Origin of the sequence: Prosthecobacter fluviatilis (assembly GCF_042655725.1) — a bacterium.
Classification (GTDB): domain Bacteria; phylum Verrucomicrobiota; class Verrucomicrobiia; order Verrucomicrobiales; family Verrucomicrobiaceae; genus Prosthecobacter; species Prosthecobacter fluviatilis.
On sequence record NZ_JBHSMQ010000012.1, the window covers coordinates 57,672 to 115,342 of the forward strand.

Consider the following 57,671-nt stretch of genomic DNA (forward strand, 5'->3'; position numbering starts at 1 on the left):
TGACGCCCAGGTCCTCGAAGTCGAAGCCCAGTCCGAGTACTTCCGCGCCCACGCCAACTACCGCGCCGCCATCGCCGCAGGCAAATAATCCCCCCAGGAGGCCGCCTCCGAAAAAACACGCCGGCGTCGTCTGCCAGCGCCCGCCAGCCGTCAGTCAGCGGCGGCCTTCGTCTCATTTTGTTTCAGCAACGCAGCCTCCCTTTCCTGCTTGCGGCCATAATACCACGATCTGTTAAAAACGGGTCTGAAGGTGGAGGCACGAGCCGACGGAGGGGGATCATCTTGATCCCCCCACCTGCAGCGTGTTCGCGGATGTGCGAGAGCGCTGGATGATGAGGGAGGCTCGGCTTTGCGGAGGCACGAGAATGCAGGGCGATGCGTGAGCCTGTGGGATCGGGACGATCCCTCTCCGCCGGAGGCTTCGCCGCAGCGACGGAGGGGGATCATCTTGATCCCCCCACCTGCAACGTGTTCGCGGATGTGCGAGAGCGCTGGATGATGCGGGAGGCTCGGCTTTGCGGAGGCACGAGAATGCAGGGCGATGCGTGAGCGTGAGGGATCGGGACGATCCCTCTCCGCCCGTCCATCAGCGCACCGCAAACGCAGTGGTTTGCGAACGTCCTCGCAGTCGGGCGGTTTGGCGAAGAAAGCTTGAGTGTGTTGAAGAGAGCATCACTCGCCAAACACACCCAACCTACGCCCAGAGCGCCGCGCCAGAACGTAGGATGGGTGTGGCGACAGCCCGCCCGTCCATCAGCGCACCTCAAACGCCATTCGCGTAAGAACGTCCTCACAGCCGGGCGGTTTGGCGAAGAGAGCCGTGAAAAACGACACGCTCTTGCCGCCAAACACACCCAGCCTGCCCTCCACATCCGGCCTCACGTCCTCAGGCCGCATGGCAGGTCAAAAGGTCTGCATCGGCCTCAGTGATGGCGGGATTTTCTTCTTCATCAGCTCGGTCTCGTAGCCATTGAGCTTCCGCCCCTGCTGCTTCATCTCGGGCGCTTGGGAGGAAGCAGGTTTCGGAGCTTCGCTGGCATCCCCAGTCGCAGGCGGCATGCGCAAGGGGTCGGTGCCAGGCGCAGGCTTGGGGATGGGGCCGGGGACCGGCGGAGGGGCGCTTTTCGGTTTGTCATCCGGCAGCACCTTGCGGAGGACCTGCTCCGTCACCGTACCCGCCAGGTTGCCCGCCACCGTCTTCCCACGCTTCACCAGGTCCTCCGCGTTTTCTCCCGCCACCGAGCTCAGAGAGCCCACCGCCGCGTCATGCAGCGACTTGTTGGGCAGGTAGCCACGCACGCCATGCCAGGCCGCATTCACGGCCTTCGCACCCCAGCCCGCCTTGTTCACGGGATTGTACACTTCAGGGGCCGCGCCCACCACCGTCGCAGTCAGGCTGCCGGGAGTCAGGGTGTGAAAGCTCTTCTGCGCCACCTCGTCACGTTCGCGATACTTCTTCATGATCTCCGCCCTCTCCGCGTAGAGCTTGCGCCGCGCCTCGTAGTCGCGGCCGGTCTGCCCCGGCAGGTAGGAGCCCACGCTCGCCGCCAGCTGGCCGATGCGCGACACCCCCTCCGCCACGCCCGTGCCCAGCTCATCCGCCAGGCCTGTCGGCTTGCCCTTGAGCATGTGCCTCACAGACGACAGCCCCTGCTCACGCTCCATCTGCACATGGCCCGCCGGCCGCGCCTTTTCAGCCCGGTCCACATCCCGCTCCTGCCATTGGCTGAACCAGTCTTTGGCCCCGGAATCTTGGGCGGAATCATCTGTGCCGTTCTTTTCCGGCACCATGATTTCAGCCCCCCTTTCCCCCACCACATAAGGCTTGCCCGCCTGGACAGGCCCCCCGTCCGCACGACCCGGCAGTTTTTTGCCCCGCAGGTAAAGCGCCGCATTGGCCGGGGGCTTGCGCATCTCAAAAAGGCGGCCTCTGCCCGCATGAGCCGTCTTCCTCGCAGAGTCCTCCCTTTCATCCGGCGTTTCGGAGGCCTGCTTTGCAGCACCCGGGGCTGGGTGCCGTCGCAGGTGTGCGTACGCTTCGGCAGGAGTTTGCCGCGGCGTCAAAAGGCGTGGCCGTGCATGAGCGCCCGCAGCCGCCTTCAGGCCGGCACGGGAGAGGGCATGGTTCGGCACCACCGTCCCGCTCTGCTGCGGCACGATGATCTCCGGCCCCTCCTCCCCCACCAGGTAGGGCCTGCCAGCCTTCACCGGCCCGCCCTTCGCACGGGCTTCCACCGTGTCCTCCTCATCATCTTCCTGGCCGCCGCCGTCATTGCCGCCAGCCGCCGCCGCCCCGTCTTTCGCCGCGTCTGTCAGTTTCTGCGGTCCGTTGTCCAGACCCGCAGCGCCAGCACCGCTGCCAAACTGCCCCGCCCCCGACTGCAGTGTGCCCGTGCCTGGCATGCCCAGAGTGCTCGCTGGCGCAGACGCCCCCGTGGCCGCAGCCGGTGACGCAGGCGACGCCGGCATGGCCGTCGTCGATTTCGTCAGGTCGTTCGCCATCGCAGGCGCGAGCGCCGGCACTGCAGGCCCGATCACCGGCGGCACCGGCGGCGGCGGCATTTGCATGCCCTGCATCGGGTTCTTGCCAAACTGCTCCGTCCCAGCCTTGATCGTGCCCTCCAGCCCCGGCGTCGCGGCTGCGGAGGGCGGCGCATAGGCACTGGCCGGCGTCGGGCGCGGCGTCATGAGGCGTGACGGCGGCAGGCTCGACGGCCTCGTGGCCGCACCCAGTCCCGAAACCGGCGAAGTGCTGCCATCGCGGTTGATCGTGCCCACACGGATCGCCGTGCGCCCCGTGCCCGGTCCTGTGCCCGGCATGTAGAGGTTGTTGCGCGGGCGGGCGTCGATGCGTCCCGGCCGCGTCCCGAAGTTCTGGCTGTTCTGCTCCTTGAGCTTGTCCAGCTCCTCCGGAGTAAACTGCTTCAGCGGCTGGCTCAGCGGCCCCGTCGCAGACCCCATCGCAGACACCGGCGAAGTGCTGCCGTCACGGTTGACCGTGCCCACCCGGATCGCGGTGCGCCCCGTCCCCGGCCCTGTGCCCGGCATGTAGAGGTTGTTGCGCGGACGCGCGTCGATGCGCCCCGGCCGCGCCCCAAAGTTCTGGCTGTTCTGCTCCTTGAGCTGGTCCAGCTCCTCCGGGGTGAACTGCTTCAGCGGCTGGCTCAGCGGCCCCGTCGCAGAGCCCATCGCAGACACCGGCGAAGTGCTGCCGTCACGGTTGACCATGCCGGTGCGCTGCGCCGCCGTCCCCGTGCCGGGCCCGGTTTCGGTGTCATATTCGATGTTGCGAGGGCGTGCGTTGATCCGCCGCTGCGGCCGCCTGCCGGTTCCAGTTTGAGTGTATTCAGGGTCCATGCCACACCCTTGGGTCCGGATTTCAGAGTGCAAGCCATTTGATATTTTATTCTGGTATCTTTCGGTATTACTGCACATTCACGCGCCCCTTTTCCACCCTTTGCACACCCCGCCCCCCGCATTCGCTAAGCCCCGGACCTATGCCCTTTTTCACCCCATCCCCTCCTCGACAAACAGAGCATCGGTTCAATAGTTCCCGCACATGAAGAAAACCGCCGACCCCGACTCGCTGCCCCCCACCTCGCCCAAAACCATGGCGGTGCTCATCGTCATTCTGCTCGGCCTCATGGCCGCCACCTTCAAGGTCGCGCTCTATCCCAGCCCCCCCGCCGCCTGGGCACGCCTGCACGAGCCCGCCACCCTCTCCGTGGCAGACGCCAACAAGCTCCTCTCAGACAGCGGCGCCGTCATCGAAAGCATCAAGAGCGCCGACAGCATCACCACCGAGACCTGGAACATGCGCCACCGCACCGGCCAGTGGACCATCCTCGTCTGCTTCAGCAAGACCCCCAAAGGCGACGTCATCCAGTCCGTGCACATCCGCAACGAAATCTCCCGCCTCCCCACCTTCACCCGCACCTGGGACTTCCCCCCTGGCTCCACCGCCCCCGCCCCCACCCCGTCCAAGCCCCCCGTTCCCGCAGCACCCGCTCCCGCAGCTCCCGCTCCCGCAGCTCCCGCTCCCGCAGCTCCCGCTCCCGCAGCCCCTGCGCCAACTGCACCCGCAGCCCCGCCCACAACCAGCGCCTAGCCCCCCGGCCACCCTCCGCCCCTCCCCAGCCCCCCGGCGGAGAGGGATCGTCCCGATCCCTCACACTCCCGCCACACCCACCGCCCCCGCGCCAGGTCTGGCTCACCCCTTCCCTCACGCCCCACCGCAGACTTTGCGCAGCGTGGTGGGATCAAGATGATCCCACTCCTCCAGAGCCTCCGCCCCGCGTTCACCAGGGATTCACGCCACGCCCAGCCCCCCCGGCGGAGAGGGATCGTCCCGATCCCTCACGCCCCCGCCACACCCAGCGCCCACGCGCCAAGTCTGGCTCACCCCTTCCCTCACGCCCCACCGCAGACTTTGCGCAGCGTGGTGGGATCAAGATGATCCCACTCCTCCAGAGCCTCCGCCCCGCGTTTACCGGGCATTCACGCCACACCCCAGCCCTCCGGCGGAGAGGGATCGTCCCGATCCCTCACACTCCCGCCACACCCACCGCCCACGCGCCAGGTCTGGCTCACCCCTTCCCTCACGCCACACCGCAGACTTTGCGCAGCGTGGTGGGATCAAGATGATCCCACTCCTCCAGAGCCACCGCCCCGCGTTTACCTGGCATTCACGCCACGCCCAGCCCCCCGGCGGAGAGGGATCGTCCCGATCCCTCACACTCCCGCCACACCCACCGCCCCCGCCTAACCACGACCAACAACCAACAACCAAGAACCAAGAACCAAGAACCGCCCCCTCACCTCACCCGCTTGTAATCCCCCGGCCTCCGTCTCCGCCTCACCGTTGGCTTGTACAGCGTCGCGCTCCCCTTGCAGCGGTAGGCCATCGCCAGGCCCAGCACATCGTCATCGTGGCAGCCGCTCCGCGCCTCCTCGCGCCCGTTCTTGCTCCACATGAAGTTCTTGCACTCCGCCAGAATGTGCGGGCAGAACACATCCAGCGCCTCGTTGTGAAACGCCAGCGCCAGGCTGTCGATCACATCCCTTCGCTGGTCCCGGTCCTTCAGCTTCCAGCCCAGCATGTAGCTCTGCTTCTCGCGGTCGTACGGGTCCACCACCTGGCGCTTGTACAGCGGCACCCCCAGGTCCTTCAGCCGCTCCAGCACATGCAGGCCCATGTTCACCTCCAGCACCACCAGCGCACCGCCGTAGTACTCTGAAAGCAGCGCGATGTACTCCGCCGTCAGCACCGTCGTCCCCGTGAAAGGCGGCCGCACACGCGCCACCACCGCGTCCTTGTAGCACGCGCCGCCCGCCGCCTGGTACTCCGTGCGCAGCACCCCGATCGAGTGCCGGTCCGGGTCCCCGCTTTCCGCCTGGTCCTCCCCCGTCATGGGGTCGCACCACACGATGTAGCTGCACCCCGGCTGCGGCTTTTCCCAGATCTGAAAGCTGCCAAAGCCGCTGCCCTCCCGCTGAAACTCCACCCCGTCTCCCACCGCCACCAGCGAGCCCGTCTCCGGCGCGTGCAGCCCCGCCGCCAGCTCCAGCCGCCGCAGCGCCGCCACGTTAAAGCGCGGCCTGCCCGACGACAGAAAGCAGCTCACCTCATCCTCCGGGTAAAACTCGTCAAACGTCTCCTCCGAGCCCGAGCACTCCGCCTCCATGATCGCCCGCCGCCACGCCATCTGCTCGTGCGTCCAGCCGTACCGGCGCCGCCCGTTCGCCTCGCGCGGCGTCAGCGTCGCGTCGATCCGCGCCCGCATCGCCTCCGTCACCGGCTTCACGTTTTCCGCAAACTCAAACCACGCCGCAAACACCTTCACCCACCCGTTCCCCGGCGCCGACTCCCCCGCCTTCCACGCCCGCAGGAAATCATCCAGCGTCAGCGCCCCCTGCCACGTCTCGTAGTGCCACCCGCTCGCCCCGTCCGGCGTGCTCTCCGCGATCGCCAGCCCCGCATCATTCAGCGAGGGCAAAATCGACGCCATGATCTTCCGGTCATCCTTCACCCCGCCGCGCGGATACTTCGCGCTCTCGCTGAAAAGCACCGCCTGCCGCGGCTTCGAGATCCCCGGGTTCATCGACTCCGCGCTCGTGATCGTGGCCGTGCTGCCGTTGGCCCACTTCATCCGCCGCTCGCGCGGCACCAGCGCATTGTGCCAGGGGAAGCGGTCGTTCTCGCTGAAGGTCCGTATCCGCTCCAGGATGCCCTGGCTGTTCGCGCTGATGTTCGCCAAAATCAGCGCGTCCGTGTTGCGCTGCTGGCACAGGTGGTAGATCACCTCCACGCTGAAGGTCGTGCCCCCGCACTGGCGTATCTTCGTCACGATGATGCGTATCGCCGGCACCCCAAGCGCCGTCAGCACCTCCACCGCCTCCGCCATGCGCCGCTGCAGCACGTTCGCACGCGGCGTCTCCAGCTTCTTCGTCGTCGCGTTCTGCACCTTCGTGCAGGTTTCAAAGTGGACCAGCGGCGAATGCGCCACCAGGTGAAAGTCAGCATCGTTCATAGGTTTGTCCCAAAGACTTGGGTCCGGATTTCAGATCTCAAGCGGTTTCTTGCATGGTATTGAAAAATACCACGAAATGCTTTCCGCTGGCCTCCGTCTTGCCCGGCCCGGCCCGCCCCCTGCGCCACGCCCGGAAAACACCCCCGCTAAACCCCGGAACAAAAAAACTAAGCTTTTCATTTATCAGAAAAGCATTGCTAGTTTTTGGCATTATGAATTTGTCACAAAATCATCCTGCCAAAGGCATTGCGGTTTTAGGCAAATCCAATATAAAACCCTCGTCCCCGCTCCTCACCATGCTTCAGCGCACGTGCAGCATCCCGCCACGCGGAGCCCCCGGCCCTTTCCCGGGTGGCCACAGGCGGCGTCACCGCCCGGGGCTGCGGCACATCCAGCTTTCTCCGCCCTCCTAACCACACCCCAGGTCCCGTCCTCCCATGCCTGCCAAGTCACGCCCCACCGAGTCCGCGCCGCAGCCCCCCGCAAAAAAGCCTGCGCACACCCCCACGCTCCGCAGGCTGCGCGGCTATTCCTTTGACCCCAGCCTCTCCGCCAAGCTGGAGACCGCCGTCATCAATGAGCGCATCTTCACCATCCCCTGGGAGCCCCTCGCCCCCGGGCCCGTCGGCGAGTATGTGGAGGTCATCGACGTCGACCCCGCCAGCGGCTGCTTTTACGAGCCCGTGGACCTGAACGACCCCCACCTGCTCGCGCAGGACGGGCTGCCCGCCTCTGCCGCCAATCCCCAGTTTCACCAGCAGATGGCCTACGCCGTCGTCATGACCACCATCCGCAACTTTGAGCGCGCCATCGGCCGCCCCGTCCTCTGGTCAGACCGCACCGCCAAAGACATGGGCAAGACCACCGCACAGATGCAGGAGGCCGACTGGCTGGCCACCTACGTGCGGCGCCTCGCCGTCTATCCCCACGCCCTGCGCGAGGCAAACGCCTACTACTCCCCTGCCAAAAAGGCCCTCCTCTTCGGCTACTTCCCCGCCTCAGAGGTGGGCGACCCCGCAGTGTATCCCGGCGGCATCGTCTTCGGCAGCCTCTCCCACGACATCATCGCCCACGAGACCACCCACGCCATCCTCGACGGCATCCATCCCCACTTCATGAAGGTCACCCAGCCGGACGGCCTCGCCTTTCACGAAGCCTTCGCAGACCTCGTCGCCCTCTTTCAGCACTTCACCTTTCACGAAGTCGTGCGCCACCAGATCGCCCGCACCCGGGGCGAGATGGGCATGAACAACCTCATGGGAGAGCTCGCCCAGGAGTTTGGCAGGGCCACCGGCAACCGCGGCTCCCTGCGCGACGCCCTCGGCCAGGTGGACCCCGCCACAGGCAAATGGCAGCGCCGCCCCCCGGACCCCGCGCGCTACATGACGGAGATGGAGCCCCACGCACGCGGCGCCATCCTCGTCTCCGCCGTGTTTGACGCCTTCATCACCATCTACGAGTCACGCATCGCAGACCTCCGCCGCATCGCCAGCGGCGGCACCGGCATCCTCAAAGAAGGAGAGCTGCACCCGGACCTCGTCAACCGCCTCGCCACCGAGGCCGTCACCGCCGCCGGCCACGTCCTCACCATGTGCATCCGCGCCCTCGACTACTGCCCGCCTGTGGACATCGACTTCGGCGACTACCTCCGCGCCCTCATCACCGCAGACCGCGACGTCTTCCCGGACGACAGCTGCGGCTACCGCATCGCCTTCATCGACTCCTTCCGCCAGCACGGCATCTACCCCCGCAAGCTCCGCTCCCTCTCCGAGGAAAGCCTCACCTGGGACCGCCCGGAGGAAATCAGCACCTACGAAAACATGGCCCGCCTCGGCGAGGTGCTGCGGACCTTTTACAAAGACCTCGGCATGGACCACGACCGCCACCTGCGCTGGAAAAAGACCCGCGAGCAGCGCGCCAGGCTCCATGACCACCTGCAGTCCAAGTTCCTGCACGAGTTCAACGACACCCGGCTGCAGGAAATGACCGGGCTGGACTTCGGCATCACCCGTGAAAAAAACGGCGAGAAAGTCGTGCGCTTCTCAGTGCAGGCCATGTGGCCCGTGCAGCGCCAGCGCCCGGACGGCACCGTGCTCAATCAGATCATCTTCACCCTCCTCCAGCACAGGCCCCTGGAAGGCGCCGCCGAAGACCTCTGGGGCGGCTGCACCATCATCGTCGATCTCGGCCACGACGATCCCGAAAAGTCCATCCGCTACATCATCCGCAAGCCCCTCTTCAGCAAAGACCCCGCACACAGCCGCCTCGAGCTCGCCAGGCAGCGCGCCCAGGACCCCGCCATGATGCCCCTCTCCTCCACCTACGGCATGGACGCGGCGGACGAGCCCTTTGCCATGCTTCACTCGGAATACTGATCTCCCACTCCCCTCCACGCCATGGCCACCAAAGCGACCAAGCCCAAAACGCGCAAGCCCGCCGCAGACTACCGCGTGCGCATCCGCATGTACCAGCAGGGTCTCGGAGACTGCTTCCTCCTCACCTTCCCCGCCGGAAAGTCCAAACAGGCCCACGTCATGATCGACTGCGGCATCGTGCTCGGCACCAGCGAGCCCGGCAAAGTCATGACCCAGGTGGCCCAGGACATCAAAAAAACCACCAAAGGAAAGGTGGACGTGCTCGCCATCACCCATGAGCACTGGGACCACCTCTCCGGCTTCGACCCCGCCCAGGCGCGCGACATCTTCAAAGGCGTGAAATTCGGCAAGCTCTGGCTCGCCTGGACGGAGGACGAGAAAAATCCGCTCGCCCAGCAGCTCCGCACCGAAAGGGAGAAAAAGAAAAAAGCCGCCGCCAAAGCCAGGGACGAGATGCAAAAGCGCGGGCTCACCCAGCAGGCCGGGCGCATGGCCGGGCTCCTCGGCTTCTTTGGCGCCAAGGCAGCCGGCGGTGACGACGCCTCCGCCGAGGAGGAGGAGGCTGGCGGCGGCACCACCGGCGCGCTGAATTTCCTCAAGTCCCACAGCACCCCCACCATCCTCGAGACCGGGGGCAGGCCCCTCTCCATTCCCGGCGTGGAGGGCGTGCGCGTCTATGTGCTCGGCCCGCCGCTGGACCGCGACGCCCTGAAAAAAACCAATCCCGGCAAATCCCAGGGCTACGCCCTCGCCGAAGAGCCCATCGGCCTCACCGACTCATTCCTCGCCGCGTTTGACACAGAAGACGAGCTCGCGCAGCCCTTCGCCAGGTCGCAGCGCAGGCCCCTGGTGCAGCTCCCGGAGCGCCTCGCGGCCGCGCAGCACACGCGTCGCTCCGCAGGCGCGCACGCCCCGGCCATTTCTGGTATCGACGGCTATCTCCTGCCAGAAAATCAGTGGCGCAGCATCGACGACGCCTGGCTCGGCATGGGAGAGCGGCTCGCCCTCCAGCTCGACAATGCCACCAACAACACCAGCCTCGTCCTCGCCTTCGAGTTTGACAGCCCCCCGGGCCAGGACACCCGGGACGTCCTGCTCTTCGTCGGAGACGCCCAGGCCGGCAACTGGCTCTCCTGGGACGAGCACACCTGGACCGTGCGTGACGGGGACGGCGGCAGGCGCAAAGTCACCGCCGAGGACCTCCTGCAGCGCACCATCTTCTACAAGGTGGGCCACCACGGCAGCCACAACGCCACCCTCCGGGAAAAAGGCCTCGAGCGCATGACCAGCAGCCGCCTCGCAGCCGTCATCCCCGTGGACACCCGCGTCGCCCACGAGGTCAAAGGCTGGGAGCACATGCCCCTGCCCGCCATCCGCGAGCGCCTCAGGAAAAAATGCACCGTCGTGTTTCAGTCAGACGGGCAGCCAGACGTCCAGGACAGGCCCCAGGCCGGCCGCTGGCAGCCCTCCACTGAAAAATTCGACGTCTTCATGAAGAACCCGAAAACCAAAAAGGTGGAGAGCGTCAGAAAGCAAAACCTCTACACCGACTACTACCTATGAGCAAAAACATCGTCATCTGCTGCGACGGCACCAACAACCAGCTCGAAGGAGACCTCACCAACGTCGTCCGCATCTTTCAGGTGGCCCTCCAGAACGCGGAGCAGGCCGCCTTTTATGACCCCGGAGTCGGCACCATGGCCTCCCCGGAGGCCACCGGCCCCATCAGCAGCCGGTGGTCCATGTTCAAAGGCCTCGCCTTTGGCGCAGGGTTCCAGGAAAACGTCTTCGAGGCCTACCGCTACCTCATGCGCACCTACCAGGAGGGGGACCGCATCTTCCTCTTCGGCTTCAGCCGCGGCGCCTTCACCGTGCGCACCCTCGCAGGCATGCTGCACGGCGTCGGCCTCCTCACCCCCGGCTCGGAAAACCTCCTGCCCTACCTCTGGCGCCACTACCTCGGCATCCGCATTCTGCCAAAAGGCGCCACCCAGTCCCAGATCGACGCCGCCAAAAAATACGACGCCTCCACCGAGGTGCTCCGCGCCAGCTTCACACGCCCCTGCCCCGTCGCCTTCCTCGGCCCCTGGGACACCGTCGGCTCCGTCGGCATGTACAATGCCAACCAGGCCTTCCCCTTCACCTATGAAAACCCCAGCGTCGCCGTCGTCCGCCACGCCGTCTCGCTCGATGAAAGACGCTGCGGCTTCCGCTCCAACGTCTTCAAGTCCGACGACACCCCGCTCCCCGGCACCGGCCGCCCCCGCGTCATGAACGTGTGGTTCCCCGGCGTGCACTCGGACATCGGCGGCGGCTACCCCTGGCCCGAAAGCGGCCTGGCCATGATTTCCTACCAGTGGATGGTGCGCGAGGCGCGCGCCTTCGGCCTCCTCGTGGACGAGGCCCGCCTCTCCGGCCTGCTCGCAGGCTGCAGGCCGGACCCCGCCGCACAGATCCACGAATCCCTCACCGGAGCCTGGAAGGCCCTCGAGTACGTCCCCGCACGCCGCTACAACTGGAAGACCGCCAAAACCGAGTGGCGCCGCCAGCCCAACAAGCCCCGCACACTCGCCGTCGCCGAAGTGTTCCTGCACCGCAGCATCCTCGACCGCCTGCAGGCAAAGCCGGAGTACCGCCCGCCCAACCTGCCCGCCGGCGACCTCGCCGCACAGTTCAAGATCGAAGACTAGGCCTCGCGTGAATACCAGCCGGTGACAGGAATAAATCGAGCCCATCATCGCAGCCCCGCGCTCATCCATCGCCGCCTCCGAAAGCCCGGGCGTGCGTGAATCCCCGGTAAACGCGGGGCGGAGGGCTGGGGCGTGGCGTGAATGCCCGGTAAACGCGAGGCGGAGGCTCTGGAGGAGTGGGATCATCTTGATCCCACCACGCTGCGCAAAGTCTGCGGCATGGCGTGAGAGAAGCGGTGAGTCAGACCCTGGCGCGTGGGCTGAGGGTGTGGCGGGAGCGTGAGGGATCGGGACGATCCCTCTCCGCCGGAGGGCGTGGCGTAGGGTGGCCGGAGGGCTGGGACGTGGCGTGAATCCCCGGTAAACGCGGGGCGGAGGCTCTGGAGGAGTGGGATCATCTTGATCCCACCACGCTCCGCAAAGTCTGCGGTGTGGCCTAACGGAAGCGGTGAGCCAGACCTGGCGCGGGGGCGCTGGCTGTGGCGGGAGCGTGAGGGATCGGGACGATCCCTCTCCGCCGGAGGCTGGGGCGCGGCGTGGATACCCGGTAAACGCGGGGCGGCGGCTCTGGAGGAGTGGGATCATCTTGATCCCACCACGCTGCGCAAAGTCTGCGGTGTGGCCTAACGGAAGCGGTGAGCCAGACCTTGGCGCGTGGGCGCTGGCTGTGGCGGGAGCGTGAGGGATCGGGACGATCCCTCTCCGCGGGAGGGTTGGGGCGTGGCGTGAATCCCCGGTAAACGCGGGGCGGAGGTTGGGGCGTGCCGTGAATCCCCGGCAAACGCGAGGCGGAGGCTCTGGAGGAGTGGGATCATCTTGATCCCACCACGCTGCGCAAAGTCTGCGGCATGGCGTGAGAGAAGCGGTGAGTCAGACCTGGCGCGGGGGCGCTGGCTGTGGCGGGAGCGTGAGGGATCGGGACGATCCCTCTCCGCCGGAGGCTGGGGCGCGGCGTGGATACCCGGTAAACGCGGGGCGGCGGCTCTGGAGGAGTGGGATCATCTTGATCCCACCACACTGCGCAAAGTCTGCGGCATGGCGTGAGAGAAGCGGTGAGTCAGACCCTGGCGCGTGGGCTGAGGGTGTGGCGGGAGCGTGAGGGATCGGGACGATCCCTCTCCGCCGGAGGCTGGGGCGTGGCGTGAATCCCCGGTAAACGCGGGGCGGCGGCTCTGGAGGAGTGGGATCATCTTGATCCCACCACGCTCCGCAAAGTCTGCGGTGTGGCGTGAGAGAAGCGGTGAGTCAGACCCTGGCGCGTGGGCGCTGGCTGTGGCGGGAGCGTGAGGGATCGGGACGATCCCTCTCCGCCGAAAGCCCGTAGGGCTGACACAACCGAAGCCGTGGGCGCCAGCCCACGGTAAGCGTCCCCCCCACCGCATCCTCCAGTGGAACCGCGCAGCGGTGACACAAAACGGCCGCCAGCCCCGCCCGCCACCAGCCCTGCAAGGCCCAGGCTCTCAAACACGGCTCAGCCACTACCACATCATATGACCATACAGCACACACCCCGCCCCGGTCCGCCTCCGGCCTCGGGAAAACATGCGCGCCAGTGCAGCCCGCACCCGCACAGCCCGGCTCTGCCACCTCCCCGCGCCCCCGCCGCCCCGCCCACCTGGAAAACCCACCCGCCCACGCCCCATGCCGCGCCCGCCAGTCCGCATCCTTTTTACCCAGCCCTAGTCTCATTCCCTCCTTGCCCCGCGCCAAATCCTGCGCACCTTGACCCCATGAAGACGCTCCTATTCTCCCTGCTGCTGCTCACCACCGCAGCCAGGGCGGACCAATGGCTTGTCAATGGCCAGCCCCACCGCGGCACCATCCACAAGTTCAGCAGCGACGGCACCCGCGTCTATACCACCTCCGACAAGGACAACTACCGCGGCAGCTGGATCCTGGTCGCCCAGCTCGACCCCGCCACCCGCGTCCGCCTCAACATCGCCACCCCCGAGGACAAGGCCAGCTTGAGGCCCCAGCGCCTCCAGAGCCCCGAAGTCGCCGCCAGGGCCGAGGCAGACCGCGCCGCCAGCATCGATGTGGAAAAGCTCGCCCTCGAGCGTGAAAAATTCATCCTCATGCGCCAGCAGGAGGAGCGCCGTCAGGCAGAGATGCGCATCTACGCCTTCAGCAGCCCGCCGCCACCCCAGCCCACCACGCAGATCGTCGTCCCCACCTACCCGCAAAACCGCTACCTCTCCAGCCGCTACGCCACCACCTACCGGTCAGGCGGCTACTACCGGAACTACCACTACTACCGGAATTACGGCAGCAGCTGCTACTACCGTCCGTACTATTTCCATGTGCCCCACGTGTACGCCCCGCATGTCCATGTCCCGCATGTGCACGTCCCCCACGTCCATGTCCCCTACGTGCACCGGCCCATCATCGTGCGCACCTACTGAGGCAGCGCCGCGCTCCGCCTCCCCGCACGCTGCAGCTGAGAGTCAGCTTGCAGCCCCCGCCACACCGCGCGAGATACCACGGCCTGTTAAAAAAACACAGGTCCCCCGGGCTCAGTCCACACAGCCCCCGCGCACCCGCCGCTGCATTTCCACCGCGCACACACACATCAAACCTCATCGTCACCACATTCCGCTACCACACGCACGACATCCTGTGTTTAGTGCCCGCACCTCGGGCACAGCCCCGGGCCATCACAGGCGCATCCTTCCCTCTTCCTCCCACTCCATGAAACACCTCCTCACCGGTCTCCTGCTCTCCGCCCTCCTCGCCTCCTGCGCCCAGAGAGACCTCGAACGCTGCCCCCCCGGCACCCCCGCCATCAAACTGGCCCAGGCCGTCGAATGCACCCACCCCGACGGCAAGTACACCCTCCCCGCCGGCATCTACCAGCCCGAAGCCCAGTCCGCCAAAGGCATCTACTACGTCGCCCCCGAGCGCCTCAAGACCACCGCCGGCATCATGCGCAAAGGCCACGAGCGCGGCGGCCTCTTCATCGCCAACGAAGGCTGGGAATGGATCTGGACCGGCCACCCCGGCTTTGAAGTGGACGAAAACAAAACCTCCATCTTCAAAAAGCGCGGCATCCTCATGCCCACCGTGTACAAATTCGAGCCCTACGTGAAGTACACCAAGGTCAAAACCAAAAGCCGCTGAGCACTTCCAGACACGCCGCTCAAGCCCCCGTCATCCCACGCCCCTCTCAAACAAGAGGGGCGTTTTTTTGTCCACCTCCGCTTACCACTTCATACCACACCCCACCACCGCCCAGCGCACCAGGAGCACGGACTTTAGTCCGCAGCACGTCGCCTGCACACAGCGTGCGTGAATGGTCTGCACCCTGCGAAAACACACGGACCCTCGGAACGAAAAAGCATCGTCCCAGCGCAGGCACAAACACAAACGCGCTTGTTGCCCGGGAAGGACTCCGCATCTCAGCGGAGCGCTGCGGACTAAAGTCCGCGCCCCCGTCCAGACACATCCCCAAACCAACCCCATGCGTGTAAATCAAGATGATCCCACTCCTCCAGAGCCTCCGCCCCGCGTTTACCGGGCACTCACGCCACGCCCCCGCCCTCCGGCGGAGAGGGATCGTCCCGATCCCTCACGCCCCCTCTACACCCACCGCCCCCGCGCCAGGTCTGGCTCACCGCTTCCCTCACGCCACACCGCAGACTTTGCGCAGCGTGGTGGGATCAAGATGATCCCACTCCTCCAGAGACTCCGCCCCGCCTTTACCAGGCACTCACGCCACGCCCAGCCCTCCGGCGGAGAGGGATCGTCCCGATCCCTCACGCTCCCGCCACACCCACAGCCCACCAAGAACCAAGAACCAAGAACCAAGAACCACCAACAGCCACCGCCAGCCCCCCCCAGTCCCCTCACTGCGCCCGCTGAATCCGCGCCGGCACATCATTGATGCTGTACCCCGCCTCACGCAGCGCGTCCCACACCTTCACCAGCTTGCCCAGCGCCGCCGTCGTGTCCGCCTGCAGTTCCAGCTTCGTCCCCGGCTTCGCCTCCTTCAGCGCCTTGATCATCTGCGCCAGCTGCTCCAGCTCCACCGGCTGCCCGTCCAGAAACACCTGCTGCTTGTCGTCGATGCTGATCGCCACGCGCACCTCCGGCACCGCCGCCTCTCCTCCCAGGCTCTTCGACTCCGGCAGCGTGATCTTCACCTGCGTCTTGTCCTTCTTGAACGTCGTCGTCGCCACAAAGAAGATCAGCAGGATCACCATGATGTCGATCAGCGACACGATGGGGATCATCGGCACCGGGCGGCGCTTAGGGCGGAGGTTCATGGCCATGGCGTGCAGCAGGTGGGGTTCAGAAGTTCATCACACTCGCGCACTCACGCCGCCGGGCGCTGCACCTCAAAGTGCTGGTAGAAATGCTGGATCGTCTCCTGCATGATCGACTCCACCTTCACCGCCAGCGCATCCAGCCGCCGCGTGAAGTACGTGTGCGCCAGCACCGACGGCACCGCCACAAACAGCCCCGCGATCGTGCAGCGCAGCGCCACCCCGATCTCATGCGCGATCACCGCCGTGTCCGGCCCGTCACCGCTGCCAAACGCCGAAAACATCCCCACCAGGCCCGCCGTCGTCCCCAGCAGCCCCAGCAGCGGCGCCACCGTCACCATCACCTCCAGCAGCGGGATGCCGCTCTCCAGCCGGTGGATCTCCTCGCGCGCCTTGATCGCGCACGCATCATGGCACTCCTGCTTGCTCGTAAAGGCACCGCTGATCGCCATGCTCCCCAGGCGCGAGAGCATCGACCCGTCATGGGAGAGAAACTCCTGCAGCGGCCGGATGTCCCCCTTCAGCGCATAGCTCGGGATGGCCCGCAGCTGGCTCACCACCGCGCCCGGCATGATCACCTGCTCCCGCAGTTGCAGCCATGCCAGGATCGAGGCCCCGATGGCGCTCATCGAGCACAGCACGATCAGCCCCATCACAAAGCCCCCTGTGGCCAGAAATTCATACACAAGCTGCAGCCCCGAAGGCGTGGCCTTTTCAGCAGCAGGCGCCGCCGCCTCAGCAGCGGCTGCGAGCATCGGCGTGGCGGTGGCGAGGAGATCAGTAAATAAGCACATGGTAGTCGATTTTCAGCCGCTCAGGATCCTTCGTCGGGAGGAAGGGGATCACATCCGCAGGCATCGCAGGTATTTCCGCATCCTTGATCGCCCGCAAGGTAAATAACGTGAGTTCCCGGTACGATTGTGTGTCATCCACCACCCGCACATCCTCCACCCCGCCCTTCTTGTTCACGTAAAACTCCACCTTCAGGCTCCCGTAGGTGACCCCCGCCAGCTCCATCCTGCGGTACTGCTGCCACTTTGTTTCCACCGCCTGTCTGACCCTCGCGATGTAGCGCTCCTTCGGCGTCTGCGTCAGTTTCACCGTCGTCTTTTTGCCGGCGTCCGCCTTCGCAGGCGGCTGCGTCTGCCTCGCGCCGCTCTCCTGGGCCGTCAGGCTCACGTTGATCTCCTCATCTTTCATGGGGCTGGTTTTCCTGCGCCCCTTCTCCATCCACATGCCCCAGCGCTTTTCCATCAGCTTCCTCACCTCCGCATCGCTCAGCTTCTCGCGATTGGCGGCAGCACCTGCCCTGCCCTGATCGCCCGCTCTAAACATGACCGGAAATATCAGGTGCCCGTCCTGGTACTCGTTCACCCACGGCAGGATCTCCGCAGGCATCGCCGGAAACTTGATCGCCTGGATCGCCTTCACGGTAAACTTCGTGAGCACAGGGTCGGTGTCCTGGTTGTTTTTGACGTGGATCTGCTCAAGCCTGCCGTCCGGACGGAGAGCTATGTTCACTCTCACATACCCGTGAGCCTGGCTGTTCGGCCTCTGCTTCAGCTCGTTTGCCCAGCTTTTTTGCGTCAGTCCATAGACCTCATTGAGGTACCACTCCAGACCTTCTCTCCATTTCTTCTTCGCCTCCACCTCCTCCTTCGTCGGCGCACTGCACGCAGCCAGCAGGCACACCACCAGCGCCGCCCACAGGGCGTTCACGATCCTTCGGCTCATCGGAAAGCTCATGGTCAGAGGGAAATCAGCGGTTGCGCCCAGTATAGATGACTTTCAAACGTCCGTTGTTAGCCCCGGAGAGCGCGCGGCGCACCTCCGCCGGCATGGGCGGGATTTCCGCATCGCGGACCGCCCGCAGCGTCAGCTCCTTCAGTGCCGGGTCGCAGCCTTTTTGGGTGATGACTTCCAGCCCCTCCACCTTGCCCTGGGCGTTGACGTAAAAGACGGCATCCAGTTGCCCCGACGCCCTGGCCTGCGACTGCAGCAGGTACAGGGTCCACTGCCTTTCCACACGCCCCACCACCAGCTTGCCGTAGCGGCTTGTCGGCGTCTCTTTCTTCAAGCCCGTGATCTTCTCGGCCTCTGTGTAGGGGACAAATCCCACATGGTTCGTCACATGTGCTTTGTTCCACGCCACCCGCGTCTCCAGCGCGGCGCGCTCTGCCGCGGTCAGCCCCGCCACTGGCAGGCCGCTTTTGCCCGGCGGCGGGATGTAGGCCTTGTACACCAGCCGCAGACAGCCCTCCTCCTTGGCCGTGAGTGCGCGGGCCACCTCCGCAGGCATGCGCGGCAGCTTCACCTTTTGGATCGCACCCTCTGTCAGACTGAGCAGGTCGGGGCTGGCCCCTTTGGCACCCACCACGCGCATCCGCTCCACCTTGCCCTTCTTGTTCACCCAGTAGCCCATCTCCATCCCGCCAAAGGCCGCATACGGCCGTCCCTGCGTCTGCGCCAGGTCATGCCGCCACTGCTTGTCCACCAGTTCGGAAACCTTGAGCGTGTAGCGCGCCTTGGGCGGTATCTTCAGCCCCGCCACCCCGCCCTTATCCGGCGCGCTGCAGGCACAAAGCAGGCCCGCCATCAGCACCATCACACCCCAGCCATTCAGTTTAGTAAAGCAGCACATTGAATTCGATTTTCAGACGTCCCTTGTCCTCTTTCGGCAGCAGCGGGATCACATCCGCAGGCATGGCTGGTATCTCAGCATCTTTGACCGCCCGCAAGGTTAATTCAGTCAGCGCCTGGGTGGACTCCTTGTCATTCACCACCTTCAGGCTTTCCACTGCGCCCTTCCTGTTCACGTAAAAGACGAGCTCCAGCCCGCCTTCCTTCACCTCATGCCGCCTCAGTCGGAGGTAGCTGTGCCATTTCTTTTCCACCGCCTGGATCACCAGCCGGGTGTAGCGCCCCTTGGGCGAGCCATCCACCTTCCGCGCCTGCGGCCGGGCCTTTTCATCCCTCTTCGCCAGCTCCTTGTCCGCCTCATCCATCATCTGGGTCAGCGGACCGGTGTCGGGCCTCGCCTCGATGCCAAAGGTGAGCTTCATGCGCCCGCCCTCCTCGGCACGCAGGGAGGAGGCGACCTCCGGCGGCATCGGCGGGATGTCCGCGTCGTGGATCGCACGCAGCGCGAGATCCGTCAGCACCGGCTGGGGGCGGCCCTCCGCTGCCGCACGCATGTTTTCCACTCCGCCCTTGGGATTGAGGTAAAAGACCACATTCACCAGCCCCGGCGGGGTGCCCGCCTGCCTGGCATGCAGCTGCCACTCCCTGTCCACCGCGTCTCTCACCTGCTGCACGTAGAGCATCCTCGGCGTGCTTTCCTCCTCCACCAGCCGCGCCCTCGGGGGCGGCAGCGCCGCTTTCCCGTCTGCCGCACCCGCCTTCACGGCGGCGGCATTGCCGGGAGAGGCGGGCAGATCCTTGAGCTCGCACAGGTGCAGGCCCTCCCTGGCCAGGCCAGGAACAACGCTGCCGTCAGGCCTCACCCCCATGGCCGGATTGATCGGTGAAACAACGGCCACGCAGGCCACCTGCAGCCGCCCGCCATCCTCTCCCCGCAGGGCGGAGGCCACCTCCTCAGGCATCGGCGGCAGCACCGTCTCGCGGATGGCCCGCAGCGTCAGCCCCGTGAGAGCCAGACTGGCGCCGATGCTCTCAGCCGCCCGGGCGTTTTGCACCTGGCCCTGCCTGTTCACGTCAAAGGCAGCCATCAGCCATCCCGGGCCCACGCCCTCCGTGCGCTGGCTGCGATACTCGTACCACGTCTTCTCCATCAGCCCGACCACCTGCCTCCGGTAGTGCTCAGTCGCCGTCAGTCCGGCATCCGCCGCCATCAGCGGCGTCGCGCACAGTCCAAGCAGCCCCGCAGCGAGCACCACCAGCGCAAGCGCCAGCCGCTGCATCACAGCCCGCATCTTCACAGCACCGCCAGCCTGCGCCCCCTGGCTGCGGCAGATCACAGGCCATGCCTCGCGGCCCGGCATCTCAGTAGATGAGCACATCGTACTCCATCTTGTAGCGCCCGCCGTCCTCGGCTGGCAGCAGCGGCAGCACATCCGCAGGGATGGGCGGGATCTCCGCATCCTGGATCGCCCGCACCGTCACCTCCGTCAGGATGGGGTTGGACTCCTTGTCATCGATGACGCGCAGCCCTTCCACCTTGCCCTTCGGGCTCACATAAAACAGCAGCTTCAGCCGCGCATACGTCAGGCCGTCCTGGCGCAGCTTCAGGTAGATGTGCCACTTGCGCTCCACCAGGCCGCGTACCTGGCGGTCATACACCCCCAGCGGCGTCTTCATCGCGTCCACCGAATCCTCCGTCCCGCGGTTGCTGATGGTGCCCTTCGTCTGCGACCTGCGCGTGTGCGGCGTGAAGGCGTTCGGGTCCTGGTTCCGCGTCGTCCGCGTCACCACCTCATCATCCACCACCGGCAGCGCCTTCAGGATGGGCTTTTCCTGCGGCGACGGCGGCGGCATGTCCTGCGCCGTGGCCGTCTTCTGGGGCGTCGGCTTCGTCCTCGGCGGTGCGTCCGGCGTCTTCTCCATCGGCACCGGCTTCATCAGCTCGATGGGCAGCAGGTTCTTGTCCACCTTCGCCAGCTCCTTGTCCGCCTCCTCCATCATCTTCGTCAGCGGCGTCTGGTCAGGCAGCACCTTCGCCATTTTCAGCTCCTTGTCAGCCTTTTCCGCCTCGCTCTTCGCGGGCTCCGGCTGCGGCTTCAGCATCTCCGGGGCCTGCACCGTCTCCGGCACCGGCGGCTGCGGCGGCGCAGCATCCTTCGGTTTCAGGATGGACGGCGGCGTCTGCGGGCTCGGCGGTGCGGGCGGCTGCGGCGTCAGCATCGCCACCTCCGGCGGCTGCGTCTTTGGCCTCGCGTCATCCTTGATGTCCCCGTTTTTGAAATCACGGTCCGCCATCTCCTGCATGTTGAACTTGTTGCCGTCCATCGTCGGCAGCGGCATCGTCGCGTCCGGAGAGGGCGCCTTCACCGTCGCCGCATTCGTGTTTCGGTCAGAAATGAAAGCCGCATTCTTCGGCGCGCTGTCCGCCGCCTGGTTCTGCGTGGTGCGCATGTAGGCCAGGCGCTCCTGCTTCGGCTTGGCGGGCGGCGGCGGCAGAAACTGGTCCGGGAAAAGCAGCACCTCCTCCTCTTTTTTCTCCACCTTCGGCGGCTGATGCGCCTCCCGCCACAGCCGGCGCGCCGCATCGCTCGCCATCACCCAGGCCAGCAGCAGAAGCAGCAGCGCATGCACCACCACCGTGCCGGTGATGGCAATGCGCAGATTGCTGCTGCGTTGGTTATCGATGGGAAAGATGTCAGTCACAGAGCAGGGCAAAAGCGGAAAGCCCCATGTCCCGTATAGTGCCCTCACCCCCCTCAGAATCAAATGCTGTTTACCGGGCCTGAGAGTCAAAAGGGCTAAGTCAAAAGGCAGAGCCCCATCCACCCCATCCACCCCATCCACCCCATCCACCCCATCCTCCCCATCCTCCCCATCCTCCCCATCCTCCCCATCCTCCCCATCCTCCCCATCCTCCCAACCCCAAGCCCTTCCCCCCTCTCTCCACACCCCGCTCATCCCCCATGCCGCAGGCCTTGCGGAGCGTGGTGGGATCAAGATGATCCCGCCACGCCAGAGCTTCGCCCAGCGCCACAGGAGCGCGGACTTCAGTCCGCAGCAGGTCGCCTGCACACAGCGTGCGTGACGGGTCTGCACACTGCGAAAACACGCGGGCCCTCGGAACGAAAAAGCATCGTCCCAGCGCAGGCATAACAGAACCGCGCTTGTCGCCATGGAAGAACGCCGCCTGTCAGCGGAGCGCTGTGGACCAAAGTCCGCGCTGCCATCCAGAAGCATCCGCAAACCCACGCCGTGTGGGGGGATCAAGATGATCCCCCTCCGTCCCAGCGCCTTCGCCCCTCCCCAGCCCTCCGGCGGAGAGGGATCGTCCCGATCCCTCACGCTCCCGCCACACCCACAGCCACCCGCGCCAGGGTCTGGTTCACCGCTTCCCTCACGCCACACCGCAGACTTTGCGCAGCGTGGTGGGATCAAGATGATCCCACTCCTCCAGCCCTCCGCCCAGCGTTTACCGGGTATCCACGCCACGCCCTCCGGCGGAGAGGGATCGTCCCGATCCCTCACGCTCCCGCCACACCCAACCCCTCCAGCATTCCCACACCCCAAAGCCCCCTCGCACATCCCCCCCGCACCGCCACACCCACCACCCTCCGGCATTTTACAATTTTCAGTTCCCATTTTGGAGTTTGCAGTCCCTCCCCAGCTCCTCCCCACCCACCCCACCGCCCTCTTCCCCTCTCCCCCCAAAAACAAAAAGGGCCCCCGTCTCCGGAAGCCCTTTTCACTTTTAACTTTTCACTTCACCCTCATTTCGCCGCCGCCTTGAAGACGATGGGAATGATGAGAATGGCCAGGATGTTCACCACCTTGATCATCGGGTTCACGGCAGGACCGGCGGTGTCCTTGTAGGGATCGCCCACCGTGTCGCCCGTCACTGCGGCCTGATGCGCAAAGCTGCCCTTGCCGCCGTGGCTGCCTTCTTCGATGTACTTCTTGGCATTGTCCCAGGCGCCACCGGCGCTCGTCATCGAGATGCCCACAAACAGGCCCGTCACGATCGTGCCGATCAGCACCCCGCCCAGCGCCTCCATGCCCAGATACGAGACGCCGATCACAAAGATCAGCGGCAGCAGCGCCGGCACGATCATCTGGCCCAGCGCCGCCTTCGTCACGATGTCCACGCACTGCGCGTAGTCAGGAGTCTCCGTACCGTTCAGGATGCCCGGCTTCGCCGTGATCTGGCGCCGCACCTCCATCACCACAGAGCCCGCAGCGCTGCCCACCGCGCTCATGCAGAAAGACGTGAACAGGAACGGCAGCAGCCCGCCGATGAACATGCCGATCACCACCTTGTGGTCCATCAGGTCAAACGCCACCTTGTGCCCCACGAAGGCCTGCAGGTCCTCCACATACGAGCCAAACAGCACCATCGCCGCCAGACCCGCGCTCGCGATCGCGTAGCCCTTCGTCACCGCCTTCATCGTGTTGCCCACGGCATCCAGCTCGTCCGTGATCTTGCGCACACCTTCCGGCAGTCCGGACATCACAGCGATGCCGCCCGCGTTGTCCGTGATCGGCCCAAACGCATCCAGAGAAATCACAATGCCCGAGAGGGAGAGCATGGACACCACCGCAATCGCGATGCCATACAGACCTGCCAGATCATAGCAGTACCAGATCGAGGCCGCGATCGCCAGCACCGGCAGCAGCGTCGCCTGATTGCCGATGCTGATGCCCGCGATGATGTTCGTCGCGTGGCCGGTTTCCGAGGCCTTCGCGATCTTGCGCACCGGGCCGTAGTGCGTGCTCGTGTAGTAGTTCGTGATCCACACCACCAGCAGCGTCATCACCAGACCCACCACCGCGCAGTAAAAGAGGTTCGCATGAGACACCGCCACCTCGCCGATCTTGAGCCCCTCAGGGAAGATCGAGCCCGTGGCCCACCAGAACAGGCCCGATGCCACGATGCCAGACACCGCCACCCCGCACACCAGCGACGTCGTCGCCTCCTGCTTGATGAAGTTCACCCAGCCGATGCCGATCAGGGACGCGATGATCGCCAGACCGCAAAGCACAAACGGATACACCACCGCTGCCTCCGTGCCCACCGTCAGGTGGCCCACCAGCACGCCGCCGATCAGGCTCACCGCGTACGTTTCAAACACGTCCGCCGCCATGCCGGCGCAGTCGCCCACGTTGTCGCCCACATTGTCGGCGATAGTGGCCGGATTGCGCGGATCGTCCTCGTTCAGATTCTGCTCGTTCTTGCCCACCAGGTCAGCGCCCACGTCGGCCGCCTTCGTATAAATACCGCCGCCCAGACGTGCAAACACGCTGATCAGAGAGCTGCCCAGCGCCAGACCCACCAGCGAGTCGATCGCGTGCTTCGCATGCGCCCCCGTGCCGCGCACGATGAGGTAAAACACACCCACAGAAAGAAGACCCAGCGCCACCACCAGCAGGCCCGTCACCGCGCCGCCGTTGAAGGCCACCTTCAGCGCCGGATGGCTGCCCACGGAGGCCGCCTGCGCCGTGCGCACATTCGCCCGCACCGCGATCATCATGCCGATGTAGCCAGCGGCCAGGGAGCACACCGCGCCCACCACAAAGCCCGCCGCCGTCAGTCCGCCGCGCAGCCACCATACCGCCGCCAGGATCACCACTGCGATCAGGCTCACCGAGACGATCTGCCGGTTCAGGTAAGCCTTCGCCCCCTGCTGGATCGCGCTCGCGATCACATGCATCCTCTCATTCCCAGCATCAGACCCCACCACCTGGCGGATCAGGATAAACGCAAATACCAAGCCCACGACAGCGAGGGCGATGGCCAGAGTGATGCCATTGGTCAACAAGAATGAAGGAGCCATGATTGAAGAATAGAGGGACGAATGAAGGGATGGAGCGACCGCCCAGTCTGGTAGGAACCGGACCGGGTAAAGCCGCGAACTCTAGCTAGTCGCAAATTACTGGCAAGAACTTGCTCAGAGTTTTCTCTTTTCCCTCAATTTTCTCCTCCCGCCCCTCCCCCTCGCCCTCCTTACACAAAAGCCCGCAATCCCCCTCCCATTTTCCATTCCCAGTTTGCAGTTTTCCATTCTTCCATCAGCCACGCCCTGATCCTCAAACATCCTCCTCCCAAAAAAAGAGAGACCTGCCCCGCCTCTTTCTCTTCCCCACCCCGGTTCAGCTGCAAAGCCCCTCAGCTGCCGCAGCTCCTCCATCTCGCTTTGCTGATGTTGATGCTCCTTAAAAAGGCGCCAAGCATTTGGCTGTTTCGGTCAAGCTTGAGAGTTGAGGTATGCGCCCCGAGAACCAGTGATGCTTGGGGGATGGGAGTTGGCAGGCATGGCAACCGGTTGTACTCCCGCCTGCTCCGCGCTGCCAAGGTGAACACGCGAGAGAGTTAAAAAACCACTGACCAACAATGTTTTGCAACGCTTCCCTGCCAAATGCCTGGCATCTTTTTTTGACAGCAATGAAAATCGATGAATTAAAAAAACGTATCGCTAACTTTGAAAATGTAGACCTAATCGGCACTGTGTCTGACGATCTCATCAGACAAGCCGAAGCGGAACTAGGCTTTAAGCTACCGTCGCAATATCGCGCATTCATTTCCAATTTCGGCTGCGGAGGAATTGAATCGGAGGAGTTTATCGGCCTTGGTGGCCCAGAGCATCTCAATGTTTCAAAAATGGTGGTAAGACTCAAAGGGAAAAACCGAGCGCTTCCGCATCATCTTTTACCGCTGCGGGCAGATGGCTTTGGCAATTACGACTGTGTTGATTTGCAACAACCCAGAGACGGTGCCGAATTCGCTATAGTGAGGTGGGTTCATGACGCTACAGTGGAGGATCAACATGAAGTTGTAGCTGACTCTTACTGGCAATGGTTTGAGTCCATATTGACGATGATCGAGAGTTCGGAATGAAATAGAACAACGGGGAAAAAGATGCCTGAAAAAAAAGACACCGAAAAATGCCAGTCATTTAGTTTTTTTGGACCAACAAGCCCTCTCTCAAGGCGCAAACACCGCCACCAGTAGCCCGACCAACATCGTACCGGCGAGGAAGAAATAGACGCCAATGGTAATCCAGAACATCACAAAATTTTCTTCCTCGGTGTAGATGCCGCCGCGGCCGCGGACTCTGCCGCTGCGAATGCCTTTAATGGCCAGATACAATAGCACCGAGGTGACGAGCAGCAGCACCAATAGCATCCCCATGCGAGACATGGCGAGCATGGGGGACAGGTGGAACCCTGGTATGCAGCATTCAAACATGGCTTCGACTCTCTGCCAAAAAAAGATGCCAGGCATTTAGTTGATTGACCAGATCATTCTACAGCCAATATGAATGGGCTTCCAATACCATCACAAATCGAAGTCGAAAGACACGCGAGAAAAGCTGAAAAAGTAATGACTCGATAAACTTAAGCCATCGGTATGGAAGTTGAGAATAATAAAAATACATTCGGTCTAATTTTGTACATTTTAGCCGCATATTTTTTAAGCTTCTCCCTAATAATTATTTTAACAATATTGAATATACTAGACTTGGAATCTCTTACGGGAACCATTGTGATAGCTATTTATTATCCTTTGTTTTGGCTTAATGACAATATGGCAACAGTTCACTCTTTTTTTTGAGTTCATAATAAAGTTGTTTCTTCCATAAAGAAAAGAATGAACCAACAAGCCAACCAATGGCGCGGAAAAGTATGCCAGAAAAAAATGCCGGGCATTTAGTTGATTCGGTGGCATGAGCGGGGCTGGCTGGATAGCCCCCCTTCCCCATGTGGGCGGCTCTTGTCACTCACTCCTTTTCACTCTCTTCTCTATCCCTTCCACCAGCTCCCGCTTCGCCACGCGCTTGTTGGTCCGCTTCACCAGATCCACCAGCGCAGCCTTCGCAGCCGCCACCTCCTCCGGTGTCAGCAGCACCTCCTCAAAGTCCACGATGTAGGACGTCAGGCTGGTGTCGATCACATACTCCGGCAGCTCCGTTTTAAAAGCGCTCCCGCCCATGAAAAAGATCACCGGGCGAAACTTCGCCAGCGGCAGGTTCAGCAGCTTCGCCAGCGCCGCCATGTGCAGCTTGTTCTGCCAGATCGGATTTTGAAACGAGCACTTCCCTCCCGAGCTGAAAGTCTGCGTCCACTTCGGCTGGTTTTCAGAGCCGTAGATCCAGCCCGTGTAGTTCTTCGTCTCGATCACAAAGATCCCGAACGGCGACACCACCACATGGTCCACCTGCGTCAGCCCGTCCCCGTCCGGGCGCGGCAGATACAGATCGCTGAAGCCCTGATAAAACGCCTTGTCCAGCAGGCGGAAAGTACCCTGATTCACCAGCGCCTCCCCCAGCATTCCTTTGGCCGAGGCCCTGAAGCGCCGCAAAAAAAAGCGCAGAGCATAGATCCCGCCTGCCATCAGAAAGATCGGCAGCACGGGCTTAACGAGCGTGTGGTACACAGCATTTGGGTCGGTCATCGCACACGACTCTCCGCAGCAATCGCCCCGCCTCAAGCCCCACGCGCGCGCTGCGCACCTGCCATCGTCGTTGCCGCCAGCAGCAGCGGAAGCAGGCCTGTCCCGGCGCCTAGCCGTGCACCAGGCCCATCTTCTGGATGTAGGCCGCCTCGCGCAGGCGGCACAGCCGGTTTTCCACGCGCTCGCGCCTCAGCTTTTCCACCAGGGCCGCCCTCACGTCCTCGCTCACGCTCTCATACGGCCGCACCCCGGACTCGCGGCGGCCGTCCACCCGCAGCACGATGTAGGCGTCCGGCTGCTCGATCACCTCGCTCAGCATCCCCACCTTCGTGCGCCCGATCACCTGGCCCACCCGCTCAGAAATGTCCGCCAGACTCGTCCACGGCCATGCCCCGCCCTCCTCCGCGCGGCTGTCCTTGCTGTACTCACGCGCCACCTCCGCAAAGTCGCCCCCGTTCAGCAGCCGCGTGCGCAGCCCCTCCGCCAGAGCGCGCGCATTCTCCTCCGTGCGCCGCACCGTCAGCGTGTGCAGCCGCACAGACTCCGGCCCCCGCCAGCGCTGCACATTCTCCTCGTAGTACCTGCGCACCATCTCCTCCGTCACCTCCACGTTGTTCGCGATCTTCTCGCGCACCGCGCTCGCGATGATCATGCGCTCCCGCAGCTGCCGGTACTTGTCAAACGTCATGCCCAGCGTGCTCAGCTCCGCCAGCAGCGCCTCCCGGTCTCCCCGGAAGGCCGCCTGCGTCTCGTGCCGCACATCCTCGTCGATGTCCTCCTGGCTGATCATCCCGCCCAGCCGGAAAAACTCATCCTCCAGCAGCTGAAAGTCGATCAGCCCGTCCAGCGCATGCTGCCGCACCTCCGCCAGCTCATGCGCCAGCCGCTGCGGGTCATTGGCAAACTGCACCTGCAGCCCCTGCACCTGCGCCCGTACCATCATCTCCAGGTCCGAGGCCAGGATGGGCATTCCGTTCACCTTGGCCACCACGCGCTCCGTCGCCTTGTCCTTCGGTGCATCCCCGTTCAGCGCACGCGCCGTGCCCCCCGCCGTCGCCAGCAGCAGCACCAGGATCGCCAGCCCCGCCCCCGCACGCCATCGGGCCCCTCCGGCAAAAGACCGCTTCGGCAGACGACGATGACCCTGGGTGGCGATCAGCTTCATGTCAGATTCGTAACACACCCCCCGCCGCACCGTCGAGCCCCACTGGATAGGTCTTAGTCCTAACCTCACTCCCCCGCCGCCCGTCCCTCCCCTGTCCCCCGCCGCCCCATAATCCTACTTGCTCTATGGGGCTTGAGACTGCATATCCTATGCAGAGATATGCGACTGACCAAACGAGGCGAATACGCACTGCGCACCATGATCCGGCTCGGCATCGCCGAGCGCCAGAATGAGGGCGTCATTTCCGTTTCCACCCTCGCCGAGCAGGAGCACCTCCCCTTCAAGTTCCTTGAGGCCATCCTCTTCGAGCTCCGCAATGCCGGCTACGTGGAAAGCCAGCGCGGCAAGTACGGCGGCACCCGCCTCGCCAAGCCCATGAAATCCATCAAGATGGGAGAGATCGTCCGCCTCATCGACGGCAAGCTCGCCCCCATCGGCTGCGCCAGCGAGACCGAGTATGAAAAGTGCACCTGCCCGGACGAGACCCACTGCGGCCTCCGCATGCTCATGATCGACGTGCGCAACGCCATCGCCAACATCCTCGACCGCTACACCCTGGAAAACGTCGTCGAAGTCACCCTGCGCAAGCAGGAGCAGTGCGCCACCCAGCCAAAGAAAAAGGCCCGGGAAAAAGGCAGCACCCGCGCCCGCCACGCCGACCCCTCAGACGGCTTCCTCGCCGTGCTGCTGGAGTCCAAGCCCTGACGCACCCCGCGCAAAGGCGCAGCCCCCCCTGCCTGCCAGGAGCACAGCGCCAGCCATCGCGCCCCCGCCCAGCCGCCCAGCACCAGCCGGGCGGCCTTGCAGCGCCCTCCGGGCAAAGGCGCCACCCCGCACTGGGAGCCGCCTCCCGGCATGGGCGCACTTCCGGAATGCAGCAGGCAAACCAAAGCCCGCGAGGCCCGTCGCAACCCATTACCTACATGATAGGTATATATTAAATTTGCGTATATTTAGAGCCAAGGCGTGAAATCGCACACTCCCGCTCAAAAACTTTTTATTCCTACTTGCGCAGTGTATATTTACCGTGATACCATTTGCCACGCCACCGGCACCCCGCCGCACCCCCAAACCTCCCGCCCCTCTTCATCCCCATGGCCAGCCAACCCGCAGAAATCGAAGTCGAGACATGGATCGAGATCGTGAGGCAGAAAGTCTCCGCCCTCAGGTTTGGCTCCGTCCAGATCATCGTCCATGAAGGCCGCGTCACCCAGGTGGAGAGCACTGAGAAAACCCGCCTCGCCGCAGACCTCCCCGCCCCCCGGCCGCAGCGCTAGCGCCGCCCTCCGCCCCGCCACCCATCCCCACCCTAAAACCACGTCCTGCCATGTCCTACCACCAAAACATCGTTGACTCCATCGGGCGCACGCCCCTCGTCAGGCTGAACCGCATCTCCGTCGGCCTCGGCGCCACCATCGCCCTCAAGGGCGAGTTCAAGGAGCCCCTCGGCAGCGTCAAGGACCGCATCGGCCGCGCCATGATCGAGGCCGCGGAGGCGGACGGCCGCCTCACCCCCGGCACCACCATCATCGAGCCCACCTCGGGAAACACCGGCATCGCCCTCGCCTTTGTCGCCGCCGCCAAAGGCTACCGCCTCATCCTCACCATGCCCGAGACCATGAGCCTGGAGCGCCGCACCCTCCTCACCCTCCTCGGCGCAGAGCTGGAGCTCACCCCCGGCCCCAAGGGCATGAAAGGCGCCATCGAGCGCGCCCATGAGATCCACGCCGCCACGCCCGGCTCGTGGATCCCCCAGCAGTTTGAAAACCCCGCCAACCCCGAGGCCCACCGCCGCACCACCGCCGAGGAAATCTGGGCGGACACCGAAGGGAAGATCGACATCTTCGTCGCCGCCGTCGGCACCGGCGGCACCATCACCGGCGTCAGCGAGGTCATCAAATCCCGCAAGCCCTCGCTCCAGGCCATCGCCGTGGAGCCCGCCGCCTCCCCCGTCATCACCCAGACGCTCAATGGCCAGCCCGTCGTCCCCGGCCCGCACAAGATCCAGGGCACCGGCGCCGGCTTCGTGCCAAAGAACCTCAACCTCGGCATCCTCGACGGCGTCATCCAGGTCAGCAATGAAGACGCCATCCGCACCGCCCAGCGCCTCGCCCGCGAGGAGGGCCTGCTCGTCGGCATCTCCACCGGCGCCAATGTGTGGGCCGCGCTCCAGGTCGCCGCACGTCCGGAGAATGCCGGCAGGCTCATCGTCACCGTCGGCTGCAGCACCGGAGAGCGCTACCTCTCCACCGCCCTCGCAGACGAGGCCCGCGCCAAAGTCGGCTCCTAGCCACACCATGACCCACCACAAACTCTTATTTCCCCATGTCCGCCATCCCGTCCGCCCTCACCTACACCGGAGACAGCATTCCCCGGCCCCTCACACGCAGGCGCTACTTTGTGCTGCGTGAGCCCGCCGCAGAGATCGAGCGCAGCACCTTCATCCCCAAGATCATCTCCAAGCCCCTGAACCCCGGCTACGGCTTCAAGTTCGCCATCTTCGCCGGCATCCATGGCGACGAGGAGGCCGGCACCCTCGCCGCCTTTGACCTCATCCGCTGGGCCTCCGAGCAGCCCGTGGAGCTGCACGACTACGAGCTGCACATCTACCCCGTCTGCAATCCCACCGGCCGCCGCTCCCACACACGCCACTCCGGCAGCGGCGTCGATCTCAACCGCCAGTTCTGGCATGAGTCCACCGAGCCCGAGATCCAGTACCTCGAAGGCGAGCTCCGCCGTGAGAAATACGACGGCATCATCTCCCTGCACTCAGACAGTGACAGCGACGGCGTCTACGGCTTCGTCGGCGGCTCCTTCCTCAGCGAGCACCTGCTCAAGCCCGCGCTGCAGGCCGCCTCCAAGATCCTCCCCCGCAACGACGCCCACGTCATCGACGGCTTCCTCGCAGACAAAGGCATCATCCGCGAAGGCTACCTCGGCATGCTCACCGCACCGCCTGGGCAGTCCGCCTCCGCCCTGGAGATCGTCTTTGAGACCCCCTCCCTCGCGCCCATGCCCCTGCAGGTGGCCGCCACCCTCGCCGCAGTGAAAACCATCCTCGCCCGCTACCGCCAGCTCCAGTCCTACGCCCCCAATCTCTGATCCCCTTCCCCCACCCCGCCCCCAGCCATGAACAAACGCCGCTTCCTCCGCCTCAGCACCCTCTCCGCCGCCTCCCTCGCCAGCTGCGGAAAGCCCCCCGCAGACCCCAAGGCCCCCCTGCGCTTCGGCCACTTCCCCAACATCACCCACGTCCAGGGCCTCGTGGCCCACCAGCTCAGCCGCCAGGGCAAAGGCTGGTTTGAGCCCCGCCTCGGCGTGCCCGTGGAGTGGTTCGTGTACAATGCCGGCCCCTCCGCCACCGAGGCCATCTTTGCCCGCGCGCTGGACGTCACCTACATCGGCCCCAGCCCCGCGCTCAATGCCTACGCCAAGTCCAAAGGCACCGAGCTGCGCATCCTCGCCGGCGCCGCCACCGGGGGCAATGCCCTCGTCGTGCGCCCTGCCGCCAGCATCGCCACCCCCGCAGACTTCAAAGGCAAGCGCATCGCCACCCCGCAGCTCGGCAACACCCAGGACGTGCAGCTCCGCGCCTGGCTCTCTGACAACGGCCTCAAAGTCACCCAGACCGGCGGAGACGCCACCGTCCTGCCCACGCAAAACCCCGACCAGCTCGCCCTCTTCCTCAAAGGAGAGATCGACGCCGTCTGGACCGTCGAGCCCTGGGTCTCACGCCTCGAGCTCGAAGCCGGCGGCAAAGTCTTCGTCGATGACAATGACACCCTCGTCACCGTCCTCGCCTCCAGCACCGCCTTCGTCACCCAGCGCCCCGAGCTCGCCAAAAAGCTCCTCGCCGCCCATGCCGAGCTCACCACCTGGATCAAGGAGCACCCCGCCGAGGCCCGCGAGCTCATCAAGGCAGAGCTCAAGGAGCTCACCACCAAGGCCCCCGGAGACCCGCTCCTCGACCGCTCGCTCCCCCGCGTCGTCCTCACCCCGGACGTCTCACGCGCGGCGCTCGACCACATGGTGGACTCCGCCAAGAAGGCCGGCTTCCTCCACGACATCCCCTCCCTCGACGCCCTCCTTCCCAGACTCTGATCCTCGCCCCCTCCTTCTCTCTCCCCCCGTACACCTCCTGAAATGACTCTGGCCGACGAACTCAGCAATCCCACCCCCGCAAAGCTCCAGGTGCAAAACGTCTCCAAGATCTATCACGGAGCACGTCAGACCGTCCACGCCCTGCAGGACATCAATCTCCAGGTGGCCGAGGGGGAGTTTGTCTGCCTCCTCGGCGCCAGCGGCTGCGGCAAAAGCACTTTGCTCAACCTCATCGCCGGCCTGGAGTCCCCCACCTCCGGCGCCATCCTCGCAGACGGCCAGCCCGTCACCGGGCCCGGCCGCCAGCGCATGGTCATGTTTCAGGAGCACGCCCTCTTCCCCTGGCTCGATGTCATCAGCAACGTCCTCTTCGGCCTCAACCTCAAGCCCGGCCTCAGCGATGATGACCGCAAGCAGCTTGCCATGTTCTACCTGAAGCTGGTAGGCCTGGAAAACTTCGCCCATGCCAACATCCACGAGCTCTCCGGCGGCATGAAGCAGCGCGTCGCCCTCGCACGCGCCCTCGCCCCCAATCCCCGCGTCCTCCTCATGGACGAGCCCTTTGCCGCGCTCGACGCCATGACCCGCGAGCAGCTCTACGCCGACCTGCAGGACATCCAGCAAAAGCGCTGCAAGACCGTCGTCTTCGTCACCCACAACGTGCGCGAGGCCGTCTGCCTCGGAGACCGCGTCCTCCTCTTCAGCCCCCGTCCCGGCCGCATCCAGGCCGAGTACGTCGTCAAGCTCCCGCGTCAGCGCGACATCAATGACGTCGCCGTCGCCCAGATCGCCAGCGCCATCACCACCGAACTCAAAAAACACTCCTCCCACTCCCTCGCATGACCCGTGTGCTGCGCCCCCTGGCCTTCTTCGCCGTACTCATCGTCCTCTGGGAGGCCGCCTCCCGCGCCGGGTGGTGGTCCCCCGTGCTCGTGCCCTCCCCGCTCTCCATCGGGCAGTACCTGCTCGCCTCCCTGGCGGACGGCACGCTCCTCGCCGCAGGCCTCGTCACCCTCACGCGCCTCGGCATCGGCTACCTCATCGGCCTGCTGCTCGGCATCCCCCTCGGGCTGCTCACCGCGCGCTTCCGCTTTGCGGCAGACACCCTCGGCGTGCTCGCCCTCGGCCTGCAGACGCTGCCCAGCGTCTGCTGGGTGCCCCTCTCCCTGCTCTGGTTTGGGCAGACGGAGACCGCCATGCTCTTCATCGTCGTCATGGGCACGCTCTGGGCCGTCCTGCTCGCCACGGACCACGGCATCCGCCAGATCCCGCCCATCTACCGCCGCGCCGCCACCACCATGGGCTCCAGTGGCTTTCACCTCCTGTGGCACGTGCTGCTGCCCGCCAGCCTGCCCCACCTCGTCAGCGGCATGAAGCAGGGCTGGGCCTTCGCCTGGCGCTCCCTCATGGCCGCGGAGATCTACGTCACCGTCCTCACCGGCTTCGGCCTCGGCCACCTCCTGCATTATGGCCGCGAGCTCCAGGCCATGGACCAGGTGGCCGCCATCATGCTCGTCATCCTCATCGTCGGCTTCCTCGCGGACAAGGCCCTCTTCAGCCCCTGGGAGCGCTTTCTGCGCAAGCGCTGGGGCCTCTCCTAGCCCGCCGCACGCACCCGCATGCCGCTCTTCTTCCTCCTCACCTGCGCCGCCAGCCTGGGAGTCTCCTTCTTCTGCTCCCTCACGGAGGCCGTCCTCCTCAGCCTCAATCCCCTGGACCTGAGGCTGCAGGAGAAAAAAGGCGTGCTCCACGCCGCGCGCTGGCTCGCGCTGAAGAACCGCATCGAGCACCCCATCTCCGCCATCCTTGCCTTCAACACCCTGGCAAACACCGGACTCGCCACCCTCGCAGGCGCGCTCTTCACCGGCCTCTACGGCGCAGACTGGCTCTGGCTCTTCTCCATCGTCATGAGCGCCGCCGTCCTCTTTGGCGGCGAGATGGCCCCCAAGATCCTCGGCGTGCACCAGCCCGCGCGCTACGCCCCGCGCCTCATCCGCCCGCTCTCCTGGATGATCTTCCTCTGCCACCCGCTCATCCTCCTCATGGAAAAATTCTGCGAGCGGCTCAAGGCGGGCTCCAGGGACCACCGCAGCCAGAGCGACCACATCATGGACATCATCACGCTCGTGCAGTCCGCGCGCGCAGAGCAGCTCCTCCACAGCCATGAGGAGATCATCATGATCCATGCCGCCACGCTCAGCGCACGCCGCATCAAGACCGCCATGGTGCCACGCTCCGCCGTCAAAATCTTCGACACCCGCCTCACCCTCCACGAGAACGTCCGGGCCCTCGGCCCCAAGCTCCACCGCAGCTACCCCGTCAGCCCCACCGGCAGCGCAGACCGCATCACCGGCTACATCCGCGTACGCGAGCTCTTCCAGCACAATCTCTCCCAGCCCGGCGCCGCCTGGACGCACCTCATCCGCCCCGTGCTCCACATCAGCAGCATGGCCTCCCTCACGCAGCTTCTGACCCTCTTCCTCGAGCAGCACGAGATCGCCTCCCTCGTCGATGACGCCTCCGGGCAAATGACCGGCTGGGTGACCATGGACGACGTCATGAAAGTCCTCATGGGCGCGCGCGTCTAGCCGCGCCCCCTCGCCTCCCTGCGGCGCAAAAAAACTCCAAATCTCTACTGGACAAGGATGATTTAAACATCTAATACCATCCTAATTAGATAGGGATTAAAAGCAGGCCGCGCCTTCATCGCCGTCCGCCGCCCACTCCCTGCCGATCCGACACACGGAAGGTCCCACCGCCAGCACACCGCCTCCTGATCCCCCATTCACCGGAAAGGGCGCGGCCACCTCTCCCCCACAGGATCATCTTCATGCAGCCCTCACACACCGCCCCCTTCCCCCCGGAGCCGCACAGCCTCCGGCCCGCGTGTTGACGCCCCTTTGAAGAAGCCGCACCCCCGGCCCGCGTGACCCCGCCGCCCCGGCGCAGGTCCGCAGCCACCACCGATCCGTTTTCACGGAAGGACTCCGCCACCATGCCCTGACACGCCGATCTCAAAGACGAAGGCGGCGGGCACACCCGAGCCCCCACGGCCTCACCGCCCCATGTTTGCCCCGAAAAAAACACTCCCCTCCCCCGGCCACCTCGCGCCCCTGCTCGCCCTCGCCCTCTTTGCCTCCCCCCTGCGCGCCACCGACGGCGTCTGGACCAATGCCACCGGCAACGCCAACTGGAGCGCCACCACCAGCTGGTCCGGCGGTATCATCGCCAGCGGCACAGACGCCATCGCAGACTTCAGCACGCTCGACATCACCGCCGCGCGCACCATCACCGTCAACGCCAGCTACACCGTCGGCGCGCTGAAGTTTGCCGACACCACCGCCTCCCACAACTGGACGCTCGCCAGCAGCAGCACCTTTGCGCTCACGCTCGAGACCTCCACCGGCGTCGCACCCACCATCACCGTGGCCAATCAGATCCTCGTGCTCTCCGCCAGGCTCGCGGGCACCCAGGGCTTCACCCTCTCCGGCGGCGGCGCCCTCCGCCTCACCAGCACCGCCAGCACCATCACCGGCGGCATCACCCTGCTCTCCGGCTCGGAGCTGCAGTTCGCCTCCGGCGCGCTCGGCACCAACACGGTGTACTTCAAGGAAAACGCCACCCTCACCTGGAACGGCGCCCAGTCGCAGGACGTCTCCGCGCAGATCAGGATCGAGGACGGCGTCACCGCCACGCTCGCCACCGGGGCCAACAACGTCACGCTCGCCACCGCCCTGCAGACCGGCGCGCTCGGCACCGCCGCGCTCACCAAGACAGGCTCCGGCACGCTCACCCTCACCGCCGCCAACACCTACACCGGCCTCACCAAGATCAGCGTCGGCCGCATCGCCCTCGCCGGCGGGGACAACCGCCTCGCCACCACCGGCGCCATCAGTCTGGGGCAAGGGGCCAACAGCGGCGTGCTCCAGCTCGGAGACGCCACCGGCGCCAGCAATCAGACCACCACCTCCATCGCCACCGTCGGCACCGGCACCACCAACGCCATCGTCGGCGGCAGCACCAGCGTCTCCACCCTCACCGTCAGCAACTCCGCAGCCGTCACCTTTGCCGGCCTGCTCGGCGGTGCGGGAGCCAATGAGAACAACCTCGCCCTCGTCAAGACCGGCACGGCGCTGCTCACCCTCAGCAACACCGCAAACACCTTCACCGGCGGCGTCACCCTCAGCGCAGGCACGCTCAATTTCTCCGCAGGCGCGCTCGGCAGCGGCACCGTCACCTACGCCGCCGCCTCCAGCCTGCAATGGGCCACCGGAAACACCAGCGACGTCTCCGCGCAGATCAGGATCAACGACGGCGTCATCGCCACCCTCGACACCAATGGCAACAACGTCACCCTCGCCACCGCCTTCCAGACCGGCACGCTCGGCACCGCCGCGCTCACCAAAGGCGGCGCAGGCACCCTCACCCTCACCGCCGCCAACACCTACACCGGCAACACCCGCATCAACAACGGCCGCCTCATCCTCACCGGCGGGGACGGCCGCCTCTCCTCCGCCACCGCGCTCCAGTTTGGCAGCGGTGCCAACAGCGGCGTGCTCCAGCTCGGAGACGCCTCCGGCGCCAGCAATCAGACCGTCACCGGCCTCTCCCTCACCGGCAACGCCATCACCAGCCTCTCCAACGCCATCGTCGGCGGCAGCAGCGCCATCTCCACCCTCACTGTCAGCAACACCGCCGCCGTCACCTGGGCGCAGATGCTCGGCGGCAGCGGCACCAATGAAAACAACCTGGCGCTGGTCAAAAGCGGCACCGGCACCCTCACCCTCTCCGGCACCTCCAGCACCTTTGCCGGAAACGTCACCGTCACCGCCGGCATCCTCTCCATCACCCGCGCAGGCGCGCTCGGCACCGGGGCCAAGACGCTCACCGTCAGCGGCGGCGCCACCGCCGCCACCCTGAGGCTCGACGGCAGCAGCGCAGACATCAGCCTCGGCTCCGCCTTCAGCCTCAGCCTGGGCAATGACACCCCCGGCGCAGCCGCCCTCCTCAGCTCCGCAGGCAGCAATCTCATCTCCGGCAGCATCGCCGCAGGCGGTGCCAGCGGCAGCCGCATCCGCGTCACCGCCGGCTCCCTCACGCTCAACGGGGCCATCACCGCCGCCGCCACCGCCGCAGGCCCCGTGAATGTGACCTTTGACGTCGCCACCAGTGGCAGCGCCAATGGCATCATCTCAGACCACGGCGGCACCGTCCTCAGCCTCACCAAGGAAGGTACCGGCACCTGGGCGCTCACCGCCGCAAACACCTACACCGGAGCCACCACCGTCAGCGCCGGGCAGCTCACCCTCACCACCGCGCAGACCGGCGGCGGAGCCATCACCGTGGCAGACGGCGCAGCCCTCGGCCTCACCCTCGCCGCAGCCGGGCAGACCCTGCACACCTCCGCGCTCACCCTCGGCACCAGCACCGGCTCCACGCTGTACTTCAATCTCGGCAGCTTCAGCAACCCCGCCGCCGCACTCATCGCCACCACCGCCTTCAGCACCGGCGGCACCACCGCGCTGAACATCTCCGGCACCGGCCTCGGCGTCGGCGTCTTCGACCTCATCACCTACACCGGCCCCCTCGGCGGCGCAGGCTTTGGCGGCCTCACCCTCGGCAGCCTGCCCGCGCGCGTCACCGCCAGCCTCGTCAACAACACCGCCGCCTCCAAAGTCCAGCTCAGCATCAGCGCCTTCGACGTCCCCAAGTGGACCGGCGCCCTCAGCAGCGACTGGGACGTCAATGACGGCACCGACCCCGCCACCGGCTCCGGCACCGTCAACTGGAAGGAAACCACCAGCGGCACCGCCACCCGCTACCTGCAGTTTGTCGGCGTGGTGGACAGCGTCCGCTTTGACGACAGCGCCACCGGCTCCACCAGCGTGAACCTCACCACCCAGCTCAGCCCCAGCTCCATCCTGGTGGAAAATACCACCAAAAACTACACCTTCACCGGCACCGGCTACCTCAGCGGCGCCACCACCCTCCTCAAGCAGGGCGCCGGCAGCCTCACCATCGCCAACAGCGGCTTCAACGACTTCACCGGCACCACCACCCTCAGCGCCGGCACCCTCATCCTCGGAGACGGCGTCACCGCAGGCGTCGGCACCTACGGCAGCGGAGCCATCGTCAACAACGCCGCCCTCGTGCTGAACCGCCCCGAGGACTTCTTCTTTGCCAACACCCTCAGCGGCGGCGGCACCCTCACCCAGCAGGGCGCGGGCACCGCCATCCTCTCAGGCAACAACGCCGCCTTCACCGGCACCATCACCGTCAGCGCCGGCACGCTCAAGCTCGGCAGCGCCAGCGCCCTCGGAGACACCACCGGCGGCACCCTCGTCTCCGCAGGCGCAGCCCTCGACGTCACCGGCTACACCTCCGTCGCCGAAAGCATCCGGCTCAGCGGCGGCACGCTCAAAGTCACCAGCGCCACCACCAACAGGATCACCGCCGCACTCACCCTCAGCGGCGGCGGTACGGTCGATGCCGCCAGCGCCTCCGCCCTCACCCTCGGCGGCGGCATCACCGGCTCCGGCGGCCTGCTCAAAACCGGCCTCGGCACCCTCATCCTCACCGCAGACAGCAGCTACACCGGCGGCACCACCATCACCCAGGGCGTGCTCCAGGTCGGCTCCACGATCGCCACCGCCACCGGCTCCCTCGGCAGCGGAGACATCTCCCTCAATGCCGACGGCACAGACACCGCCACCCTCAACATCCGCCGCTCAGACACCGCCCTCGTCATCGCCAGCAGCATCCTCACCACCGCAGGCACCGGCACCAACGCCGTCATCATCGACAACGGCGTCGCAGGCGTCGTCACCTTCAGCGGTGCCAACACCTTCACCGGCAATGTCACCATCAACACCGGCACCCTCGTCATCACCGGCAGCAGCGCCCTCGGCAGCGGAGCCAAGACCATCCGCGTCGCCGGTGGCAGCATCCCCAGCCTGCAGCTCGACGGCTCCTCGGGAAACATCACCCTGGGCAGCAATCTCAGCTTTGCCCTCAGCAGCGACGGCTCCGTCAACACCGCAGGCGCCATCTCCAGCGTCGCGGGAGACAACGTCATCAACGGCACCCTCTCGCAGATCAACGGCGGCGGTGGCAATGCCCGCATCACCGTCTCCTCCGGCACGCTGACGATCAATGGCGGCATCGACGCCAGCGGCGCCACAGGAAACCGCACCATCCTCCTCGGCGGCGCGGCCACCGGCATCGTCAACGGCATCATCAGCGACTACAACCCCGCCGCCACCTCCCTCGTCGGCGTCACCAAGGACGGCTCCGGCACCTGGACGCTCACAGGGGCCAACACCTTCACCGGCGCCGTCACCGTCAGCGCAGGCACGCTCAGGATCGGCAGCCTCTCCGCCACCGGCACCGCACAGCCGCTCGGCAGCGCCAGCAGCGCCGTGCTCATCGGTGCCGCCACCACCTCCGGCACGCTGGAGTACACCGGCGGCGCAGACGCCACCCTCGCACGCGCCATCACCGTCAACGGCGCAGGCGGCGGCATCATCAGAAACAGCGGCGGCGCCGTGCTCACCCTCGGCGGCACCCTCACCCGCGTCACCAACCGCGCCCTCACCTTCAGCGGCGGCGCCTTCATCATCACCGGCCAGCTCGCAGGCACCGCCTCCGTCAGCAACATCGACGGCGCCACCGTCACCCTCGCCAACACCACCAACAGCTTCCTCGGCATCACCTACGTCTTCAACGGCGGCACCCTCAGAAACGGAGCCAGCGAAGTGCTCACAGACGCCAGCAGCCTCGTCCTCGGAGAGGCCGCCGGCAACACCGGCGGCACCTACGACCTCAACGGCTTCAATGAAACCATTGCCGGCCTCAGCAGCGCAGGCACAGGCGTCAAGACCATCATCAACAGCGCCGCCTCCGGCACCTCCACCCTCACCATCAGCGGAGCAGGCGCCTATGACGGCGTCATTCAGGACGGAGCCACCGCCCACACCGCCCTGACCAAAGGCGGCACCGGCACCCTCACCCTCAGCGGCACGGAGACCTACACCGGCAAGACCACCGTCAGCGGCGGCACGCTGGCCCTCGCAGGCACAGCTTCCATCCAATCCTCCGCCTGGGTGCAGGTGAATGCCGGAGCCACGCTGGATGTGTCCGCCCTGGCCAGCCCCTACACGCAAAGCGGCAGCACCGCCCTCAGCGGCGGCGGCACCATCACCGGCCCTGTCGTCGTCAGCGGCGGCGCGCTCATCAGCGCAGGCACCAGTTCCAGCGCCAGCAACATCGCCACCGCAGGCGACGGCTTCGGCATCCTCACCATCCATGGAGACCTCACCCTCGCAGGCGGCGCCACCGCCCTGCAGCCCCGCGCCCTCTTCCAGATCGGGGCCGCCACCGGCAACGCCGTGGACCCCACCCTCAGCGCCAACGTCCTCGCCTACGCCAGCACCCTTTCCACCAGCGTGGACACCCTCCTCATTTCCGGCGCGCTCACCCTCAATGCCGGCAGCGTGCTCCAGGTCGCCCTCAGCGGCTACACCCCCGTCTATGGCGATGTCTTCAATCTCCTCGACTGGTCCTCCGTCAGCCTCAACGGCTTCGATCTCAGCACCGACCTCGCCCTCCCCACGCTGGCAGACTCCTCCCTGCAGTGGAACACCGACCTCTTCGCCAGCGCAGGCCTCCTCTACATCACCGCCAGCGTGCCCGAGCCCTCACGCGCCCTCCTTGCCGCACTCGGCCTCGCCGCCCTCACCCTGCGCCGCCGCCGCACCGGCACGCGCCGTGTGTGAAAACCTGCGGTGAAAAAAGCGCAGCAGCAGCCGCCCTAGCCGAAGTTCTTGTGCGAGCCGTCGCAGCGGGGGAATATTTTCGAGTGGCCGCAGATGCAGTCATGCATGCCCTTGCCCGCCAGGATGCGCGGCGTGCAGGCCACGATGCGGGAGGCCCGTGTGGCTGGCTGCTTCGCCGCGTTGAAGTGCAGCAGGTAGGCACGCCGTCGGCCCGGCGTCAGCGCGGCAAAGGCCTCCCCCAGCGCCGGGTCTTGGTTCAGCGCCGTCTCCAGCTCTTCCGGCATCGGCTCCTCTGTCGTCTGATACACCGGCTTCACGCCCGCCTGTTCCTTTTCCACCGCCTCCAGCAGCAGCCGCCGCACCTCCGCCTCATGCGCCTTGATCTCCTTCACGCTCGTGAACGGAATGTACCGCCCCGCCTGCGTGTGCTCCCCGGGCCTCTGCAGCAGCCCCTGGGGATCCTGCAGCAGGCAGCCATTGACGAACATGAGCCTGCAGTGGGCCTTGAAGCCGCCGATGAGGGCGATGTTGGCACCCTCATGAGTGTAGCAGGGCTGCCCCCATTTCAGCTCCTCGGTGAGGCCGGTGCCGAGCAGGATGCGCCGCAGCGCCTTCATCTCCGCCTGCCACGCCTTGGCGCTGGAGATGTGGGCATCGATGGCGGGGTTGGTCTTCTTCATGGAGGGGAATGAAGCAGTCTATTCCTGCGTGTCGGGCAGTCGATCAGCAAAAGGATAGGGAAGGAAAATTGAGCCGTCGATGAGGAAGCCTCTTTTGCGTATGACATCGCCTGTGGCGGCGGCGAGTCATGGACGTTGCCATGCGCTGAGGGACGGGCGGGCTGTCGCCACACCCATCCTACGACCGTGCATGCGACGCCCGATTTGGAACTCCACAGTTTGGGAAGAAGGTTTCAGCACATGGGATCATTTCTGCGTGCTCGCTGGGACAGCCGATGGTTCAGGCTGGGGTGTGGACCCGATGCTACCGCTGTAAATGTGGGCGGGGATGAAGGCGCTCAGGAGCCAGAGGCCTGTCATGATGAAGATGCAGAACAGTCCAACAAGGCCCACCCAGCGACGCGGAAAGAACGACCACACATCAGGAGGCACCATGGGCAGGCACATGCTGTCATATGCCACAACTCCTGCCATGACCGGGTCGCGATCATCGGGGGCTTCGCTGGCACCATCGTTGAAATCGTGCTCAGCTTTAAGCTCAGCGAAGATCTGCTCCTGACGCATCTTGAGCTCCGCTTCGGTATCCTGATGGCGGAAAGCCATGATCCAGAAGGTGATGGCGAAGGGCAGCAGGAGGGCGAGGCCTGCAAAGAAGGTGATGAGCTTTGGGGCGAGCATGGTCTATGCGTGGTTTGGGAACGAGGGAGGATGTGGAAGCGCTGGCCGACAGGCAGGAGTGCCTGTCGTACTCCAGAGGAGTCACTTCTTGGGCTCTTCTTTCTTCTTCGGCTCTTCATTCCCCGCCTCCGCTGTCACCGGCTTGCGCACCTGAAACTGCGTCTCCTTCCCCAGGTTCTTCGTCACCGTGGCGGGGTACTCCCACGCGGCTTTGTCGGGCGCGTAGATGATCGTGCGCGTGCGCATCGCGGCCATCGCCGCAGCCTGCGGCAGGTCCAGGTATTTGAGCACGTTCAGCATCGCGGGTCCCACCGCCTTCGGGTCTCCCGCCACGGTGCCGTTGTGCGTCAGCGGCATGTCGTGCAGGTCCAGGCGTTTGATGCCGTCTTCAAACAGCGAGGCATACAGCGCGTCCACCGCCATCTCGCGGTGCGCCTGCAGCCACAGCGGCGTCTCGCCAAAGCCCGGGATGGCGCGCAGCGTCTGCACGCTGCGGCGTATGTCCCACACGCGCATGCCGTCCAGCGTCTGGCCCAGCAGGTAAAAGCGGCGCAGGCGCTGCGTCTGCGCCTTCTCGCTGCCGCTCCACGCCGTGGGGCCCACACCACGCGGGCAGAGGTAGGCCATGCCCCACTTGAAGCTGGTGAACATCTTCTTCTCCTGCTCAAACGCCGCATCGTCCTTCGGCGCTCCGGGAAAGACCTCGATCAGCTTGCCAAAGCGGCTGTGGTACGTGGCGCAAAATTCATCCCAGCCCTCCTCATCCAGCACATTCAGCGCCACCAGCTCCAGGTCCTCGGCACGCAGCCCGTCGCGGTGCACGATGTAGAGGCGCAGCCGGAACGGGGACTGGCTCTCAAAGTCATACGCCGTCATGCGCACCCCGTCCATCTCCGCGCTGCTCTCCTTCTGCGGATTCACCGAGGCGATGTCCTTCGGCCAGCCTGCAAAGACCTTGTCCTTCAGCGCGCTCATCCACGCCTCGTTCTGCTTTTCCCAGTCGGCCGCATTCGTCGCGGGCGCGGGGGCCTTGGCCATCGGCACAAACGTCTCGTCGGCCCTGGTGTTGATCTCGTCCTTAGGGATCTCCTTGAAAACACGCAGCTCGGTGGGCTCGATCGTTTTCTTCGCCCCTTCATCGATCACGGCCATCGTGTCCGCTCCCTTGAGGAACCGCTCAAACCAGTGAAACGCCCCGATGTTCAGCGGCTGCAGGTCTTTGTGCGGACCTTCCGCCACCTGCAGGCCGATGTTCCCCTCCTTGCCCAGCAGCGCGTACAGCCTGCGCACGTTCTGGTAGATGCGGAACACGCCGTCGATGGGGAAGATGCTGTCCTTGTCCGTGTTCACGATCAGCAGCGGGCGCGGTGCCGCCAGGGCCACCATGCGCTCAAAGTCCCAGCGGTACGTGTTCACAAAGAACATGCAGTCACAGTGCCCCTCCACGCAGCCGTCGATCACCTGGTTCTGCATGTCCGTCACGCCCGCTGTGGGCGCGCTGGCCTTGATGCGCTCATCCAGCGCGGTGATCCACCACGAGTACGCCCCGCCGCCGCTGCGGCCTGTCACGCCAAAGCGCGTCTTGTCCACCTCCGGGCGCGTCTCCAGGTAGTCCAGCGCGCGGATGCAGCTCCACGCCTCCAGCCCGGCGGGCGTGTAGCCGCGTGAAAACCACCACCACCGCCCCTTGCTGTACGTGCCGTGGTGCTCCCCGCGGATCTCTCCCAGCTGCACGGTGTCGATGATCAGGCAGGCGTAGCCGTGCCGCGCATACCACACCCCGTGGTGCTCGTAGCCGGTTTTGTTGCCCAGGCTCACGCCCTCCTTCACCACATTCGCGTGGCCGCACACATACAGGATGGTGGGCAGCGGCTTCTCCACCTTGGCAGGCAGGTAGAGGTTGGCCGTCACGTACAGCCCCGGCATGGACTGAAAGTGCATCTTCTCCACCACGTAGCCCTCCCCCTTCACCTCGCCCGTCTTAGTGGGGTGCAGCGGCGTTTTTTCAGGCAGCGGGTCCAGGCCCAGCATCTCAAACAGCTCGCGCCGGTACTCCGGTGCCTTCCCCTCCCAGTCCGCCGCCGTCTGGATCTTCGCCAGCCCGTTCTCCGCCGCGATCTCCCGCGTCTGCTCCGCAAAGTAGCGGCCGATCAGCCTGTTTCCCGGCGTGTCCGGCGTCTTTTCAGGGTAAGGCGAAGCCGCAATGACGAGCGATGGCAGCAGGCAGAGGAGCAGTGAAGTGCGCATGAGATGGGATGACACCCAAAACGGACCCCGATGGCAAGAGTGATCCGAGTTTCGTGCGGAACGAAAAAACGACAGAAAAACTTAAAACAATGGTTGCATAAAAACTGATTGGTCTATATTCGCGGCCCCTGTTTTTCACACCTGCTCGGGTGGCGGAATTGGTATACGCGCAAGACTAAGGATCTTGTGCCGAAAGGCTTAAGGGTTCGAGTCCCTTCCCGAGCACCACTCTTTGAAGTACAAAGAGTCACCAGAGGCAGGGTACAGCCCGCAAAAAGCACGGCTTCACTCACCTGCATCCGCACGGCGCGTCAGCTCGCGCGCCTCGCGCAGCGTGGTGTCCGGCGGCACTGCCAGCACGCTCCTCTTTGCCACGCCGATGCGCTGGGAGAGGTAGATGCCCGAGTGCCCGCTGAAGAAGTAGGAGACAAAGCAGGCCACCGCAAAGTAGATGGCGTAGTGCGCACCGAAGAGCTCGATGCCCATCACCGTGCACGCCAGCGGCGTGTTTGCCGCACCGGCAAAGAGCGCGATGAAGCCCAGCGCCGCAAACAGCGCCACCGGCTCCTGCATCACGCTCCCCAGCACATGGCCCAGCGTGGAGCCGATGAAGAACAGCGGCGTCACCTCGCCGCCCTTGAAGCCGCTGGCCAGCGTCACCGAGGTGAAGAGCGTCTTCCACAGCCAGCTCAGCGGCGTGGCCCCGCCCTCCTGAAACGAGGTGACGATGGACACCTGCCCCCCGGGCGGCGGCGTCACTCCCAGCCCGAGATAGTCCCGCGTGCCGAGCACATGCACCAGGGCGATGACCCCCAGCGCCCCCAGCGCAGGCCGCAGCGGCGCATACGGCACCACTTTGGCAAAGCCGCGCTGCAGCCGGTGCGTCAGCTCAGAGAAAAAACGCCCGCCCAGCCCGAAGGCGATGCCCGCCAGCGCGGTCTTCAGCAGCAGCACCGCGTCAAAGCTCGCATGCGTGCCCGCCGTGGGGGCCACATCCAGATGATACACCGTGTGGTGCACGCCCCACGCGGAGCACGTCGCGTCTCCCACCACGCTGGCCACCAGCACCGGGATCAGCGCATCATGCTGCACACGCCCGATCACCAGCACCTCCATCGCAAAGATGGCCCCCGTCAGCGGGGTGCCAAACACCGCGCCAAAACCGGCCGCGATGCCGCACATCAGCATCAGCCGGCGGTTCTCATGCGCCACGCGCAGCCACCGCGCCAGCAGCGCCGCCAGGCTGCCGCCCATCTGCACCGCCGTGCCTTCGCGCCCGGCCGAGCCGCCAAACAGGTGCGTCACCAGCGTGCCCAGCAGCACCAGCGGCGCCATGCGCGCCGGCACTCCGCCGCCCGGCTGGTGGATTTCGTCAATCAGCAGGTTGTTTCCCTTGTCCGATCCCTTGCCCAGGTAGTGGTAAAGAAAGCCCACCGCCACCCCGCCCAGCGGCAGCAGCCACAGCAGCCCCGGGTGCTGCCACTGCGCCTCCGTCACCCTTTCCAGCGACCACAGGAAAAACGCGCTCGCAGAGCCCGCCAGCAGCGCCACCGGCAGGGCCAGCAGAGTCCAGCGCAGCAGGTGCGCAAGATCAGAGAGCAGCGAGGAGCGGGAGGACGGCATTCAGGTTTGGTGTGCATGCTAGGCAGGAAACACCCGCACGCCAGCGCCAGCCGCACTGGCTGCAGTCAGTAGCCCCCCTGCCCTCTTTCGGCCGCAGGCCTCACGCTGGCTTCCCACCCGCCAGCACCAGCAGGCCGCACAGGATCAGCCCCGCCCCTGCCGCGATGCGCCACGTGAAAGGCTCCCCCAGCAGCAGCACCGAAAGCGTCAGCGTCACCAGGATGCTTCCCTTGTCCACCAGCGACACAAACGACACCGTCCCTTCATGCATGGCGCGGTAGTAGCAGATCCAGGAGAGCGTGGTGGTCACGGCTGAGAGCGCCAGCAGGCCGATGGGCCGCCAGCCCGCCTGCTGCAGCGTGGCCGCCGCCTTCTCCAGGCCCGTCCACATGGCGGTGTTCAGCATGATGAAGGCAAACACAAACACCGTGCGCACCGCCAGCCCGAGGTCCGCCCCCAGCACCTTCAGCCCCGCCTTGGCAATGACGGAGGTGAGCCCCGCAAACAGCGCGGCGGCAAAGGCGTACATTTTCCAGCGTTCCATGATCTTCGGCGGGCGGAGGGTGAGCCACGCACCTTCCACGCTTCGTCCCGCCAAGGCAAAAGCCTTCTCAGCCTTCTTCAGCTTTCGCAGCCGCCCCCTCTTTCACGGCTGGAAGCTGCGCAGGCGGCCTGTCGCCGGATCGATCTGCACCGTCACAAAATTCCTCAGCCGCGGCTCGCGGAGCTGCGCGTCCTTTTCGTGCAGGGTGAGAAACCACGGCTTCGTGGGCTGCAGCGCCGGGCTGCCGTCCGAGTGAAAGCGCAGCGCAATGTACCGCCCGTAGATGTCCGTGCTGCTGTCCTGAAAGCCGAGGTCCATGATGGACGAGCGCACGCTGTCCGTGCTGATCTCGATCTCCTGGTCCAGGCTGGTGATGGCCCCCACGGGCTCAAACACGCTCGCCGGCGTGGCTCCGCCGCCGCTGTCGTCCTCCGGCGGGCGCAGGGTCAGGATGCGCAGCTTCCGCAGCGTGGAGCGCCCGCCCGCGAGGTCTTCCGCCTCGTAAAAGCGCAGCTCGGCGTCCGTGTTGAACAGGATGGCCAGCGACTGCGCCTCCAGCAGCCGGTTCTGCACCGCGTCTGCGGCGGTGCGCAGGCGCGCCGCAGCGGCCATGCCCGCGATGTACGGCGCGCTCAGCACGGCGGCCACGGTGAGGATGGCCACCACCACGATGATTTCGACAAGGCTGAAGCCGTGCCGGCGGCTCCTGACGGAAGGGTAGATCATAAGAGTGTCTGGTAGGTTTCAGTAGGTGCGCGAGTCCCAGCGCGCGTTGCGCAGCGGCACGGTGCTGGAAAAGACGGTGCAGTTCAGCCGCTTCCGCTCCAGCCACGCCTCCAGGCGGGCCAGGTCGGCGTCATGCTGGCTGGCGTCGGTGAAAGGGGCGTCCGCCTCGGAGAGGTAGTCCGGCGCAGACTGCCCGTACTCCTGCGCCCAACGGGCGGCGGAGGTTTCATCCAGCGCCACCATCGTCACCACGACCAGCGGCGGCAGCAGGTGCTGGGTGCCCTGCGCCACGCTGCCTGCGGCATCCACCGTGACCTTGTCCACCGCCGGCGTGCTGTTGTCCACATCCAGCGAGTTGTACGTGTAGTTTGGCGCGATCCACCAGGCCGGCTTCTTGGCGGCGGTTGCAGCCTCTGCCGCGACGCGCGGGGAGAGCACCAGCAGCAGGATGTTTTCCGCCACCGTGCGGGTGGCCGGTTCCAGATCCTGCCGGAACCAGTCCGCCGGGTGCGTGTAGATGGTGTTTCCCTGAAACGGCGCCGCCTGCTCTGCCGGCGGGCGGTACTCCACCAGCCGGAAGCGGTGGCGCACGGGGATCTCGTAGTCCGCGAGAAAGGGCGGGCGGTTGGTGCTGTCGTCGCCAAACTGGATGGCGTAGCCGCGTGCGTTCAGCAGGCTGCCGAGCGCGTTCTGGTCGTTCGTCAGCCCCAGCGGTGCCTGAAAGAAGGTGGCATGTCCTGGTGTGCTGGCGCGCGTGGCCTTGCCGCCCAGCAGCACGCTGGCGGCGCCGGTCTGAAACTGCAGCTCTGAAAAGCGGATGTAGGCGCTCGGCGGCGTCACCGTCGTCCCGCCCGGCGGCTGGTTGCTCCCGCTGCCTTTGTAGTAGTAGTCCCAGTAGGGGTTCAGCGTGGCCTGGGAGAGCGTCTTGGTGATCAGCTCAAACGCCTGCCTCGCCTCGCGAAACTGCTGCGTCTTGTTGTGCACTCCCGTGACCGAGCGCCGCACCGAGTCCAGCGCCGAGACGCACACGATCATCAGCAGCGTCAGCAGCAGCATGGACGCCATCAGCTCCACCAGCGTGAAGCCCCGCGCTCCGCGTGCGATGTACGGTGACGCCTTCATTTGCCGCTGACCGTGCTGACGTTTCCGGTGCTGGCGACCACGTAGGAGTACAGCTTGTAGCTCGCCGGGTCCGCCTGCGTGAAGTCAAAGTCCGCCGCCGCCGTCTGCTTCAGCTTCATCGTCACCCGGCGCAGAAAGGCGTCGTGGCTGCCCGTGTTCCCGGGGATCTGCACATCGGACACAGGCGCCCCCACCTCCGCCACAAAGGCGATGCTGTCCTTGCTGCGCCCTGCGGGGTCCACCGGCACGGCGTAGGCGTCAAAGTAGTAGCGCAGCGTCTGCCTGCTGGCGGCCGTCTGCGACTGGTCCAGCGCGCCGAGGATGTGCTGGGAGATGCGCGACGCCGCGGTGATCTCCCCCGCCGTGCGCACGTTGTTCACCCCATGCGGCAGCAGGCTCATGATCGTGGTGATGCCAAAGGCGGCGATGCCGAGCGCCAGCGTGACCTCCACCAGGGAGAAGCCCCGGCGGCGTGTGCGGAATGAAGGAGGCAGGATTTTCATGGTCGTTGTTTTTTGGGTTTGAAGAATGGGGGCGCTCAGTTGCCAAACTTGCGCTTCTCCAGCACGCGGTACTGGTAGTGGTTGTCCAGGCTGTCAGGAGAGCCCGTGGTGGCGTTGGTAAAGTCCGGCAGGTCCGCCTGCGCTGGGTCCAGAAAGCGGTCGATCACCGCAGAGCCCCGGTACTCGCTCTCAAAGGTGTCTGCCTCCGTGATGGTGTTCGCTGGCGAGGAGCGCGCCTTGCGGATGATCTGCGCGATGTAGTGCACCCGGTAGGTGTTTGACCGCGTGGTGAGCCGTGGGTACAGGTTCGTGTAGGGCCGCTCGCGCGTGTTGTCCCCCGTCAGGCGGCGCTCCGCCCAGAAATTCTTCATCTGCGTGTGGTCGCTCACATCCTTGTCCGGCACCAGGTGCACGTCGCAGATCTCGCTGGCGCTCAGAAAGACCTTCCCCCCGGTGAAGCGCTGCTCAAACTGCGCCAGCGTCTTCTCCGCGTCGATGCCGTAGTGCCAGCGCTTGCCCTCGGCCGTGGTCCAGAAGGTGTTCTGGTCCGTGGAGCTGGGAAAGACCTTGTAGCTCGGCGCGTCCGTGGTGGGCACCGCCGTGATGCGCTCGCTCGCGAGCACCGCATGCAGTCCGCTGGCACGCCTGATATTGGTAAATGGCAGGATTTGGTAGTTCAGGTTGATCTTGCCTGCCGTGGAGAAGGGCTCGCTGATGGCGTAGGGCTCCACCACGGGCATCCAGAAATACTCCAGCAGCAGGTGGTCCGGCGGGCTGCTGCCGCCGAGCCTGGCCGGGCCGCCGGGGTGGTCCTGCTGCGGGCGGAAAAGCAGCGTGCGCCAGGGCTTGCCGGACTTCACGCCCGTGGGCAGTGAGCCCAGCGCCCCCGGAGAGGCGATCAGGCGGTTCGGCGTGAAGAAGACGCCGTCCACCGTGGTGTGCTGGTTGGACTCGCTCAGGTAGGGCACGCCGTTCACCACGTTGTTCACGTTCCCCTCGTCCGGCTTGTTGATGTAGGCGCCGTCGCGCGCCGGGCCCGGGCCGTTGTCAAAATCGCCGTAGAGCTGCGCGGCCGCGGTGGCCTCGCTGAAGTAGGGCAGGTCCGGGACGCGGCTCACGGGATACGTGGCCCCCGCCTTGGTCGGCGCCAGCCGGCTGCCAATGTCTGACTTCGTGCCGTAGTCGTAGCCTGGGTGCTGGTTGGACACGAAATTGCTGAAGCTGTGCGCCAGCCTGCGCTGCCCGTAGTAGCGGTGCGGCTGCCACTGCGAGGCATCCACCACATTCATTGCCGCAGTGAGCCGGTAGTCCCCGTGCCTGACCGTCACCGTCTGCACCACGTCGCTGCCCTCGTCGATCTCCGCCTGCGCCACCGTGGCGGAGGTCTGCGGCTTGAAGAGGCGTGTGACGGAGTCCTCCGCATCAAAGCCGAAAAAGTACGCCCCGCGTGCGGCCTGCGAGCCGGAGCGCGCGGCCACGTTGTCGCGGAACATGCGCCCGCGGTCGCTCGCCGCGCTGTTTTTCGTCAGCGTGCTGTAGTGCGCGGACGCGTCAGACTTGATGGCGTTCACCTGCGCCTTCGTCAGGCTGAAGCCCACCGCGCCACGGCTGTAAAAAGTCCACCACGCAGGCGGCTCCAGCTTGTCTGCCGCGGCGTTCATGGCGCTGTTGGGCTGCCGCACCAGCGTGGGCGCCGCCACCGTGTTTGCCGGAAAGCCGGGCTGCAGCGTCTGCACCAGCTGCGCCTGCGTGTCCCCGCTCACGGGGATGCGCCCCAGGTGCCCGCTGTAGATCTCGATCGTGAGATCCGCCTGCGAGATGTTCATCGGCTTGGAGCCGTCGCGGCCCACGTCGATGTCCACAAAGCCGCTCAGCAGGTTGTAGTTCAGCACGCTCGTTTCATCCCCGGCGGAGGAGGCCGGCTTCACCTTCCAGTCCGCATTGCCCCAGTTGTTGTCCGCAGGCATCGGCGCGCGGGACACCGCCTCGCGTCCGCGCAGCACCCCCTTTAGCCCGATGCCGTGGCCCCCCGTCATCTGGCTGCCGTTGTTGGTCGCGCGGCGTCCGGTGTACAGCAGCTCCGTGTCATTCGGAAAGAGCTGCTGCCCGTTCACGCGGAATTTCTTCAGCCCGGAGACCTTCACGGTAAACTCCGGCTCCAGCAGCGTGTAGCCCGCCGCAGGCACAAAGAACTCCAGCAGCAGCCGCGACTGCACGCGCCGGATGCCCGGCTGCAGCGGTGTGTTTTTGTTGAGCTGAAAGTTCCAGTTCACCGGCTGGTAGCCCGGGTGCGCCGGGTCCGGGCCGTAGGGGTAGCCGCCGGTCTTCGGCCACGTCTTGGTGTCCGCCTTTTCACTGAAGAAAGGATTGGGCACCGGCGCAGGCGGAAAGTTCGAGTACCAGCGCGGCTGCGGCGTGGCGCCGTCCATCGTGGGTGCCGTGCGCCCGCCGGGCCTGCCCATGGTGGGATAGACCTCGGGGTAGGTGTTGGCAGGGTCGTCCGTGTTGTCCGCAGCGCAGATGAAGTGCAGGCCCACCTCCGTGATGGTGGGAAAGCGCCCGATGCCCTGATACACCTTGCCGCCCGTGCTCCACTGCGAAGGCGTCACCTGCCCGTGCCCCGGGTACCCCAGCGCCTCCACCAGGCCGGCGTCGTTCGTGTCCGGGCTGTCAGGGTCCGCGCGGAAAAAGCGCGGGTCCGTGAAGGTCTTGAACTGAAACGTGCGCGAAGAGCCGCTCGCGTAGCCCAGCAGGTAGTTCTGCGTGGCATCCACCCCCGGCGTGATCACCTTCGGGTCCTGCACGATGTTGCCGTCGTGCAGGTTGATGCTCCGCACGTAGTCAAAGATCTCCACCAGGATCTGCTGCAGGTCATCGCCATACTTCGCCTTGAAGTTCTGGCTCGGCACCGCCGCAAAGCCGGGCATCGGGTTTTGCAGCAGGTTGTAGAGGTAGTTCAGCAGCGCCTGGTTTTCCGGACGCTGGATGTCCTGCGTCGTGGAGTCCGCGTTCCCGCGCTGAAAGATGTATTTGCGCAGCCCGCCGCTCCCGCTCTGCCTCAGCGTGGAGCAGAAGGCGATGAGCTGGTCAAACGACGTGCCGTAGTCCGTGCCGCGATAATTGACAGGCCACAGCGCGATCTTTGGCAGCCCGTGCAGGTTCAGCTCCGGCGCGCGGCTCTGCGCCGTGAGAAAGAAGCCCTTGCGCTGCAGCACATCACGCGCCTGCACCCCCAGGCCAAAGTTGTTCTCCGTGCGGTCCTCCTGCAGCAGGTACTCGTCCAGGCTGGCGTACAGCCTCTCCTTGCGGAAGGAGGCCAGTTTGATCTGCGCGATGCCGCTGTCCTGGTAGGAAATGGTGCCGCTCACGGAGCCGCCCGTGCCGATCTTCGGCGTCAGGCGGTAGATCACATCCTTGTCCGGCGGCGTCAGCGTCTTGCCGGGAAAGAGGACCGGGCTCAGCGCCGTGGTGGCCGGGTGGCCGGGGTAGCGCTGCAGCTCCCCGTTCACCGGCTGGTAGCGTGCATGCGCCGCATCCTCCTCATGGTAAAAGGTCGGCACCGCCCACGGCGTGGGCTCCGCCGCCGTGTTGATGTTCACCTTGCTCGTTTCATCGTCCGTCCAGAAGGCGATCCGGCCCACGATGGGATTCTCCGCCGTGGGCGAGACCGCGGCGATGAATTTGTTCTGCAGGTCCAGCGTCCCCAGTGTGCCGTCCTTCAGCAGGTACAGCCACTCCACCGGCATCGGCAGACGCTGCGCATCTCCTCCCGTGGTCTTCACACCGCTCACCGTGCGGCCATTCACCAGCTTGTCCGAATACGAGAAGCCCTTCACGCCATCCGTGCCGCCCGTCATCGCACGTGGGTCGATGATGGGAAAGTGCAGCACGCTGTTCCCAGCGCTGTCGATGCGGCGGATCGGCCGGTTCAGGTCCACATACCGCGCCTTCAGCTCCTGCCAGTTCGAGGGCGGCGTGTCATTCAGCAGCGAGACCTCCGCATCCGTGCCCGCCGGCACCACCATCTGCGTGCTCGAGTACAGCTTGTACGCCGCCAGCAGATCCCCCGAGGCATCGTGCTGGCGGATCAGGCCCGGCTGCGACGTCCACACCTCGCGCCCGATGTTTTGCGCCGCAGGCGTCGTCCCCTTGCGCAGCTGCGAGATCGCCACATCGATCGCCAGGTCACCAAACTGCCGCACCTGCTGGCCGCTGGCGTAGCGGCTGGCCCCCTTCAGCTCTGCGCCAGACATGGAATACACGGCCAGCATGAAGGTGAGCATGAGCGCCAGCATGAGCACGACCATGACGAGGGCCATGCCGCTGCGGCGCTGGGGAGAATTGGAAACAGTCGGGTGCATGAAAAAAAGGGGGGAAAGTCAGGGTGGGGTGCAGACAGCCGCCGCGGCAGGCGCAGGCGGCACCCTCCCCGGAGAAGCCAGGGAGTCAGAGGCCAGGGGCAGACGGGCGGCAGCAGGCCCCCGTCACAGCGTCATCTCAGCAGCATCCGCAGCAGCGGAGCATGTCCGTTGCACAGGCGGGGATGTGTGAGGCTGAAGTCTGGAGGTTTTTCATGAAGGTGTTCCGGGGAGTGGGCCGCCGCCTTTCCCCTGGGCAGGGATCAGGAGGCGGGATGCTTTGGGAAGGTCCTTCCGTTTGTCGGATCGGTGCTGACGCCGGCGGTTTGAAGCGCCGTTTAAATCATATCGTAACAGTATGTTATTAAACTTCTATACCCTACTTGTCCAGAAGGAATTTAAAACTTTTGTCCCCCTACGTACACCCGCCCTCCCAGAACAAACCCACCCCGCAGGAACTGCGCACCCCCCTCCGGCGGAGAGGGATCGTCCCGATCCCTCACGCTCCGCCACACCCAGGACTCCCCACCACCCCAACCCGCACGTTCATCGCGCAAACACACGCCCTGTGCGGGGATCAAGATGATCCCCCTCCGGCGGAAAGGGATCGTCCCGATCCCTCACGCTCCCGCCACACCCAGCACTCCCCGCACTCCCCACCACCCCAGCACGCACGTTCATCACGCAAACACACGCCCTGTGCGGGGATCAAGATGATCCCCCTCCGGCGGAGAGGGATCGTCCCGATCCCTCACGCTCCCGCAACACCCATCACTCCCCACCACCCACCGTTCAATGTTCAATGTTCCCCACCCGCCTCACACCCTCACCACACTCTCGATCTCCCCCGCCGCAAACACGTGCCCGCCCAGCGTCAGGCGCAGCGGCCTGCCCGCACCGGCCGCCGCTGCCTCCTCCGCCACACGCAGCAGTCCCTCACGCTCGCGCAGCTCACCGCGCAGCTGCACACGCACCGGCTTTCCCAGCGGCACGCCCCAGCGTTGTTCAAAGGCCAGCCGCGCCGCCTCCGCCTCGCCCTTCCAGCGCGCAAAGCCGTCCTCCCCCGCGTGCACCGGCAGCTCCGCGCTGCGCCGTCGTGCTTCTTCAGCCGCCTTCTCCGCAGCCATCTCGGACTTCCACGCTGAGTAGCCGTCCGCCTCCGCCACTGGCGGCGGCGCCTGAAACAGCTCCAGCCCCTCCGTCACCTCCGGCTTGGGCACAGGCCCCGTCTGCAGACTCTGCAGCTGCCCTGCCACCGCCCACGACCGCTCCGCAAACAGCGGCAGCACCGGCAGCTCTCCTTGTTCATCAGTCATCTCGGCCATTCTCCATCACACATTTCGTCCTTCCCAGCTCTGCAGGTTCAGGAAACAACTGTCAACCATCGTCAACAACCGTAAACCACCGTCAACTCCGTTTAGGCCGCCCGCGTCACACGCTTCCAGAAAAAGTCCAGCTCACGCGCCAGCACGCTCATCACCTGCGCAGGCGTGGCCTCCAGCGCGCCGCTTTCCGCCTCCTTGATGATCCGCTGCATCGCATACAGCGCCGCCACGTTCTGCGAGTCCAGGTGGATCACATCCACGTGCTTCTTCAGCTCCTCGCCAAACGCCGTGCTGTGCTGCAAGATCGCCCAGCTCTGCTGCTCACGGTCCGTCTTGAAAGTCGTCACCTTCAGCCGCGGCACCGCCAGCCCGGTGGACTGCGCGTCCTGGCTCAGCTCCGCCAGCCGCCCGGCGGCAAAGCCCGCCAGCGTGCGCCAGTAGGAGCCGTCCGCGAAATTCGCCAGGCCAAACACCACCTCCAGCCCCTGCAGCGACCAGCACATCGCATACCGCCCCGTCATGCCCGGCAGCTCATGCTCGCTGAAGCGCACCAGCGGAAAGCGCTTGCCCGCCAGCCGGATCAGGTCCGCCAGCTTCGTGAAATCCAGCGGCAGAGACACCGCCTCCGCAGCCATCTGCAGCCTCAGCGCCTCATACCTCCCCAGCAGCGCATCGCGCTCCGGGTTTGGCGGCGGCACAAAGGCCGGTGCCGCAGCCGCAAAAGCCGGGGCAGGCAGCTCCGCCACCGCAGCCTGGGCATTCGAGGCCGCGGCAGCCCCCAGCACATCCGCCAGACGCTCCGCCACATTTTTCGCCCCCTGGCTCTCCGCCTTCGCAGGCGGCGTGCTCGGCTGCCTCAGCTTGCCCAGCATCTCACGCAGATTTTCAAACGCCCCCGCAGAGCTCGGGGAGAACTGCGCAGGAGCCTCCTCCGCCGCATCCTCCTCCTCACCGCTCGCCATGGCCGCAGGCGGCGGGTGCATGCCGTTCCCGTTCAGCCCCGCAGGCGGCGGCAGCAGCGGCGCCTCATCCTCCTGCGGCAGCGCCGGCGTCGGCTCCGCCAGCCCCTCCGCCATCAGCTTCATCTGCACCGCCGTGCCCGTGTCGAAAATCGAAATCTCGCCCGGCCGCTCGTCCTCAGCGCCCTCGGCCATCAGCGGCAGCCCCCGCTCCTCCGCAGCCAGCCCCAGGGCAGAGACGCCCCCCGTCACAGCGGGCGGGGCAGACGGCGTCTGCTGAAAAAACTCCCACTGCTTTGCCGCATGGCGCAGAAACGTACGCGCAGACACCGAGCCCAGCGGCCGCCCCATGAAGTAGCGCTTCACATCCAGAAACACCGCAAACTCACGCCCCAGCTCTGCCGCGATGCCCGCCTGCTGCAGCCTCAGCTCCAGCAGCGTCGTCGCCTCCGTCTCATTGATCCCCCGCAGCAGCATCTGCGAGGCCGTCAGCCGGTCCTCCATCGCGCTCGGCAGGTGGTGGCCAAACGTCGCCTGCCACACATCCTGGTTCAGGCTCAGCACCACATTCACCCCGTCCATCTCAGACATGTCCAGCAGCAGCGTGGCGATCTTCAGCCCCGCCTCCGGGTTCCGGTAATACGCGTCCAGGTGGTCCACCAGCAGCACCACCGGCCGCCACAGGCCCAGCAGCCGCAGCCACGTCACCGGCCCCTCGTTGCTCTCATCTGCCGCCAGCATGCGCAGCACCGCCATGTGGGAAAGCCCCCCGTCCAGCGCGTGGTTCAGCATCGCATTCACCCACGACTCCAGCGCCGCTGGGATCGCCGGCACGCGCCTCATCGCCTGCTCCGTCATCGGCCTGCGCAGCTGCCCCTCAAAGCGCCGCACCCAGTCGCCGATCAGCCTCGCGCCACCGTTCACATCAAACACCTCCACAGGGTCGCCGCTCAGCACCCGCAGCGCCTGCTCCGGGTTCGCGCATGGCAGCGTCCCGTTCTCGATCAGCCGCCGCACCAGCGACGCGCACACACCCGCACAGGCCTCTCGCAGCTTCGTCCAGCCCGCCCGCGAGGCCTCCGCACGCGCCATCGCCTCCAGCCCGCGCACCGCCACGGCGGAAAGACCGATCTCGTCCTCCAGCCGAAACGCCAGCGGCACCAGCACCACCTGCCCGTTTGCCGCCGCCGCCAGACGCCCCAGCAGGTGCGTCTTGCCATAGCCCGCACGCGGCGCCGTCAGCATCAGCAAAGGCTGCCCGCCAGCGCGGCCCGCGCTGCTCTGCCGCTCGTCGATCGACGTCGTCAGCAGCTCCAAAATGTCACCGTTCATCCCCGGCACCGAGCGGTTTTCCGCCACTCCAAACGGCCCTCCGCACACATCATCCGCAAACGGGTTCATCATCTCCCCCGGCGACCCTGCGGAAGGCAGGCCCGGAGCGAACGGCAAAGAGTTGAGAGATGTCGATTCTGGATTTTCCACAATTAATCCGACTTCAGAGTTCTGATTCAGGACAGATTCAATGATATTTATGCCAAATCATACTCCGCAGAAAGTAAGATTTTTGACAGTGATGTTATTCTCGAAAACGAGAATAACCACATCTCTCGATAGAACGCCTCCCACCATCCCTCGGACACTCCTCTGCGGAGGAGGGAGACCATCCATGATGAATTCCAGCAATGGAAAAATCATCCCTCGGACACTCCTCTGCGGAGGAGGGAGACCATCCTGGTCCCCGGCTATGGCACTCCGCGCCAAACAACCAGCCACGGCGCAACGCAGCGCCATTTGGACTGCGGTTGCGAAGTGAAGAATGAACGAAGCTACCGCTTTCGACGGCCAGGACGGCGGGAGCAGCACCCAAAGCCCACCGGATGCGGGAGATTGCCGGCCTTTCCCACCTCGCAGAACTCACGCAAG

43 protein-coding genes and 1 tRNA gene (1 of these 44 only partly in view) are annotated in these 57,671 nt (G+C 65.4%); 20 read left to right on the plus strand and 24 right to left on the minus strand.

Annotated features, from left to right (window positions below; genetic code table 11):
* On the plus strand, positions 1 to 88 hold the 3' end of the coding sequence (locus tag ACFQDI_RS22730; RefSeq protein WP_377171310.1) for a TolC family protein. The gene continues 1,379 nt to the left of window position 1, outside the view; 88 of the gene's 1,467 nt are visible here — the last part of the coding sequence; the start codon falls outside the window, past its left edge; it ends in the stop codon at positions 86 to 88.
* A 665-nt stretch (positions 89 to 753) separates the two neighbouring features.
* Here the strand turns inward: ACFQDI_RS22730 and ACFQDI_RS22735 are convergent.
* Both ACFQDI_RS22735 and ACFQDI_RS22740 read right to left on the minus strand, forming a co-directional pair.
* A complete protein-coding gene (locus tag ACFQDI_RS22735) occupies positions 754 to 897 on the minus strand; it encodes a hypothetical protein (protein WP_377171312.1) in 144 nt (47 codons plus the stop codon).
* A gap of 6 nt (positions 898 to 903) precedes the next feature.
* The gene (locus tag ACFQDI_RS22740) at positions 904 to 3,357 is read right to left on the minus strand and encodes a hypothetical protein (RefSeq protein WP_377171314.1); all 2,454 of its coding nucleotides are present in this window, start codon (positions 3,355 to 3,357) and stop codon (positions 904 to 906) included.
* 202 nt (positions 3,358 to 3,559) lie between these two features.
* Here ACFQDI_RS22740 and ACFQDI_RS22745 point away from each other — a divergent pair, with 202 nt between their 5' ends.
* Complete coding sequence (locus ACFQDI_RS22745) at positions 3,560 to 4,108, plus strand: hypothetical protein (protein WP_377171316.1); 549 nt, start codon at positions 3,560 to 3,562, stop codon at positions 4,106 to 4,108.
* 706 nt (positions 4,109 to 4,814) lie between these two features.
* On the opposite strand, the gene ACFQDI_RS22750 is transcribed toward ACFQDI_RS22745, so the two are convergent.
* A complete protein-coding gene (locus ACFQDI_RS22750) occupies positions 4,815 to 6,530 on the minus strand; it encodes a hypothetical protein (RefSeq protein ID WP_377171318.1) in 1,716 nt (571 codons plus the stop codon).
* Positions 6,531 to 6,967: 437 nt separating this feature from the next.
* Between ACFQDI_RS22750 and ACFQDI_RS22755 the strand changes: the two genes are divergently transcribed.
* The 7 genes from ACFQDI_RS22755 to ACFQDI_RS22785 all read left to right on the plus strand — a co-directional run bounded on the left by ACFQDI_RS22755 (position 6,968) and on the right by ACFQDI_RS22785 (position 14,712).
* Positions 6,968 to 8,905, plus strand: coding sequence for a gluzincin family metallopeptidase (locus ACFQDI_RS22755; RefSeq protein WP_377171320.1), 1,938 nt, complete (start codon positions 6,968 to 6,970; stop codon positions 8,903 to 8,905).
* A gap of 21 nt (positions 8,906 to 8,926) precedes the next feature.
* The gene (locus ACFQDI_RS22760) at positions 8,927 to 10,468 is read left to right on the plus strand and encodes an MBL fold metallo-hydrolase (RefSeq protein WP_377171322.1); all 1,542 of its coding nucleotides are present in this window, start codon (positions 8,927 to 8,929) and stop codon (positions 10,466 to 10,468) included.
* The gene (locus tag ACFQDI_RS22765) at positions 10,465 to 11,595 is read left to right on the plus strand and encodes a DUF2235 domain-containing protein (protein ID WP_377171324.1); all 1,131 of its coding nucleotides are present in this window, start codon (positions 10,465 to 10,467) and stop codon (positions 11,593 to 11,595) included. The genes ACFQDI_RS22760 and ACFQDI_RS22765 overlap by 4 nt, the downstream gene beginning before the upstream one ends.
* Before the next feature lie 399 nt (positions 11,596 to 11,994).
* A complete protein-coding gene (locus ACFQDI_RS22770) occupies positions 11,995 to 12,222 on the plus strand; it encodes a hypothetical protein (RefSeq protein WP_377171326.1) in 228 nt (75 codons plus the stop codon).
* Positions 12,223 to 12,411: 189 nt separating this feature from the next.
* Positions 12,412 to 12,639 (plus strand): hypothetical protein, encoded by a 228-nt coding sequence (locus ACFQDI_RS22775; protein WP_377171328.1) that lies wholly within the window; start codon positions 12,412 to 12,414, stop codon positions 12,637 to 12,639.
* Between the two features lie 686 nt (positions 12,640 to 13,325).
* Positions 13,326 to 13,997, plus strand: coding sequence for a hypothetical protein (locus ACFQDI_RS22780; protein WP_377171330.1), 672 nt, complete (start codon positions 13,326 to 13,328; stop codon positions 13,995 to 13,997).
* Positions 13,998 to 14,283: 286 nt separating this feature from the next.
* Positions 14,284 to 14,712: a hypothetical protein gene (locus tag ACFQDI_RS22785; RefSeq protein WP_377171332.1), complete on the plus strand. Its 429-nt coding sequence runs from the start codon at positions 14,284 to 14,286 to the stop codon at positions 14,710 to 14,712.
* A 725-nt stretch (positions 14,713 to 15,437) separates the two neighbouring features.
* On the opposite strand, the gene ACFQDI_RS22790 is transcribed toward ACFQDI_RS22785, so the two are convergent.
* From ACFQDI_RS22790 to ACFQDI_RS22820, 7 genes are all read right to left on the minus strand, one after another.
* Positions 15,438 to 15,857, minus strand: coding sequence for an ExbD/TolR family protein (locus ACFQDI_RS22790; protein ID WP_377171334.1), 420 nt, complete (start codon positions 15,855 to 15,857; stop codon positions 15,438 to 15,440).
* Positions 15,858 to 15,907: 50 nt separating this feature from the next.
* Complete coding sequence (locus ACFQDI_RS22795) at positions 15,908 to 16,651, minus strand: MotA/TolQ/ExbB proton channel family protein (RefSeq protein ID WP_377171336.1); 744 nt, start codon at positions 16,649 to 16,651, stop codon at positions 15,908 to 15,910.
* Positions 16,635 to 17,591 (minus strand): energy transducer TonB, encoded by a 957-nt coding sequence (locus ACFQDI_RS22800; protein ID WP_377171338.1) that lies wholly within the window; start codon positions 17,589 to 17,591, stop codon positions 16,635 to 16,637. The genes ACFQDI_RS22795 and ACFQDI_RS22800 overlap by 17 nt, the downstream gene beginning before the upstream one ends.
* A 25-nt stretch (positions 17,592 to 17,616) precedes the next feature.
* The gene (locus ACFQDI_RS22805; protein ID WP_377171340.1) at positions 17,617 to 18,498 is read right to left on the minus strand and encodes an energy transducer TonB; all 882 of its coding nucleotides are present in this window, start codon (positions 18,496 to 18,498) and stop codon (positions 17,617 to 17,619) included.
* Positions 18,482 to 19,876: a hypothetical protein gene (locus ACFQDI_RS22810; RefSeq protein WP_377171342.1), complete on the minus strand. Its 1,395-nt coding sequence runs from the start codon at positions 19,874 to 19,876 to the stop codon at positions 18,482 to 18,484. Before ACFQDI_RS22810 ends, ACFQDI_RS22805 begins: the two co-directional genes overlap by 17 nt.
* Positions 19,860 to 21,200: a hypothetical protein gene (locus tag ACFQDI_RS22815; protein WP_377171344.1), complete on the minus strand. Its 1,341-nt coding sequence runs from the start codon at positions 21,198 to 21,200 to the stop codon at positions 19,860 to 19,862. The genes ACFQDI_RS22810 and ACFQDI_RS22815 overlap by 17 nt, the downstream gene beginning before the upstream one ends.
* 1,064 nt (positions 21,201 to 22,264) lie before the next feature.
* Positions 22,265 to 24,325: a sodium-translocating pyrophosphatase gene (locus ACFQDI_RS22820; protein ID WP_377171346.1), complete on the minus strand. Its 2,061-nt coding sequence runs from the start codon at positions 24,323 to 24,325 to the stop codon at positions 22,265 to 22,267.
* A 608-nt stretch (positions 24,326 to 24,933) separates the two neighbouring features.
* Here ACFQDI_RS22820 and ACFQDI_RS22825 point away from each other — a divergent pair.
* Positions 24,934 to 25,386, plus strand: a complete 453-nt coding sequence (locus tag ACFQDI_RS22825) for an SMI1/KNR4 family protein (RefSeq protein WP_377171348.1) — start codon at positions 24,934 to 24,936, stop codon at positions 25,384 to 25,386.
* A gap of 87 nt (positions 25,387 to 25,473) precedes the next feature.
* Here the strand turns inward: ACFQDI_RS22825 and ACFQDI_RS22830 are convergent, their stop codons facing one another.
* The 3 genes from ACFQDI_RS22830 to ACFQDI_RS22840 form a co-directional block, all read right to left on the minus strand.
* Entirely contained in the window at positions 25,474 to 25,698 is a 225-nt protein-coding gene (locus ACFQDI_RS22830; RefSeq protein WP_377171350.1) for a hypothetical protein, read from the minus strand.
* A 567-nt stretch (positions 25,699 to 26,265) separates the two neighbouring features.
* Positions 26,266 to 26,943 carry a nuclease-related domain-containing protein gene (locus ACFQDI_RS22835; RefSeq protein ID WP_377171352.1) on the minus strand — a complete coding sequence of 226 codons (678 nt, stop codon included), beginning with the start codon at positions 26,941 to 26,943 and terminating at the stop codon, positions 26,266 to 26,268.
* 109 nt (positions 26,944 to 27,052) lie between these two features.
* Complete coding sequence (locus ACFQDI_RS22840) at positions 27,053 to 28,108, minus strand: peptidyl-prolyl cis-trans isomerase (protein ID WP_377171354.1); 1,056 nt, start codon at positions 28,106 to 28,108, stop codon at positions 27,053 to 27,055.
* A 159-nt stretch (positions 28,109 to 28,267) separates the two neighbouring features.
* On the opposite strand from ACFQDI_RS22840, the gene ACFQDI_RS22845 reads away from it, so the two are divergent.
* The 9 genes from ACFQDI_RS22845 (at position 28,268) to ACFQDI_RS22885 (ending at position 40,983) form a co-directional block, all read left to right on the plus strand.
* Positions 28,268 to 28,813 (plus strand): RrF2 family transcriptional regulator, encoded by a 546-nt coding sequence (locus tag ACFQDI_RS22845; RefSeq protein ID WP_377171357.1) that lies wholly within the window; start codon positions 28,268 to 28,270, stop codon positions 28,811 to 28,813.
* 389 nt (positions 28,814 to 29,202) lie between these two features.
* Positions 29,203 to 29,385 carry a YezD family protein gene (locus ACFQDI_RS22850; RefSeq protein WP_377171359.1) on the plus strand — a complete coding sequence of 61 codons (183 nt, stop codon included), beginning with the start codon at positions 29,203 to 29,205 and terminating at the stop codon, positions 29,383 to 29,385.
* A gap of 50 nt (positions 29,386 to 29,435) precedes the next feature.
* Entirely contained in the window at positions 29,436 to 30,398 is a 963-nt protein-coding gene (gene cysK / locus ACFQDI_RS22855; protein ID WP_377171361.1) for a cysteine synthase A, read from the plus strand.
* Positions 30,399 to 30,433: 35 nt separating this feature from the next.
* On the plus strand, positions 30,434 to 31,210 hold the full coding sequence (locus ACFQDI_RS22860; RefSeq protein ID WP_377171364.1) for a M14 family metallopeptidase: 777 nt from the start codon (positions 30,434 to 30,436) through the stop codon (positions 31,208 to 31,210).
* Between the two features lie 27 nt (positions 31,211 to 31,237).
* Complete coding sequence (locus ACFQDI_RS22865) at positions 31,238 to 32,209, plus strand: ABC transporter substrate-binding protein (RefSeq protein ID WP_377171366.1); 972 nt, start codon at positions 31,238 to 31,240, stop codon at positions 32,207 to 32,209.
* Positions 32,210 to 32,251: 42 nt separating this feature from the next.
* Positions 32,252 to 33,052, plus strand: coding sequence for an ABC transporter ATP-binding protein (locus ACFQDI_RS22870; protein WP_377171368.1), 801 nt, complete (start codon positions 32,252 to 32,254; stop codon positions 33,050 to 33,052).
* A complete protein-coding gene (locus ACFQDI_RS22875) occupies positions 33,049 to 33,810 on the plus strand; it encodes an ABC transporter permease (RefSeq protein ID WP_377171370.1) in 762 nt (253 codons plus the stop codon). The genes ACFQDI_RS22870 and ACFQDI_RS22875 overlap by 4 nt, the downstream gene beginning before the upstream one ends.
* Before the next feature lie 18 nt (positions 33,811 to 33,828).
* Entirely contained in the window at positions 33,829 to 34,797 is a 969-nt protein-coding gene (locus ACFQDI_RS22880; protein WP_377171372.1) for a CNNM domain-containing protein, read from the plus strand.
* 477 nt (positions 34,798 to 35,274) lie between these two features.
* Positions 35,275 to 40,983 carry a beta strand repeat-containing protein gene (locus ACFQDI_RS22885; RefSeq protein ID WP_377171374.1) on the plus strand — a complete coding sequence of 1,903 codons (5,709 nt, stop codon included), beginning with the start codon at positions 35,275 to 35,277 and terminating at the stop codon, positions 40,981 to 40,983.
* 35 nt (positions 40,984 to 41,018) lie between these two features.
* On the opposite strand, the gene ACFQDI_RS22890 is transcribed toward ACFQDI_RS22885, so the two are convergent.
* From ACFQDI_RS22890 to ACFQDI_RS22900, 3 genes are all read right to left on the minus strand, one after another.
* Positions 41,019 to 41,663 carry a DUF1801 domain-containing protein gene (locus tag ACFQDI_RS22890; protein ID WP_377171376.1) on the minus strand — a complete coding sequence of 215 codons (645 nt, stop codon included), beginning with the start codon at positions 41,661 to 41,663 and terminating at the stop codon, positions 41,019 to 41,021.
* A 246-nt stretch (positions 41,664 to 41,909) separates the two neighbouring features.
* Positions 41,910 to 42,341, minus strand: a complete 432-nt coding sequence (locus tag ACFQDI_RS22895) for a hypothetical protein (RefSeq protein WP_377171378.1) — start codon at positions 42,339 to 42,341, stop codon at positions 41,910 to 41,912.
* Between the two features lie 81 nt (positions 42,342 to 42,422).
* The gene (locus tag ACFQDI_RS22900; RefSeq protein WP_377171380.1) at positions 42,423 to 44,588 is read right to left on the minus strand and encodes an alpha/beta hydrolase family protein; all 2,166 of its coding nucleotides are present in this window, start codon (positions 44,586 to 44,588) and stop codon (positions 42,423 to 42,425) included.
* A 143-nt stretch (positions 44,589 to 44,731) separates the two neighbouring features.
* On the opposite strand from ACFQDI_RS22900, the gene ACFQDI_RS22905 reads away from it, so the two are divergent.
* Positions 44,732 to 44,816: transfer RNA gene (locus tag ACFQDI_RS22905), tRNA-Leu, on the plus strand.
* A 57-nt stretch (positions 44,817 to 44,873) separates the two neighbouring features.
* Here ACFQDI_RS22905 and ACFQDI_RS22910 read toward each other — a convergent pair.
* The 8 genes from ACFQDI_RS22910 to ACFQDI_RS22945 form a co-directional block, all read right to left on the minus strand.
* Positions 44,874 to 46,211: a voltage-gated chloride channel family protein gene (locus tag ACFQDI_RS22910; protein ID WP_377171382.1), complete on the minus strand. Its 1,338-nt coding sequence runs from the start codon at positions 46,209 to 46,211 to the stop codon at positions 44,874 to 44,876.
* A 100-nt stretch (positions 46,212 to 46,311) separates the two neighbouring features.
* Positions 46,312 to 46,755 carry an EamA family transporter gene (locus ACFQDI_RS22915; RefSeq protein WP_377171384.1) on the minus strand — a complete coding sequence of 148 codons (444 nt, stop codon included), beginning with the start codon at positions 46,753 to 46,755 and terminating at the stop codon, positions 46,312 to 46,314.
* A gap of 102 nt (positions 46,756 to 46,857) precedes the next feature.
* A complete protein-coding gene (gene vccD / locus ACFQDI_RS22920) occupies positions 46,858 to 47,481 on the minus strand; it encodes a Verru_Chthon cassette protein D (protein ID WP_377171386.1) in 624 nt (207 codons plus the stop codon).
* 18 nt (positions 47,482 to 47,499) lie between these two features.
* Positions 47,500 to 48,603: a Verru_Chthon cassette protein C gene (gene vccC, locus ACFQDI_RS22925; protein ID WP_377171388.1), complete on the minus strand. Its 1,104-nt coding sequence runs from the start codon at positions 48,601 to 48,603 to the stop codon at positions 47,500 to 47,502.
* On the minus strand, positions 48,600 to 49,106 hold the full coding sequence (vccB, locus tag ACFQDI_RS22930) for a Verru_Chthon cassette protein B (protein WP_377171390.1): 507 nt from the start codon (positions 49,104 to 49,106) through the stop codon (positions 48,600 to 48,602). Before vccB ends, vccC begins: the two co-directional genes overlap by 4 nt.
* 35 nt (positions 49,107 to 49,141) lie before the next feature.
* Positions 49,142 to 53,467 (minus strand): Verru_Chthon cassette protein A, encoded by a 4,326-nt coding sequence (vccA, locus tag ACFQDI_RS22935; RefSeq protein ID WP_377171393.1) that lies wholly within the window; start codon positions 53,465 to 53,467, stop codon positions 49,142 to 49,144.
* An 815-nt stretch (positions 53,468 to 54,282) separates the two neighbouring features.
* The gene (locus ACFQDI_RS22940; protein ID WP_377171395.1) at positions 54,283 to 54,780 is read right to left on the minus strand and encodes a hypothetical protein; all 498 of its coding nucleotides are present in this window, start codon (positions 54,778 to 54,780) and stop codon (positions 54,283 to 54,285) included.
* Positions 54,781 to 54,881: 101 nt separating this feature from the next.
* Positions 54,882 to 57,197, minus strand: a complete 2,316-nt coding sequence (locus tag ACFQDI_RS22945; RefSeq protein ID WP_377171397.1) for a DnaJ family domain-containing protein — start codon at positions 57,195 to 57,197, stop codon at positions 54,882 to 54,884.
* Between the last annotated feature and the right edge of the window lie 474 nt (positions 57,198 to 57,671).

Bases quoted from the DNA above. Each gene is read 5' to 3' on its own strand.
- ACFQDI_RS22735 (WP_377171312.1), bottom strand. From the start codon at position 897: ATGCGGCCTGAGGACGTGAGGCCGGATGTGGAGGGCAGGCTGGGTGTG.
- ACFQDI_RS22740 (WP_377171314.1), bottom strand. From the start codon at position 3,357: ATGGACCCTGAATACACTCAAACTGGAACCGGCAGGCGGCCGCAGCGG.
- ACFQDI_RS22745 (WP_377171316.1), top strand. From the start codon at position 3,560: ATGAAGAAAACCGCCGACCCCGACTCGCTGCCCCCCACCTCGCCCAAA.
- ACFQDI_RS22750 (WP_377171318.1), bottom strand. From the start codon at position 6,530: ATGAACGATGCTGACTTTCACCTGGTGGCGCATTCGCCGCTGGTCCAC.
- ACFQDI_RS22755 (WP_377171320.1), top strand. From the start codon at position 6,968: ATGCCTGCCAAGTCACGCCCCACCGAGTCCGCGCCGCAGCCCCCCGCA.
- ACFQDI_RS22760 (WP_377171322.1), top strand. From the start codon at position 8,927: ATGGCCACCAAAGCGACCAAGCCCAAAACGCGCAAGCCCGCCGCAGAC.
- ACFQDI_RS22765 (WP_377171324.1), top strand. From the start codon at position 10,465: ATGAGCAAAAACATCGTCATCTGCTGCGACGGCACCAACAACCAGCTC.
- ACFQDI_RS22780 (WP_377171330.1), top strand. From the start codon at position 13,326: ATGAAGACGCTCCTATTCTCCCTGCTGCTGCTCACCACCGCAGCCAGG.
- ACFQDI_RS22785 (WP_377171332.1), top strand. From the start codon at position 14,284: ATGAAACACCTCCTCACCGGTCTCCTGCTCTCCGCCCTCCTCGCCTCC.
- ACFQDI_RS22790 (WP_377171334.1), bottom strand. From the start codon at position 15,857: ATGAACCTCCGCCCTAAGCGCCGCCCGGTGCCGATGATCCCCATCGTG.
- ACFQDI_RS22795 (WP_377171336.1), bottom strand. From the start codon at position 16,651: ATGTGCTTATTTACTGATCTCCTCGCCACCGCCACGCCGATGCTCGCA.
- ACFQDI_RS22800 (WP_377171338.1), bottom strand. From the start codon at position 17,591: ATGAGCCGAAGGATCGTGAACGCCCTGTGGGCGGCGCTGGTGGTGTGC.
- ACFQDI_RS22805 (WP_377171340.1), bottom strand. From the start codon at position 18,498: ATGTGCTGCTTTACTAAACTGAATGGCTGGGGTGTGATGGTGCTGATG.
- ACFQDI_RS22810 (WP_377171342.1), bottom strand. From the start codon at position 19,876: ATGTGCTCATCTACTGAGATGCCGGGCCGCGAGGCATGGCCTGTGATC.
- ACFQDI_RS22820 (WP_377171346.1), bottom strand. From the start codon at position 24,325: ATGGCTCCTTCATTCTTGTTGACCAATGGCATCACTCTGGCCATCGCC.
- ACFQDI_RS22825 (WP_377171348.1), top strand. From the start codon at position 24,934: ATGAAAATCGATGAATTAAAAAAACGTATCGCTAACTTTGAAAATGTA.
- ACFQDI_RS22830 (WP_377171350.1), bottom strand. From the start codon at position 25,698: ATGCTCGCCATGTCTCGCATGGGGATGCTATTGGTGCTGCTGCTCGTC.
- ACFQDI_RS22835 (WP_377171352.1), bottom strand. From the start codon at position 26,943: ATGACCGACCCAAATGCTGTGTACCACACGCTCGTTAAGCCCGTGCTG.
- ACFQDI_RS22840 (WP_377171354.1), bottom strand. From the start codon at position 28,108: ATGAAGCTGATCGCCACCCAGGGTCATCGTCGTCTGCCGAAGCGGTCT.
- ACFQDI_RS22845 (WP_377171357.1), top strand. From the start codon at position 28,268: ATGCGACTGACCAAACGAGGCGAATACGCACTGCGCACCATGATCCGG.
- ACFQDI_RS22850 (WP_377171359.1), top strand. From the start codon at position 29,203: ATGGCCAGCCAACCCGCAGAAATCGAAGTCGAGACATGGATCGAGATC.
- cysK (WP_377171361.1), top strand. From the start codon at position 29,436: ATGTCCTACCACCAAAACATCGTTGACTCCATCGGGCGCACGCCCCTC.
- ACFQDI_RS22860 (WP_377171364.1), top strand. From the start codon at position 30,434: ATGTCCGCCATCCCGTCCGCCCTCACCTACACCGGAGACAGCATTCCC.
- ACFQDI_RS22865 (WP_377171366.1), top strand. From the start codon at position 31,238: ATGAACAAACGCCGCTTCCTCCGCCTCAGCACCCTCTCCGCCGCCTCC.
- ACFQDI_RS22870 (WP_377171368.1), top strand. From the start codon at position 32,252: ATGACTCTGGCCGACGAACTCAGCAATCCCACCCCCGCAAAGCTCCAG.
- ACFQDI_RS22875 (WP_377171370.1), top strand. From the start codon at position 33,049: ATGACCCGTGTGCTGCGCCCCCTGGCCTTCTTCGCCGTACTCATCGTC.
- ACFQDI_RS22880 (WP_377171372.1), top strand. From the start codon at position 33,829: ATGCCGCTCTTCTTCCTCCTCACCTGCGCCGCCAGCCTGGGAGTCTCC.
- ACFQDI_RS22885 (WP_377171374.1), top strand. From the start codon at position 35,275: ATGTTTGCCCCGAAAAAAACACTCCCCTCCCCCGGCCACCTCGCGCCC.
- ACFQDI_RS22890 (WP_377171376.1), bottom strand. From the start codon at position 41,663: ATGAAGAAGACCAACCCCGCCATCGATGCCCACATCTCCAGCGCCAAG.
- ACFQDI_RS22895 (WP_377171378.1), bottom strand. From the start codon at position 42,341: ATGCTCGCCCCAAAGCTCATCACCTTCTTTGCAGGCCTCGCCCTCCTG.
- ACFQDI_RS22900 (WP_377171380.1), bottom strand. From the start codon at position 44,588: ATGCGCACTTCACTGCTCCTCTGCCTGCTGCCATCGCTCGTCATTGCG.
- ACFQDI_RS22910 (WP_377171382.1), bottom strand. From the start codon at position 46,211: ATGCCGTCCTCCCGCTCCTCGCTGCTCTCTGATCTTGCGCACCTGCTG.
- ACFQDI_RS22915 (WP_377171384.1), bottom strand. From the start codon at position 46,755: ATGGAACGCTGGAAAATGTACGCCTTTGCCGCCGCGCTGTTTGCGGGG.
- vccD (WP_377171386.1), bottom strand. From the start codon at position 47,481: ATGATCTACCCTTCCGTCAGGAGCCGCCGGCACGGCTTCAGCCTTGTC.
- vccC (WP_377171388.1), bottom strand. From the start codon at position 48,603: ATGAAGGCGTCACCGTACATCGCACGCGGAGCGCGGGGCTTCACGCTG.
- vccB (WP_377171390.1), bottom strand. From the start codon at position 49,106: ATGAAAATCCTGCCTCCTTCATTCCGCACACGCCGCCGGGGCTTCTCC.
- vccA (WP_377171393.1), bottom strand. From the start codon at position 53,467: ATGCACCCGACTGTTTCCAATTCTCCCCAGCGCCGCAGCGGCATGGCC.
- ACFQDI_RS22940 (WP_377171395.1), bottom strand. From the start codon at position 54,780: ATGACTGATGAACAAGGAGAGCTGCCGGTGCTGCCGCTGTTTGCGGAG.